This window comes from Actinoplanes sp. NPDC051851 (assembly GCF_040681165.1).
Lineage (GTDB): Bacteria > Actinomycetota > Actinomycetes > Mycobacteriales > Micromonosporaceae > Actinoplanes.
This window is the reverse complement of the sequence record NZ_JBFAYF010000004.1, coordinates 230,687-288,357: the sequence shown is the minus strand read 5'-3', so window position 1 is coordinate 288,357 and position 57,671 is coordinate 230,687. Positions and strand designations below refer to the sequence as shown.

46 protein-coding genes and 1 pseudogene (2 of these 47 running past the window's edge) are annotated in these 57,671 nt (G+C 72.2%); 22 read left to right on the top strand and 25 right to left on the bottom strand.

Features of this window, described 5'->3' with window-relative positions:
- Positions 1 to 1,949, bottom strand: partial view of an ATP-binding protein gene (locus AB0M08_RS06735; RefSeq protein WP_364489568.1) — the 5' portion only. The gene continues 232 nt to the left of window position 1, outside the view; only the first 1,949 of its 2,181 coding nucleotides appear in the window; its start codon is at positions 1,947 to 1,949; the stop codon falls past the left edge of the window.
- A gap of 45 nt (positions 1,950 to 1,994) precedes the next feature.
- Positions 1,995 to 2,426 (bottom strand): response regulator, encoded by a 432-nt coding sequence (locus AB0M08_RS06730; RefSeq protein ID WP_364489565.1) that lies wholly within the window; start codon positions 2,424 to 2,426, stop codon positions 1,995 to 1,997.
- Positions 2,427 to 2,659: 233 nt separating this feature from the next.
- Here AB0M08_RS06730 and AB0M08_RS06725 point away from each other — a divergent pair, with 233 nt between their 5' ends.
- The 3 genes from AB0M08_RS06725 to AB0M08_RS06715 all read left to right on the top strand — a co-directional run bounded on the left by AB0M08_RS06725 (position 2,660) and on the right by AB0M08_RS06715 (position 6,799).
- Entirely contained in the window at positions 2,660 to 4,708 is a 2,049-nt protein-coding gene (locus AB0M08_RS06725) for an ATP-binding protein (RefSeq protein ID WP_364489562.1), read from the top strand.
- A gap of 72 nt (positions 4,709 to 4,780) precedes the next feature.
- Positions 4,781 to 6,016, top strand: a complete 1,236-nt coding sequence (locus AB0M08_RS06720; RefSeq protein WP_364489559.1) for a GAF domain-containing sensor histidine kinase — start codon at positions 4,781 to 4,783, stop codon at positions 6,014 to 6,016.
- Between the two features lie 69 nt (positions 6,017 to 6,085).
- Positions 6,086 to 6,799 (top strand): phosphotransferase, encoded by a 714-nt coding sequence (locus tag AB0M08_RS06715; RefSeq protein ID WP_364489556.1) that lies wholly within the window; start codon positions 6,086 to 6,088, stop codon positions 6,797 to 6,799.
- Between the two features lie 183 nt (positions 6,800 to 6,982).
- Here AB0M08_RS06715 and AB0M08_RS06710 read toward each other — a convergent pair whose 3' ends face one another.
- The 9 genes from AB0M08_RS06710 to ispH all read right to left on the bottom strand — a co-directional run bounded on the left by AB0M08_RS06710 (position 6,983) and on the right by ispH (position 21,244).
- Positions 6,983 to 7,477 carry an FBP domain-containing protein gene (locus AB0M08_RS06710; protein WP_364489554.1) on the bottom strand — a complete coding sequence of 165 codons (495 nt, stop codon included), beginning with the start codon at positions 7,475 to 7,477 and terminating at the stop codon, positions 6,983 to 6,985.
- Between the two features lie 112 nt (positions 7,478 to 7,589).
- Positions 7,590 to 9,929, bottom strand: a complete 2,340-nt coding sequence (locus AB0M08_RS06705; protein ID WP_364489551.1) for a PAS domain S-box protein — start codon at positions 9,927 to 9,929, stop codon at positions 7,590 to 7,592.
- A gap of 42 nt (positions 9,930 to 9,971) precedes the next feature.
- Entirely contained in the window at positions 9,972 to 10,550 is a 579-nt protein-coding gene (locus AB0M08_RS06700) for a hypothetical protein (RefSeq protein WP_364489548.1), read from the bottom strand.
- 19 nt (positions 10,551 to 10,569) lie between these two features.
- Positions 10,570 to 11,769 (bottom strand): GAF domain-containing sensor histidine kinase, encoded by a 1,200-nt coding sequence (locus tag AB0M08_RS06695; protein ID WP_364489545.1) that lies wholly within the window; start codon positions 11,767 to 11,769, stop codon positions 10,570 to 10,572.
- On the bottom strand, positions 11,766 to 14,507 hold the full coding sequence (locus AB0M08_RS06690) for a response regulator (protein WP_364489542.1): 2,742 nt from the start codon (positions 14,505 to 14,507) through the stop codon (positions 11,766 to 11,768). Before AB0M08_RS06690 ends, AB0M08_RS06695 begins: the two co-directional genes overlap by 4 nt.
- A 59-nt stretch (positions 14,508 to 14,566) precedes the next feature.
- Positions 14,567 to 16,675, bottom strand: coding sequence for an ATP-binding protein (locus tag AB0M08_RS06685; RefSeq protein ID WP_364489539.1), 2,109 nt, complete (start codon positions 16,673 to 16,675; stop codon positions 14,567 to 14,569).
- A gap of 51 nt (positions 16,676 to 16,726) precedes the next feature.
- Positions 16,727 to 17,728, bottom strand: a complete 1,002-nt coding sequence (locus tag AB0M08_RS06680) for a hypothetical protein (protein ID WP_364489536.1) — start codon at positions 17,726 to 17,728, stop codon at positions 16,727 to 16,729.
- A gap of 68 nt (positions 17,729 to 17,796) precedes the next feature.
- Positions 17,797 to 20,256 (bottom strand): hypothetical protein, encoded by a 2,460-nt coding sequence (locus AB0M08_RS06675; RefSeq protein WP_364489533.1) that lies wholly within the window; start codon positions 20,254 to 20,256, stop codon positions 17,797 to 17,799.
- A 55-nt stretch (positions 20,257 to 20,311) separates the two neighbouring features.
- Complete coding sequence (ispH, locus tag AB0M08_RS06670) at positions 20,312 to 21,244, bottom strand: 4-hydroxy-3-methylbut-2-enyl diphosphate reductase (RefSeq protein WP_364489531.1); 933 nt, start codon at positions 21,242 to 21,244, stop codon at positions 20,312 to 20,314.
- Positions 21,245 to 21,374: 130 nt separating this feature from the next.
- Here ispH and AB0M08_RS06665 point away from each other — a divergent pair, with 130 nt between their 5' ends.
- The 4 genes from AB0M08_RS06665 to AB0M08_RS06650 all read left to right on the top strand — a co-directional run bounded on the left by AB0M08_RS06665 (position 21,375) and on the right by AB0M08_RS06650 (position 25,868).
- A complete protein-coding gene (locus AB0M08_RS06665) occupies positions 21,375 to 22,784 on the top strand; it encodes a family 2B encapsulin nanocompartment shell protein (RefSeq protein WP_364489528.1) in 1,410 nt (469 codons plus the stop codon).
- A 2-nt stretch (positions 22,785 to 22,786) separates the two neighbouring features.
- Entirely contained in the window at positions 22,787 to 24,007 is a 1,221-nt protein-coding gene (locus tag AB0M08_RS06660; RefSeq protein WP_364489525.1) for a family 2 encapsulin nanocompartment cargo protein terpene cyclase, read from the top strand.
- Positions 24,007 to 24,861, top strand: coding sequence for a geranyl diphosphate 2-C-methyltransferase (locus AB0M08_RS06655; RefSeq protein WP_364489522.1), 855 nt, complete (start codon positions 24,007 to 24,009; stop codon positions 24,859 to 24,861). The genes AB0M08_RS06660 and AB0M08_RS06655 overlap by 1 nt, the downstream gene beginning before the upstream one ends.
- Before the next feature lie 65 nt (positions 24,862 to 24,926).
- Positions 24,927 to 25,868, top strand: coding sequence for a TIGR03619 family F420-dependent LLM class oxidoreductase (locus AB0M08_RS06650; RefSeq protein ID WP_364489519.1), 942 nt, complete (start codon positions 24,927 to 24,929; stop codon positions 25,866 to 25,868).
- On the opposite strand, the gene AB0M08_RS06645 is transcribed toward AB0M08_RS06650, so the two are convergent.
- Positions 25,775 to 26,356, bottom strand: coding sequence for a tetratricopeptide repeat protein (locus AB0M08_RS06645; RefSeq protein ID WP_364489626.1), 582 nt, complete (start codon positions 26,354 to 26,356; stop codon positions 25,775 to 25,777). The genes AB0M08_RS06650 and AB0M08_RS06645 overlap by 94 nt on opposite strands.
- Positions 26,357 to 26,474: 118 nt before the next feature.
- Here AB0M08_RS06645 and AB0M08_RS06640 point away from each other — a divergent pair, with 118 nt between their 5' ends.
- Positions 26,475 to 27,305, top strand: coding sequence for an SAM-dependent methyltransferase (locus AB0M08_RS06640; protein WP_364489516.1), 831 nt, complete (start codon positions 26,475 to 26,477; stop codon positions 27,303 to 27,305).
- Here AB0M08_RS06640 and AB0M08_RS06635 read toward each other — a convergent pair.
- Both AB0M08_RS06635 and AB0M08_RS06630 read right to left on the bottom strand, forming a co-directional pair.
- Positions 27,302 to 28,087: a hypothetical protein gene (locus AB0M08_RS06635; RefSeq protein ID WP_364489513.1), complete on the bottom strand. Its 786-nt coding sequence runs from the start codon at positions 28,085 to 28,087 to the stop codon at positions 27,302 to 27,304. The genes AB0M08_RS06640 and AB0M08_RS06635 overlap by 4 nt on opposite strands.
- A 49-nt stretch (positions 28,088 to 28,136) precedes the next feature.
- Entirely contained in the window at positions 28,137 to 29,870 is a 1,734-nt protein-coding gene (locus AB0M08_RS06630; RefSeq protein WP_364489510.1) for a beta-galactosidase family protein, read from the bottom strand.
- 68 nt (positions 29,871 to 29,938) lie between these two features.
- Here AB0M08_RS06630 and AB0M08_RS06625 point away from each other — a divergent pair, with 68 nt between their 5' ends.
- Positions 29,939 to 30,661 carry a hypothetical protein gene (locus AB0M08_RS06625; protein ID WP_364489507.1) on the top strand — a complete coding sequence of 241 codons (723 nt, stop codon included), beginning with the start codon at positions 29,939 to 29,941 and terminating at the stop codon, positions 30,659 to 30,661.
- On the opposite strand, the gene AB0M08_RS06620 is transcribed toward AB0M08_RS06625, so the two are convergent.
- Positions 30,635 to 30,793 carry a hypothetical protein gene (locus tag AB0M08_RS06620; protein ID WP_364489504.1) on the bottom strand — a complete coding sequence of 53 codons (159 nt, stop codon included), beginning with the start codon at positions 30,791 to 30,793 and terminating at the stop codon, positions 30,635 to 30,637. The genes AB0M08_RS06625 and AB0M08_RS06620 overlap by 27 nt on opposite strands.
- A 64-nt stretch (positions 30,794 to 30,857) precedes the next feature.
- On the opposite strand from AB0M08_RS06620, the gene AB0M08_RS06615 reads away from it, so the two are divergent.
- Positions 30,858 to 35,825: a CHAT domain-containing protein gene (locus AB0M08_RS06615; RefSeq protein WP_364489501.1), complete on the top strand. Its 4,968-nt coding sequence runs from the start codon at positions 30,858 to 30,860 to the stop codon at positions 35,823 to 35,825.
- Positions 35,826 to 35,880: 55 nt separating this feature from the next.
- On the opposite strand, the gene AB0M08_RS06610 is transcribed toward AB0M08_RS06615, so the two are convergent.
- Positions 35,881 to 36,156: an excalibur calcium-binding domain-containing protein gene (locus AB0M08_RS06610; protein ID WP_364489498.1), complete on the bottom strand. Its 276-nt coding sequence runs from the start codon at positions 36,154 to 36,156 to the stop codon at positions 35,881 to 35,883.
- A 369-nt stretch (positions 36,157 to 36,525) separates the two neighbouring features.
- Between AB0M08_RS06610 and AB0M08_RS06605 the strand changes: the two genes are divergently transcribed.
- Positions 36,526 to 37,554: an ion transporter gene (locus tag AB0M08_RS06605; protein WP_364489495.1), complete on the top strand. Its 1,029-nt coding sequence runs from the start codon at positions 36,526 to 36,528 to the stop codon at positions 37,552 to 37,554.
- A gap of 3 nt (positions 37,555 to 37,557) precedes the next feature.
- On the opposite strand, the gene AB0M08_RS06600 is transcribed toward AB0M08_RS06605, so the two are convergent.
- The 3 genes from AB0M08_RS06600 to AB0M08_RS06590 all read right to left on the bottom strand — a co-directional run bounded on the left by AB0M08_RS06600 (position 37,558) and on the right by AB0M08_RS06590 (position 42,055).
- On the bottom strand, positions 37,558 to 37,905 hold the full coding sequence (locus AB0M08_RS06600; protein WP_364489623.1) for a hypothetical protein: 348 nt from the start codon (positions 37,903 to 37,905) through the stop codon (positions 37,558 to 37,560).
- A gap of 127 nt (positions 37,906 to 38,032) precedes the next feature.
- A complete protein-coding gene (locus tag AB0M08_RS06595) occupies positions 38,033 to 39,712 on the bottom strand; it encodes an acyltransferase family protein (RefSeq protein ID WP_364489492.1) in 1,680 nt (559 codons plus the stop codon).
- A 1,065-nt stretch (positions 39,713 to 40,777) separates the two neighbouring features.
- A complete protein-coding gene (locus tag AB0M08_RS06590; protein ID WP_364489489.1) occupies positions 40,778 to 42,055 on the bottom strand; it encodes a histidinol-phosphate transaminase in 1,278 nt (425 codons plus the stop codon).
- A gap of 292 nt (positions 42,056 to 42,347) precedes the next feature.
- Between AB0M08_RS06590 and AB0M08_RS06585 the strand changes: the two genes are divergently transcribed.
- From AB0M08_RS06585 to AB0M08_RS06570, 4 genes are all read left to right on the top strand, one after another.
- On the top strand, positions 42,348 to 43,814 hold the full coding sequence (locus AB0M08_RS06585; protein WP_364489486.1) for an alpha-amylase: 1,467 nt from the start codon (positions 42,348 to 42,350) through the stop codon (positions 43,812 to 43,814).
- A 340-nt stretch (positions 43,815 to 44,154) separates the two neighbouring features.
- Entirely contained in the window at positions 44,155 to 45,414 is a 1,260-nt protein-coding gene (locus AB0M08_RS06580; RefSeq protein ID WP_364489483.1) for a DUF3500 domain-containing protein, read from the top strand.
- Positions 45,414 to 46,937 carry a HupE/UreJ family protein gene (locus tag AB0M08_RS06575; protein ID WP_364489480.1) on the top strand — a complete coding sequence of 508 codons (1,524 nt, stop codon included), beginning with the start codon at positions 45,414 to 45,416 and terminating at the stop codon, positions 46,935 to 46,937. Before AB0M08_RS06580 ends, AB0M08_RS06575 begins: the two co-directional genes overlap by 1 nt.
- 752 nt (positions 46,938 to 47,689) lie before the next feature.
- Positions 47,690 to 48,277 carry a hypothetical protein gene (locus AB0M08_RS06570; protein WP_364489477.1) on the top strand — a complete coding sequence of 196 codons (588 nt, stop codon included), beginning with the start codon at positions 47,690 to 47,692 and terminating at the stop codon, positions 48,275 to 48,277.
- Positions 48,278 to 48,380: 103 nt separating this feature from the next.
- On the opposite strand, the gene AB0M08_RS06565 is transcribed toward AB0M08_RS06570, so the two are convergent.
- Entirely contained in the window at positions 48,381 to 48,776 is a 396-nt protein-coding gene (locus tag AB0M08_RS06565; protein WP_364489474.1) for a VOC family protein, read from the bottom strand.
- 44 nt (positions 48,777 to 48,820) lie between these two features.
- Here AB0M08_RS06565 and AB0M08_RS06560 point away from each other — a divergent pair, with 44 nt between their 5' ends.
- The 5 genes and pseudogenes from AB0M08_RS06560 to AB0M08_RS06540 all read left to right on the top strand — a co-directional run bounded on the left by AB0M08_RS06560 (position 48,821) and on the right by AB0M08_RS06540 (position 51,248).
- A complete protein-coding gene (locus AB0M08_RS06560) occupies positions 48,821 to 49,045 on the top strand; it encodes a hypothetical protein (RefSeq protein ID WP_364489472.1) in 225 nt (74 codons plus the stop codon).
- Between the two features lie 4 nt (positions 49,046 to 49,049).
- Positions 49,050 to 50,039, top strand: a complete 990-nt coding sequence (locus tag AB0M08_RS06555) for an alpha/beta fold hydrolase (RefSeq protein WP_364489469.1) — start codon at positions 49,050 to 49,052, stop codon at positions 50,037 to 50,039.
- On the top strand, positions 50,039 to 50,470 hold the full coding sequence (locus AB0M08_RS06550) for a MarR family winged helix-turn-helix transcriptional regulator (RefSeq protein ID WP_364489466.1): 432 nt from the start codon (positions 50,039 to 50,041) through the stop codon (positions 50,468 to 50,470). Before AB0M08_RS06555 ends, AB0M08_RS06550 begins: the two co-directional genes overlap by 1 nt.
- Positions 50,470 to 50,628 (top strand): annotated as a pseudogene (locus AB0M08_RS06545) (hypothetical protein); the annotation flags it as partial. The gene AB0M08_RS06550 and the pseudogene AB0M08_RS06545, both read left to right, overlap by 1 nt.
- A gap of 110 nt (positions 50,629 to 50,738) precedes the next feature.
- Positions 50,739 to 51,248 (top strand): pyruvoyl-dependent arginine decarboxylase, encoded by a 510-nt coding sequence (locus AB0M08_RS06540; protein ID WP_364489463.1) that lies wholly within the window; start codon positions 50,739 to 50,741, stop codon positions 51,246 to 51,248.
- Positions 51,249 to 51,309: 61 nt separating this feature from the next.
- Here the strand turns inward: AB0M08_RS06540 and AB0M08_RS06535 are convergent, their stop codons facing one another.
- On the bottom strand, positions 51,310 to 52,410 hold the full coding sequence (locus tag AB0M08_RS06535) for an ionic transporter y4hA (protein WP_364489460.1): 1,101 nt from the start codon (positions 52,408 to 52,410) through the stop codon (positions 51,310 to 51,312).
- Between the two features lie 39 nt (positions 52,411 to 52,449).
- Positions 52,450 to 53,100, bottom strand: coding sequence for a hypothetical protein (locus AB0M08_RS06530; RefSeq protein WP_364489458.1), 651 nt, complete (start codon positions 53,098 to 53,100; stop codon positions 52,450 to 52,452).
- 136 nt (positions 53,101 to 53,236) lie between these two features.
- Between AB0M08_RS06530 and AB0M08_RS06525 the strand changes: the two genes are divergently transcribed.
- Together AB0M08_RS06525 and AB0M08_RS06520 are read left to right on the top strand one after the other, a co-directional pair.
- A complete protein-coding gene (locus AB0M08_RS06525; RefSeq protein WP_364489455.1) occupies positions 53,237 to 53,488 on the top strand; it encodes a hypothetical protein in 252 nt (83 codons plus the stop codon).
- Positions 53,489 to 53,642: 154 nt separating this feature from the next.
- Positions 53,643 to 54,017: a SelT/SelW/SelH family protein gene (locus AB0M08_RS06520; protein ID WP_364489452.1), complete on the top strand. Its 375-nt coding sequence runs from the start codon at positions 53,643 to 53,645 to the stop codon at positions 54,015 to 54,017.
- A 550-nt stretch (positions 54,018 to 54,567) separates the two neighbouring features.
- Here AB0M08_RS06520 and AB0M08_RS06515 read toward each other — a convergent pair.
- The 3 genes from AB0M08_RS06515 to AB0M08_RS06505 form a co-directional block, all read right to left on the bottom strand.
- Positions 54,568 to 55,497, bottom strand: coding sequence for a YegS/Rv2252/BmrU family lipid kinase (locus AB0M08_RS06515; protein WP_364489449.1), 930 nt, complete (start codon positions 55,495 to 55,497; stop codon positions 54,568 to 54,570).
- A 158-nt stretch (positions 55,498 to 55,655) separates the two neighbouring features.
- Positions 55,656 to 56,840: a glycosyltransferase gene (locus AB0M08_RS06510; protein WP_364489446.1), complete on the bottom strand. Its 1,185-nt coding sequence runs from the start codon at positions 56,838 to 56,840 to the stop codon at positions 55,656 to 55,658.
- Positions 56,830 to 57,671 carry the 3' portion of a glycosyltransferase family 2 protein gene (locus tag AB0M08_RS06505; RefSeq protein WP_364489443.1) on the bottom strand. 148 nt of this gene lie beyond the right edge of the window, so 842 of the gene's 990 nt are visible here — the last part of the coding sequence; its start codon lies off the right edge, out of view; its stop codon occupies positions 56,830 to 56,832. The genes AB0M08_RS06510 and AB0M08_RS06505 overlap by 11 nt, the downstream gene beginning before the upstream one ends.

The window sequence follows — 57,671 nt, the reverse complement described above, 5'->3', positions numbered from 1 at the left end:
TCCGGGATGCCGATGCCGCGGTCCGCGACGCGGACCCGGACCACGCCGTCCCCGCCGGTCCGCGCGGTGATGTCGATCCGCGGCGCCCGCCCCGGCGGGGTGTACTTGATCGCGTTGCCGACCAGGTTGTCGATCACCTGCCGCAGCAGCACCGGGTCGGCGCGGACCGCGGGGAGCGGCCCGACGAAGACGTCCGGCCGGGTGCCGGGCTCCTCCTCCGGCGCGTCGGTACGCGTCGTCACCACCTCGTCCACCAGCGCCCGCAGGTCGACGTCGTCCTCCCGCAGCGTGGCGTCCCGGGCCGCCGCGTAGTCGAGTAGCTCGGTGATCAGCCGCTGCATCCGCTCGGCGCCGCTGATCACCTTGCCGGTGCCGCGGCGGGCCTGCTCCAGCGCCTGCGGACCGGCGCCCGCGGCGATCTCCTCGACCGCCTCGGCGACGATCTCGGCGTAACCGCGTACCGAGGTGAGCGGTGATTTGAGATCGTGCGCCACCACGCCGGCGAACCCGCGCAGCTCGGTCTCCACGTGTTTGCGCTCGGTGATGTCGTGGAAGACCGCCACCGCGCCGGGGCGGCCGCCGAGCTCGACCGGCCGGGCCGAGACGCTGATCACCCGCCCCTCCGGGAACGCCGGGTTGCGGACCACCATCTCCACCTGGTCGCTGCACTCCCCGGCCAGGGCCCGGATCAGCGGCATCTCACCGACCGGGAACGCGGTGACCCCGTCCGGGCGGAACAGCCCGAAGTGGTTCTGCCAGGTCTCGATCGGATCGTCGGTCTCGGTCTGTCCGAGAATGGTCCGTGCGGCCGGGTTCTGCATGAGGAACGCGCCATCCGCGTCGACCACGCCGACGCCGTCGCTGATGCTGTCCAGAACCGCCTGCAGCAGCATCGCCTGGCGCCGGGTCTCCGACTCGCTGGCCCGCAGCTCTCCGGTGGCCGCCCGCACCTGCGCGCGTGCCTTCTCGCCGCGCGTGGTGAGCACCCAGACCAGCACGGTGAGCAGCGCGCTCAGGCTCAGCCCGCCGCCGGCCACCGCGGGTGGCAGGCCGCTGTGCGCGCCGGGCAGATGGGCCCGGCAGGCAGCCAGCCGCAGCGTCCAAGTCGAGTCGGCCACCTGGACGGCGGCCTGGCGATGCAGGTCGGCCCGTTCCCCGGCGTCGGTGTGCAGGCTGGCCACGGTGACGTCCAGATCGCGGGAGTTGTCCGCGACCAAGCTCAGGTCGAGCAGGCCCTGACCGGTTTCGGCCAGGGTGTCACCCATGAAGTCCTGACCCCGGACGCCGAGCACCAGCCAGCCCAGGAAGGTCTGCTTGATCTCCCGGTAGACCGGCGCGACCAGCACGAACGAGTTCTGCCGCTGACTCGCGGGCAGCACCTGGTCGGTGATCAGCTGATAGGTGTCGGAGACCGCGATCTGCCGGCTGCGGCGGGCCTCGGCGAGGGCGGCCGCCGGCGCCGTCGCCTGCATCAGATCAAGACCGAGATTCCGGGTACGGCCGTCGAGCGCCGCGCTGAAGACCGAGAACGCGTGTTCCCCGGTCCCCTTCGGGTTCAGCGTGAGGTTCGGTACCCCGAGTCCCCGGTACGTCCGTTGCACCCGGGACACGTCGTCGTCGCCCGCCGGGACGACCAGCGCGATCGACGTGGCCCCGGCCAGGCCCATCGAGAACAGCGGTGTGGTGATCGTCCCGAACTCGGTGGCGGTCATCGTCTCCTGCGCGCCGGTGGCCGCCGCCGTGATCCGCAGGGTGTCCAGATAGCGGCGGGTCTCCGCACGGACCGCGGTCGCCGCGGCGGCGGTCCGCCGGTCCATCTGGGTCTCGCCGGCGGCCACCTCCTCCCGGCGGAGCAGCGCGCAGACGCCGAGCGTCACGACCGAGCCGACCACGGCGACCAGCGCGCTGATCGCGGTGGCCCGGCCGAGCGCCCCACGCCTCAGCTTCACAGACGTCTTATCGGAGGGCGGGGCGCCCGGCTGAACGGGCCGCGGTCAGGCGTGCGGCAGCAGCCACCCGACCCGGCGTACCAGATCGGCGGTGTTCAGCGGCTTGGCCAGGTACTCCTCGGCCCCGGAGACGAACGCGAGGTCGATGTCGGTGGCACTGGCCACGCCGCTGAGCATGATCACCGGAATGGTCGCGGTGGCCGGGTCGGCGTGCATCTTGTAGCAGACGCTCAGACCGTCCAGGCCGGGCATCATGATGTCGAGGACCACCAGGTCCGGGCGGCTCTCGCCGACCACGGTGAGCGCCGTGCAGCCGTCGGCCGCGGTGATCGTGCGGTAACCCGCCATCTCCAGCTTGAAGCTGACCAGGTCACGGACGCCCTCGTCGTCGTCGACGACAAGGATCGTGCGGCCCGGAGCGGCCGGCACGGCGAGGGTGTGCAGGAGGGCGGGAGCGGTGTCGAGGACGGCCGTCATGCTGGCTCCTTCTCGTTTCTCTCGGTGAAGGTTCGTGCGAGGTGCCCTGAGCAATCGCCCGTCCTGCGGTGCCGATGAGCAGAAGGACGGTTGCACGCCGGGTGCGACTCACCCCGCGCGGTGCGCGCGGGCGCCGAGCCGACCGGGAGCGTGCGGTGACCCCGATGTTCAGCAGATCGCCGTCCGTGCCGAACGGGTGAATGAAGCCCGCCGAGCCGACCCGAGGCGAACCCATGAGCCAGCGCTTTGCCCTGCCGAACACCGCGATCTTCGCGGTGCTCTATCTGCTGGCGGTGCTGGCCGGCAAGCTGGCGGTGATGGACGAGCTGGACTCGTCGGTGATCTGGCCGGCCACCGCGGTCGCCGCGGTCTGGATGGTGGTCCGTAACGACTCACGTGGGCGCTGGACGGACGCCGCGCTGCTCTTCGTCCTGACCGTCGGCGGCCTGGCGGTGACCGGCACCAGCCTGAGCGTCGCGGCGGTGCACGGCCTGGTCGCGCTCCTGGAGGCGGTGGTCTTCGCGGTCGCCGCCGCCCGCTGGCTGCCCGATGTCTGGGCCGGTGACGGCGAGGAGGGCAGCCGCCGCCCGCTGGCCCACCTCGACGACCTCTGGCGCCTGCTGCTGGTCGCGACGCCGAGCGCGTTCTGCGGCGCGCTGCTCGGCACGCTCGGCGAGGAACTGATCAACGGGGACCGTACGGTCGGAAACGCGGCGGTCTGGCTGGTCCGCGACGTGGTCAGCGTGCTGCTCTTCAGTACGGTCGCCCGGCGGATCGCCGCGCCGCCCCGCGACGAGCGGATGATGATCGAGGCGGCCGCCGTCCTCCTGGTCTCGGTCGGCGCGTACTTCTACGTCTTCGAGGTCAACGACACGCTGCCGATCGGCTTCGCGCTGATCCCGGTCACCGTCTGGGCGGGCCTGCGGCTGCCGACCCTGCTGGCGATCGCGCACACCATGCTCTTCGGCACCATCGCGGCGGTCCTCACGCTGCACGGCACCGGCCCGTACGCCGAGGTCGCCGGCGTCACCTCGCGTGCCCTGATCATCCAGATCTACGTCGGTATCCTCGCGCTGGTCAGCCTGACCCTGGCGTTCAGCCGGGACGAGCGGGAGGCGCTGATCGCCCGGATGAGCGTCTCCGAGCAGGAGGCGACCGAGAAGGCCGGCCTGATGACCGGGATCGTCAACTCGATGACCGAGGGCCTGGCCATCCTCGACCAGAGCGGCAAGCTGGTGCTCCGCAACCCGGCCGCCGGACGGCTGCTGGGCAGCACCAGCACGGTCGCCGCGGGCACCGCGCTCGCCAGCGACTACGGGTTCTTCCACCCGGACGGCACCCCGCTGACCGACGCCGAACTGCCGTACCAGCGTGCCCTGGCCGGCGAGGACGTGCAGCCGATGGACGTGCTGATCCGTAACGCCGCGGTGCCCGAGGGGCGGATCGTCCGGTTCAACGTCTCCCGGCTCGCCACCCACCCCGGCGGCCCGCAGCACGTGGTGGTGGTCTTCCACGACGTCACCGCGGACCGGCGGCACCGCGACGAGCTGATGTCCTTCGCCGGGGTGGTCGCGCACGACCTGCTCAACCCGCTGACCACCATCGAGGGCTGGGCCGAGGTGCTGGAGACCGAGCTGGCCGGGTACAAGCCGGCCGAGCGGGTCAGCCGGATCCAGCGCGCGGCGGCCCGGATGCGCACCTTCCTCAACGGGCTGCTCGCGTACACCGCGGCCCGCGACGGCAAGCTGATGCCCACCACGATCAACCTGCAACTGCTGCTGACCGACATCGCGAACAGCCGGTACGACCACGCGGAGAGCGCCGGCAAGCCCCCGCCCCAGTTCGCCTTCGGCCAGCTGGACGCGGTCGAGGGGGACCCGGTGCTGGTCCGGCAGCTGATCGAGTGCCTGATCGACTACGCCATCGACAACACCGTCCCGGGTAACCCGCCGCAGCTCAGCGTCGCCTCCCAGGCGGTGACGAGCGGGATGATCCGGATCGACATCCTGGACGCCGGCATCGGCATCCCGGAGGGGCAGCGGCCGTCCGTCTTCAGCGGCTTCCACCGCGCCGAGGACCCCGGGCGGTCCGGCCTGGAGCTGGCGATCTGCAAGCGGATCGTGGAACGGCACGGCGGGGCGATCGAGGCGGGGGCCAACCCGTACGGCAACGGCACGCGGATGTCGTTCACGCTGCCGGTGGGGCGGTCGGCGTACGCCCGGACGCTGGAGAACGAGTGGAACCGGCAGGCCGTGGGGATGACCTCCCCGCAACCGCGATAGCGCTGCGCTCATCCCGGGGTTCCGGCAGCCGACTGTAAGCGGTGTGGAGAACGGTGGCGAGGGAAGGTCCGCATGACGGCAACACGAATCGCCGGTGAGGCGGTCGAGGCCGAACGCCTCGCCGCGCTCCGCGGGTACGAGATCCTCGACACCCCGGCGGAGAGCGATTTCGACGACATCGCCGTCCTGGCCGCGCAGCTCTGCGACAAGCCGACCGCCATGGTCAGCCTGGTCGACGCGGAGCGGCAGTGGTTCAAGGCCAGGGTCGGCACCGACATCTGCGAGGGGCACCGGGCCGACTCGTTCTGCACCATCGCGATGCACGAACTCGACGTCATGCAGGTCCCGGACGCCCACCTCGATCCGCGCTTCGCCGCGAGTCCCATGGTGACCGGAGAACCGCACATCCGGTTCTACGCCGGAGCGCCGCTGGTCACCCCGGTCGGCCAGCGACTCGGCACGCTCTGCGTGGTCGATCGGGTGCCCGGGGTACTCACCCAGCCGCAGAAGGACGGCCTGCGCGCGCTCGCCCGGCACGTGGTCACCCAGCTGGAGCTGCGCAAGTACGCCCGCGACATGCACGCCCTGAACCAGCGGCTGCGTGACGCCGAGCGGATCAAGGACGAGTTCATCGCCCGGGTCAACCACGAGCTGCGCACCCCGCTCAGCTCGATCCACGGGTACCTGGAGATGCTCGGCGACCCGGACCTCGGCCCGGACGCCCGGGAGAACTTCCTGGCCCGGGTCCGGCGCAACTCCGACCGGCTGCTCTCGCTCGTCGACGACATGCTGCTCGCCGCCCAGGTCAGCACCGAGAACCAGTACTTCGACCGGACACCGGCGGACCTGGTCGAGCTGGTGCACGCCGCGGCCGGGGCGAACCGCCCGATCGCCGAGGCGAAGGGCCTCACCCTGACCACCGCGATCGACGGCCCGGTCCACGCCGACATCGACCGGCGCCGGATCGGCCAGGCGCTGGACCGGCTGATCCTGAACGCGGTCAAGTTCACCGAGAGCGGCCACGTCACGGTCTCCGCGGTCCGGCGTGGCGACCGCGCGATCCTGGAGGTGACCGACACCGGCATCGGGATCAGCCCGGCCGACCAGGAACGGGTGCTGGAGCCGTTCCGCCGCGCCGCCGACGCCGAGCGCGCCGAGGTGCAGGGCCTCGGACTGGGCCTGACCATCGTGAAGGCGATCGCCGAGGGCCACGACGGCCGGGTCAGCATCGTCAGCGTCTCCGGCCAGGGCAGCACGGTCGGCATCGAGCTGCCCCTCACCGGCCCGTACCCCGAGACCGATGCGTAGCGGCTCCGTCACGCATCCCGCCTCACATTCGCTTGACCCGCGTCCCCACCTCTCGGCTACCGTCGCGTGGTGATCGACCCGGTTCCCCTGGCCCCCGGCGTTCCCTCGGCCTCCGGTGTTCCTCTGGCTTCCGGCGTTCCTCTCGCTTCCGGTCGTGAGGCGGACGTCTTCCCGTACGCCGACGGCCGCGTGCTGCGCCGCTACCGCAACGGCGCCGGAACCGCCGGCGAGGCGATGATGATGCGGTACGCCGCCACCCACGGCTTCCCGGTCCCCGAGGTGTTCGAGGCCCGTGGCCCAGATCTGATCATGGAACGCCTGGAGGGCCCGACCCTCGCCGCCGCGTTCATCACCGGCGCCGTGCCCATCGCGGAGGCCGCCACCATGCTCGCCTCCCTGCACCACCGCCTGCACGCCGTACCGCCCCCGTTCCACCCGGAACCCGGCATGGCACTGCTCCACCTCGACCTGCACCCGGAGAACGTGATGCTCACCGCCCGCGGCCCCGTGGTGATCGACTGGCACAACGCCGCCGAGGGCCCACCCGACCTGGACCCGGCGGTGACCGCGATGATCCTGGCCGAGGTGGCCGCCGACCGCACCCACCCGCACACGTCCGCCGCGGCCGCCTTCCTCCCGCTCTTCCTCACCGCGATCGGCGGCACCCCCCTGGCCGAACTCCCGCGCGCCGTGGAGATCCGCCGCATCGACCCCACGCTGACCCCCACCGAACACGCCCACATCACCGCAGCCGCCACCTTCCTCCGCTCCACCCCCACCTGACCCGCCCGTCTGCTGCCCGGCCCGCCCGCCGCGCGCTCGCTCTGCCGCCCGTCCGGCTTCTGGCTGGTGCTCAAGGATGTTTCGGAGCCCTCGGCACACCCCGGAACGCCGGCCGGCTCCCGGCCCTTCGGGCGAGGGGCGGCCGGCGCACACAGCGGCTCACCAAGGGGCGCTTGCCGCACGTCAGGGAGCGAGGACCCGTGCTGTGAAGGCGGTCAGCTTTACCGTGGCCCGGGTGATCTTCTCGTCCACGGTCAGCGTCTCCTCGAAGCGGACCAGGCGGAGCTTCGGGGTGCGCTTGCCGCGCAGGTAGAGCGAGCATGCCAGGTCGGAGCAGAAGTAGTCGCCGACCGAGTTGCCGTTGCGGCCCGCCGCGCCCGCCCGCGGTGCCGTGAAGAGGCTGACCCCGCCCGCCGCGTGGTCGGTCAGGCAGATCTGGCACATGCTGGAGCGTCCCGCCCCGGCCCGCCCCCGCTCGGCCTTGCGGAGCACGAAGGCGTCCGGCCCGGGCAGCACGATCGCGGCCCGCTGCGGAGCGGACGGGTCGATCCAGCCGTAGAAGTCGAGATCGTCCCAGGGGGTGGCGGAGAAGTCGGCGGGCAGCTTGATCCGTCCGGCCTCGCCCTTGGAGCAGTTGCGGAACGAGGTTCGGATCGTCGCCTCGCTGATCGGTTCCATGGTCGGCCAGCCTGGCACAGCCCTCGAGAGGCGCGCACCTGAATAAAGCCCTGAACGAGGCCCTGAATGAAGCCCTGAATACGGCCCTGAGTGAAAGCCCTGAACAAAGACGCTAGGCCGCCGTCTCCAGGCGCAGGGCGAACACGCTGCCGGCCGGCTCGTTCGGCCGGTACGCGACCTCGCCCCCGTTCGCCGCGGCCAGGCTCGCCACGATGTGCAGGCCCAGCCCGTGCCCCTCGGCCGTGGCACCGGTGGCCCGCGTGTAGCGCTCGAAGAGGTGCTCGCGCAGCTCCTCCGGTACCCCGGCGCCCTCGTCGTGCACCCCTATCGAGGTGACCGCCCCGTCCGAGCGGACCGAGATCCGGGTGGCGCCGCCGCCGTACTTGGTCGCGTTGGTCAGGAAGTTCGTCACGATCTGCCGCAGGTGGGCCGGGTTGGCCAGGACCGCCAGGTGTTCCGGGCAGTCCACCGGCACGCTGACCTCGACCGCGTCGAGCGCCTCGCGCAGCGCCTCGGCGAGCGGGACCACCCGCCGCTCGGTCTTCAGTTCGCCGCCGTCGAGCGTGCACATGGCCAGTACGTTGTGCCGGAGCTCGTCGATACGGCGGGCCGCGCCGACGATCCGGTTGGCCGAGCCGGCCAGCGGGGCGGGCAGATCACTCTCGGTCAGCACCTCGCCGTACCCCATGATCGCGGTCAGCGGCGTGCCGATGTCGTGCGAGAGCATCCCCATCAGGTCGAGTTTGAGCTGGTTGGCGGCCTGCAGCTGGTCGTTCCGCTCGGCCAGGACGGTCTGCGCGGTGTCCCGTTCCCGCTCGGCGCGGACCTGCTCGGTGATGTCCTGGAAGACCGCGATCAGGTGTGTCGGGGCACCCTCGGCGTCCCGGACCAGGCGCTTGCCGACCTGGACGTCGACGGTGTGCCCGTCGGTGTGGATCAGCCGCTTGACCCGCTCGTACGAGTCGTGTTCCTCGGTGAAGAGCCCGGCGAGCAGGCGGGTGTCCTCGTCCCGATCGTCCGGGTGGGTGAGCCGGGACATCGAGGTGCCCGGCAGGGTGGCCACGTCCCGCCCGATCATGCCGGCGAACGCCGTGTTGACGTGCACGATCACGCCGTCCAGCCCGATGATCACCTGGCCGATGGTGGACTGGTGGAACTGCACCCGGAACTGCCGTTCGCTGGCGGCGAGGGCCTCCTCGGCGCGGCGGCGTTCGGTGATGTCGGTGTTGGTCTCGACCACCTCGACGGCGACGCCGTCGGCGGCGGGCCGTACGGCGTGCCGGCTCAGCGAGACCACCGGGTTCCCGTCCGAGCGCCGGTGCACCAGCTCGCCCTGCCAGACGCCGGTGCTCTCCAGGGCCTGCTCCACGTGCGGCAGGTCCTTCGGGAAGCTGGTCGCGAGCAGCCGGTGGATGTTGCGGCCCAGGACGGCGTCGGCGGGCCAGCCGTACATCTGCTCGGCGCCCCGGTTCCAGGAGCGGATGGTGCCGTCCGCGTCCCGCACGATGATCGCGGCCGGTGCGGCGTCGATCAGTTCGGCCTGGCGGCGCAGCTGCTCCTCGGCGGTCCGGCGGGTACTGATGTCGTGCAGGAACGCGTGGAACACCGGCCGGCCGGTGACATCCCAGGTGGCCTGGAGGGAGAACTCGATCGGGAAGGTCCGGCCGGTACGGTCCAGCGCGGGCAGTTCCAGGCGCTGGCCGGCGAGCTCGGAGCGGCCGCTGGCGCGTACCCGGGCCAGCCCGGCGCGGTGTGCGGCGCGGAACTCCTCGGGCACGATGAGCGCGCTCAGGTCGGCGCCGGCCGCCTCCGCAGGGGACCAGCCGAAGAGCCTCTCGGCGGCCGGGTTCCACTCCCGGATCACGCCGTCGGCGTCGATCGAGACGTACGCGTCCTGGGACACCTCGAGGATCCGCCGGACCACCGCCGAGGTCTCCTGGGCGTGCCGGGCGGCGCGGGCCAGCTCGACCTCGGAGGCGACCGCGGCGGCCAGGTCCTCCAGGATCGCCAGTTCCTCGCCGGTCCAGGCGTGCGGCGAGGAGTCGATGGCGCAGAACGCACCGAGGGTCATCCCGCCGACCCGGATCGGCATCCCGGCGTACGCGATCACTCCGAGGTCCTCGATCGCCAGGTTGTCCCGGACCAGCGGGTGCTCCCGGGCATCGGTGACCACGAGCGGGGCGTCGCCGGTCACCACGTGCTGGCAGAACGAGTGCGACATCGGCGTCTCGCCGAGTGCGGCCCAGTACTCCGGCAGTCCCAGGTGACTGGGGAAGACCTGCCGGTCGTCGAGGACCAGGGAGACCAGCGAGACCGGCACCCGGAGCAGGCGCGCCGCGAGCCGGGTCAGCCGGCGCAGGCCGGGGGACTCGGGCTCGTCGAGCAGGCCGGTCGCGCGGATCGCGGCGATCCGCTCCGGGTCCTCCACCCGGCTCCGCACCACAGTCGCCATGTCCTGCTCATCGGCACGGGGCGGCGTTAATTGAGCGTGCCGTCAGGGGACGGCGCCGAGCATGGCGAGCACACCGGCGACGATCGCGGTGGTGCCGGACATGTCGAGGTGCTCGGCGCGCCAGCCACGGTCGCGGAGTCCCTGCAGCACCTCGATCATGGTGGTCCGGGCGGTGCGCAGCGTGGCGGGGGAGACCAGCACCGCCGCGGTGCCGTCGGCGTGCGCGGCGCGGGAGGCGGCGCCGAGCGCCACCAGAGCGGCGGCCGCGCCGTTCAGGACCTGGGCGACGTGCAGGCGGTCCCGGTCCAGGTTGAAGGTGGCGAGGTGTACGGCCAGACCCAGCCCGGTCATCAGCTTCCCGGTCTCGTCGGCGTCGAGCACCGCCGGCATGGTCGACGCGTCGTCGCCGGTCCGGACCGTGTCGCCGGCGACCCCGGCGATCAGCTCGGCGGCCAGCTCCGGCGGCACCTGGACCGCGCCGGGCGGCGTACCCGGGAAGCGCTTGGCGAGTGCCGTGTCGACCGCGTCCCGGACGACGTACCCGGGAACGATTCTGTGCCGGCCGGCGAGCCGCCGCATGATCGCCTCGACCAGGCCCTCGGGGGTCATCGGCGGTTCCACCCGTCAACGGTAGCGGGAGTCAGTCCAGAACCGGGAGGGTCATCCGGGCGACCGCGCCGCCGGCGCCGCCCGTCAACTCCAGGGTCCCGTGGTGTGCCTCGGTGATGGCCCGGGCGATGGTCAGCCCCAGCCCGACCCCGGGTACGGCCTGGTCCCGCGCGAACCGTCCGCGGTAGAAGCGGTCGAAGACGTGCGTGACCTCGTCCTCCGGGATGCCCACCCCGGTGTCGGCGATCTCGACCACCGCCCGGTGTTCCTCGTCGGCCGTGGTGGTGATCGTGACCGGCCGGTCCAGCGGGGTGAAGAGCAGGGCGTTGCGCAGCAGCTGCTCGATCGCGTGGGCCAGCCGGGCCAGGTCGGCACGGACCGTGATCGGCAGCCCGGCGTGCACCGTGACCGGCTCGGCGCGCAGCACGGTGAGCGGGCGGCAGGCGGTCAGCGCCGCGGTGACCACGGTGTTCAGGTCGACCGGGCCGACCGGGGCGGGCAGCGGCGCGTCGTGCGGGCGGGTGCCGGCCAGGATGTGGTCGACCATGGCGACCAGCCGCTGCCCGTTGCGGTGGATCGGCTCGATCATCCGCCGGTACGGGGCCAGTTCCTCCTGCTCGCCGAGCATCTCCAGGTATCCCTGGATGCTGGCCACCGGCGTACGCAACTCGTGGGTGATCGTGGCGACCAGGTCCTCCTCCCGCTGCGCGGCCCGGGCCAGGTCGTCGCCGAGCCCGGCCAGCCGCATCCGGCCACGGATCGAGGAGAGGTGGGTGGCGGCCTGCCCGGCGAAGGTGGTCAGCGTGTCGATCTGCCGGTCGGAGATCTGCCGGGCCTCGGAGTCGATCACGCACATGGCGCCCAGCGCGTGCCCGTCCTCGTCGATGATCGGCGCGCCGGCGTAGAACCGGATGTTCGGCGCCTCGATCACGTTGCGGTACGTCGAGAAGAGCGGGTGCCGGCTGGCGTCCGGGACGATCAGCGGCCGGCGGGTCGGCAGCATCTGCGCGCAGAACGAGACGTCCAGGGGGGTCTCCGCGTCGGCCAGCCCGACCCGCCCCGCGAACCACTGCCGGTCCCGGTCGATCAGCGAGACCGCGGCCATCGGGGTGTCGAACATCGTCGCGGCGAGCCGGGTCAGGTCGTCCAGCACCGGCGGCCGGGGCCGGTCGAGCACCTCGTAACTGTGCAGCGCCGCCAGGCGGTCCTCGTCGTCGACGGTCTCGTTCATGACGAAACCTCCTCGGTCTCGCGGTCACCTGCCAGGGACGCCGAGACGGCCGCGCAGGCCGGCTCGACCAGCGCGTACTCGCCGCGCAACATGGGCAGCAGGACGTCCGGGTCCGGGATGATCCCCACCTTGGCCTGCTCCTCCAGCCGGGCGAACATCCGGCTCAGGACGTCGGCGCCGATGTTGGCCGCGGAGCCCTTGAGCGCGTGCGCGAGTTCCCGGACCGTGCTCGGTTCGCCCGCCTCGACCAGCACGGACAGCTGGTCGAGGCCCGCGGTCGTCTTCGTGGTGAAGGAGGTCAGCAGCCGGCCGAGCAGGGCGCGCTCGGCCTCGTTCGGGTCGGGCCCGACGACGTCGCCGAGGCGGGCCCGGATGGCGCCCGCGCGATCGTCCGGGTCGGGGGTCGGCACGGTGCTCTCCTCGGGTGGCGGTGGCGGCGCGGCGGCCTGCAGCAGCGGGGTGAGCGCGGCGGTCAGGTCGGGCATCCGCATCGGCTTGGCCAGGTAGTCGTTCATCCCGGCGTTCCGGCACGCGGTACGGTCCTCGATCAGCACGCTCGCGGTCATCGCGATGATGTGCGGCTGCCGGTCCTCCGGGAACTCGGAGCGGATCAGCCGGGTGGCGGCCAGCCCGTCCAGCACCGGCATCTGCACGTCCATCAGGACCACGTCGTACCAGGCCTGGCGGAGCGCCTGGACCGCCTCCAGACCGTTCGAGACGGTGTCCACCCGGTGGCCCAGCTTGCCGAGCATCAGCTGGGCGACCTTCTGGTTCACGTGGTTGTCCTCGGCCAGCAGGATGCGCAGCGAGCCGTGCCAGCGCGGCGCGCTCTCCGGCCCGTCCGGGTCGTCGTGCGGGGCGACCGGCTCGGCGTCGAGCAGCAGCCGGCGCAGCGTGGAGTGCAGGGTGGCGGCCCGGGTCGGCTTGGTCAGCATCGCGTCGAAGAGCTCCCGCTCGCCGGCCTCGGCGCGCCAGGTGACGCTGCTGGCCAGCACCAGCGGCAGGTGTTCGGCGCCGGGCAGCCGGCGCAGCGCCTCGGCCAGTTGCACGCCGTCCACGTCCGGCATGCCCATGTCGAGCAGCGCCAGGTCGAACCGGGTGCCGCCCTCGATCAGGCTCAGCGCCTCGGCCGCCGAGGCGGCGTCCACGCAGCGCAGGCCCCAGCCGCTGAGCTGCTGGGTGAGCACCGCGCGGTTGGTGGCGTGGTCGTCGACGAGCAGCACGGTGCGGCCGGCGAACTCGTCCGGCATCGGCCGGTCCGCGGCGCCCGCCGGTGCGGTCCGCACCAGCGCGGTGAGCGTGAAGGTCGAGCCCCGATCCGGCTCGCTGGCCACGGTGATGTCGCCGCCCATCGCCTCGGCGAGACGCCGGCTGATCGCCAGGCCCAGGCCGGTGCCGCCGTACGTCCGGGTGGTCGACGCGTCCACCTGGGAGAACGACCGGAACAGGCGGTCCATCCGGTCGGCCGGTATGCCGATGCCGGTGTCGCGTACCGCGATCGAGAGCAGCACCTCGCCGTCGTTCGCGGCCGGCGACGTACTGATCTCGGCGACCACCTCGCCCGAGCCGGTGAACTTGACCGCGTTGGAGAGCAGGTTGACCAGCACCTGGCGCAGCCGGGTGACGTCGCCGCGGAGCACCGGAGGGCAGGCCGGGTCGAGCCGGCCGATCAGTTCCAGGCCCTTCTGCCCGGCCGGGACCGCCATCAGCGCCAGCGAGCTGTCCAGGAACTCGCGGACGTCGAACGTGGCGTCCTCCAGCTCCAGCTGTCCGGCCTCGATCTTCGACCAGTCCAGGATGTCGTTGATGATGATCAGCAGGGTCTCGCCGCTGTCCCGGACGGTGGTGACGAACTCGCGCTGCTCCGGCGTCAGCTCGGTGTCCAGCAGCAGGCCGGTCATGCCGATCACGGCGTTCATCGGCGTACGGATCTCGTGGCTCATGGTCGCCAGGAAGGCGCCCTTGGCCCGGGTCGCCGCGACCGCCTCGTCGTGCGCCGCGACCAGCGCCTCGGTGGAGGTGTTCACCGCGGCCGCCATCGCCGCCACCTCGCTGAGCCCCTTGACCGGCGCGCGACCGCTCAGGTCGCCGGCGGCCACCCGGGCCGCCGCCTCGGTCACCGCCTTCACCGGCCGGGTCACGGTACGGGTGATCCACATCCCGGTCAGCCCGACCAGCGCGGTGGTCAGCAGCACCTCGCCGACGATCAGCCACTCGGTGTACCGGGTGTGCTCCACGCTGCGCGCCTGCAGCTCGGCGAGGAGCGCGGTCTGCTCGCTGCTCATCCGGCTGAGCAGCTCCTCGGCGCGGCTCCCGCCGTCGCCGGTCCGCTCCCGCAGCACGGCCATCGCCGCCTCGGACCCGCCGGTCCGCCGGGCGGCGACCGGCTCGTTCAGCTCGGCGACCTCGTCGCTCAGCGCCTGCTGCAGCTCGGTGGTGAGCTCGCCCTGGCCCTGTTCCAGGGCGGTGAGCGCCTCCAGCCGGTCCATCGTGCCGGGGATCCGGGCCACCGAGGCCTTGTAGGTCATCAGGTCGGCGGCGGTACCGCTGATCAGGTAATCACGCTGGTCGCGCTCGGCGTCCTTGATGTCGATGCGCAGCTGGGCCACGCCGGCGAGCACGTCGCCGATCCGGGCGACCGGCTGCTGCTCGTCGGTGAGCGTCTCGATCCGGTAGATCGCGCCCGCGCCGAGGACGATGAGCAGGGCGATCATCAGCCCGTAACAGGCCGTGAGCACCCGCCCGAGTGTCCAGCGTCCCACCCCGTCTACAGCCACGCCTGACCATCGGCGTGTGGTCAGCGCAACTGAGTCGAACGGCCGGTCGGCACCGCCTGCCGGGCGGCGCCCGCCGCGGGCAGGGTGAAGGTGAACAGGGAGCCGCCGCCGGGGTTGTCGGCGGCCGCGATGGTGCCGCCGTGCCGCTCCACGATCCGCTTGCAGATGCCGAGTCCGAGGCCGGTGCCGGCGTACCCGGAGGTGCGGTGGGCACGGTGGAAGTTGTCGAAGATGGCGTCGTGCTGCCCGGCCGGGATGCCGATGCCGTTGTCCGCGATCGCCACCCTGACCAGGTCTTTGTCGTGCTTCGCGGTGATCTCCAGTGCCGGTACGGTCCCCGGCGCGGTGTACTTGATCGCGTTCCCGATCAGGTTGTCCAGCAGTTGCCGGACCAGTACCGGATCGGCCAGCACCGGCGGCAGCTCGCCGACGGTGAACCGGGGCCGCGGGTTGCCGCCCGCCACCGCCGCGTCGAGCCGGGCCACGGTGATCTCGGCGACCATCGCGTCCAGGTCGATCGCGGCGGGTGCCACCTGCGCGTCGCGGGCCGTGGTGTAGTCCAGCAGCCCGTTGATCAACAGCCGCATCCGGACCGCCGCGCGGTTCACCCGGACCAGGCTGTCCCGGGCCATCTCGACGCCCTCGACGCCGTCCAGCGACTCCTCGGCGGTCTCGCTCCAGCCCTCGACCGTGGTCACCGGGTTGAGCAGGTCGTGCGCCACCACACCGGCGAAGTTGGCCAGCTCGTCCCGGTGCCGGCGCTCGGCCGTGACGTCGTGGAAGAGCACCACCGCGGTACGCCCGTCCCCGTCCGGGAACGAACTCGCGGTGACCCGGACGATCCGCCCCTCCGGCACCCCCGCGTTGCGGATCACGTAGTCCACGCCCTCGACCCGCTCCCCGGTCCGGACGCGGACGTGCGCCAGCTCGTCGTCGGTGACCGGCTGCCCGTCGAGGTGGAAGAACCCGTAGTGGTCACTGGCGGCGACGGTGCCGTCCTGGCTGGCCTGGCCGCCGAGCAACTGGACCGCCGCCGGGTTGCGCAGGATCACCCGCCCGGTGGAGTCGATCACCGCGACGCCGTCGGCCATCGAGTCGACGATCGTGGTCATCATCTCGGCCCGGCGGGAGGCCTCCTCGCGCTGCGCGGCCAGCTCCGCCTTCTCGGCCGCGAGCTCGGCGAGCAGCGCCCCGCGTTCGTCCCGGCCCAGTGCCAGGACCAGCCCGACCACCGCGACCAGCGCGACGAAGAGCTGCGCCACGAAGGCCCGCCCGGCGTTGTCCGGTATCGCCGCGAACGGCCCCATCCCGTTCAGCGTGAAGACCACCGTGATCACCCCGGCGGCCAGGTCGTGCAGCACCACGAACGGCGTGGCGACCCGGGTGCCCGCCCACACCGTCACCGCGATCAGCAGGAACGCCAGCGGCAGCCCGTCGCTGAAGGCGAACCCGGCCAGGTACGCCAGCGTCGAGCAGACCCCCAGAGCCACGTACTCGCCGATCCGCCAGCGGGGTGTCGCCGCCATCCGGTCCAGGAAGTACCGGCTGGCGCCGCGGAGCCCGCCGTGCCGGGCCCGCGCGGTCTTGACCGCGTGCCCCACGCTCAGCGCGACCGCCCCGAACAGCAGCACCGCCGCGGTGTTCCGCGCCAGCCACACCCAGGTCGCCGGCCAGGAGTAGCGCCCGATCGCCAGCCACACCCCGGTCGGCCCGATCAGCGCGCCGGCCAGGGTCGCCCCGAACGCCGCCCCGAGCAGCCCCCACAGGTCCCGGGGCGAGCGCAGCGGCTCGTCGCCCCCGGCGCCCCACAGCGCCGGCCGCCAGCGCTCGAAGAGCTTGAGGAAGACCGCCACCTGCACGAGGTTGGCGATCACGAAGATCATCGCCATCACCGGGGTCGCCCCGGTCGCGGTGTTGACCACCAGGGTGATCAGGCTGAGCGCCGCCACGTCGGCCCACGGGATCCCGGACCTGCGCTGCGCCGAGAACCAGACCACCGCGACCCCGGCCGCCGGCCAGACCAGGCTGAGGTTGGTCCGGTCCATCACGGTGAGACGCCCGGCCACGGTCGCGATCACGTAGAGGGCCGCGAACATCCCGGTCCGGACCAGCGACGTACGGTGTCTCACGATCGCCTAAATCGGCCGATCCGGCCCGGAACTGAGCCTCGTCCGTTTCGGTCAGGCCTTCTTGACCAGGACCTTCTTCCCGGAAGCCTTGATCGTGTACGCCACCGCCACCCCGTTGTACGGGTTCTTGGCATGGATCTTGACGCCGCCGCTGACGTTCGTGGCCGTGATGACCTTGTACATCACCGAGGTGTTGAAGCCGGCGACGTCGGCCCGGACGGTCTTGCGGAGCTCGGCGAGCTTGACGGCCTTGCCCTTGGCGCCGGAGCGGACGTCCGAGGCGGCCCACTGCGCCACGCTGCGTACGTTGGCGCTCATGTCCTGGTACGCCAGCGCCTTGATCAGCACATCCTGGCCGATCGTCGTGCCGGCACCGGGCAGCGTGACGGTCTGAGCGCCGTAGTGGAAGTCGAGATCCTGGCTGTTGTTCTCGCCGCTGGAGCCCTGGGCGCCGGTGAGCACCCCGGTCGCGTCGGTGTCGAACGTGAGGGTGAGCTTCTCGCCCTCCTCGTCGAGCGTGAACGTGTACGCCGCCGACCCGTCCTCGTGGGCTACCTTGGTGCCGGCGTGCCTGCTCTCCTCGACCACGATCGCCGAGGGGATCATCGCGTACTCCGCGGCCCATCCGTCCACGGTCAGCGTGGTCTGCGGGACGAGGACGAACGCGGCGTTCGGGTACCCGGCCGTCGTGGCGGCCGACGCGGCCTTGCCGGGGAAGTACTCGATCGGGATCCAGATCCCCCTCTTGGCGGCGCCGTACACGTCGTGCGGGTAGGCACCGGTGGAGACCAGGTGGCCGGTGCCGTGCGCCCGGTCGATCTCGAACGCCCCGGCCATCTTCTGCCCGTAGTCGGTCCCGGTGTAGGTGCCGGCGTAACCGTCGGTCTGGGCCTTCCCGGTGGCGACCGAGACCGCCGTCAGCGCGTCGTGCATCTCGGTCGCGCTGAGTTGGGTGGTGATGTCGTCGGCGTACGCGGCGGCCGGGGCGAACAGCACGCCGGCCGTGATCGAGGCGGTGGCCAGCGCCATTGCGGGCCGGGACAGACGGAGCACCGGAGGTTCCTTTCGGTGAGAGCTGGGTCACTCCTACCGTCGGCACCTCCCGGGATCCGATGAGCCGGTCAGCGCGACAGGAGCGTCTCGTAGCTCGAGCCGCCGCGGGCGACCGGCCAGGCGGTGTCGTCGGCGGGGGAGCGGCCGTCGTCGAACGCCGTGCGCAGCTCCGGGACCCGGTAGAGCCAGACCCCGCGGGAGCCGACCCGCCCGGTGAACCGGATCGGCCCGGCCACACCCTTGTCGGTGATCTCGTTCTCGGCGAGCGACTCGGCCATCCGGTAGCGCAGCCCGGCGAGGCCCTCCGGGTCCGCGGGGACGCCACCGGGGCTCCGGCGCCGGGCCGCCGACTCGAGCAGCCAGACCGCGTCGTATGCGCCTGCCGCCCAGCCCCCGGCCAGCGCGTCGGCCTCGCCGTCGGGCAGCGGCCGGGGGCTGGTGCAGCGGTTCAGGTAGCGGCCGATCGCCGCGGTGAAGTTGCGCCGCCAGGCCGCCCCGGCGATCTGCCGTCCCCGGTACCGCGTGCAGGAGAGCAGCGGCCCGTGGGTCACCACGGTCACGCGTACGCCGAAGGGGACGGTCGCGGCGAGCGCCGGGTCGGTCAGGAAGCGGGCGACCGAGGAGCCGGCCAGGATCTCCGGCATCCACCGGGCCGGGCAGTGTCCGCGCAGGTCGTCGAGGAAGGCCGCGAAGTCGGTGTACCGGCCGCCGAAGAAGACGGCGGTGGGGCGGCCCGGCGACGCGCAGGCCGGGGAGAGGTCGTCGTCGGGGGTGTTCCAGGAGACCTCGGCGAGCGTCGTCCCCACGGCGGTGAGCAGGCTCCGGCGGGCCAGCACGTCGTGGCGCAGCGAGGCGACGTAGAGGTCCCGGTTGCCCGGTCCGGCCCACTCGTGCGGCGCGACGGTGTAGAGGGTCGCTGGCCGGTTCGGCAGGCGGGTGGCGTACCGGAGGACCATGTCGGCCTGTGTCGCGTTCGGGGCGCCGATCGGGAAGAAGCCGTGCATCGCCGCGCCGAACCCGTCCGCGGTCATCGTCGGGCTGACCTGGACCAGTCCGTCGTAGTCGAGCCGCTTCAGCGCGGTCCGCGTGACGCCGGTGCTGTCCACGGTCACCATCGCGCCGACCACCCGGTTGCCGGATGCCCGGGCGAACGATTCCACAAGATCAAGAGCTTTTCCGGTACGCAGACCGCGGGCACCGGCGTTCACCACGGCAAGCCGCAGCAGCGGGAGCGCGGGGTCGTCGTTGATCTCACGCTGCGCGGCGTAGGCCCCGGCCAGTCCCTCGCTCTCCGGCACCGCCGAGCCGCCCGGCCCGGTCCCGGTCAGCGAGGTCACCAGCAGCACGGTCAGCACCTCCCGCCCGTCCCGCCCGCGTTGTCCGCCCTGCCCGTCGCGCCCGCCCTGTCCGCTCCGCTCGTCGTGCCCGGTCACCGCCCGGTTCTCCGCGTAGATCCGGCTCTCCCACGGGCTGTCCCCGAACGGATCTCCGCACAGTTGGAAGCCGACCCGCTCCCCGCCCACCGTCGACACCGCCGCGTCGCAGGAATCCGCCCGGCCGACGACGGCCGCCCCCGCACCCACCAGACTTACGGCGATAAATACGGACAGGATGAGGCGACGGGATCGCGGGCGAAGGAACGGTGCCCGGACGAGCGGCCGATCCGGCGGCACCACGACAGGACCGCCCCGGACCGTGGACCCCTGCGGCAGCACCAGCACCGCCGACCGGCGCCCGATTCCGGCGTACGCCAGGACCAGGGCATTCGAGGCGGGAGTGGCCGGACCCGGGCCGACGACGAGGACGGGATACTCCGCGCGCCACGCCCGGAACCAGGTCGCCGGCCGCCACCAGCACCGGTCCCACGCGTCCGCGAGGTCGGTGAAGTACGCCGCCGCCAGCAGCCGCGCGTACCGGGGATCGCAGACCCGCCCGTCCCTCGCGCTCTCCCGCGACCACTCCCGAGCCGCCCGGCGGAGACTGCCGGACGAGCCGGAGGCGGGGGCCGTGGGGCCGGCCGGGCCGGGCGAGGCGGAGGTCCAGAGCGCCCGTAGCCGCCGGTAGCGGATCAGGGCGGCCGGTAGCGGTAGCAGGCCGACGGTCACGGCGGCGACCGCGAAGGCGAGCCGGAGCGACGGGACCGCGACCGCGAGCGCCGCGAACGTGCCGGCCAGGGAGAGCCATGCGGGGCGGAAGCGGGGCACCCCGAGGCGGTGCGCCCGGGTGGACGGCAGCCGCCGCAGCCGGTCGAAGTGCGGGAACGGGATCCACGTCCCGAAGTGCCGTGCCTCGTCCAGGATCGCCACCAGGTCACGCCCGTCCGGGTCGACGGTCGCGATCGGGCAGGCCTCCGGTGTCAGTGCGCGGATGCGCTCGGGGCCGTACTTCCGCGGGACCAGGACCGGGGCGTCCGGCCCGCGCCGGTCCTGCCAGGGCCGGGTCCGCCAGGCCAGATCGCGGCGGATCGCGTCGTCCAGCGACTCCACGCTCTTGGCCGTCCGCCGGGACAATCCCGTCGTTTCCGTCACGCTGGGAGGAAACGCGGCGATCCAGCGCGAGTGACGGACAAAATCCTACGAAAGTCTAATTTCGCAGGGAGGGGGGCACCAGGAAGGTGATCGTCTCCGGTTCGGCCGTCTGCTCGCGTACGTCGATCGGGCCGGCCGCAGCCAGCGCCGCTACCACGCCGTCCACCAGGTGCGGAGGTGCGGAGGCGCCCGCGGTGACGCCCACGGTGCCCGCCCCGCGCAGCCACGCCGGATCGATCCCGGACGCGTCCTCGATCAGGTGGGCGGCGGTTCCGAGCCGCCGGGCCACCTCGACCAGCCGCTGCGAGTTGGACGAGTTCGCCGAGCCGACCACCAGGATCAGGTCGCACTCGGCGGCGATCGCGGCCACCGCGCTCTGCCGGTTGGTGCTGGCGTAGCAGATGTCCTCCGAGTCCGGGCCGCGCAGCCGCGGGAAACGGTCACGCAGCGTGTCGACGACGCCGGCCGTCTCGTCCACGGCGAGGGTGGTCTGGGTCAGGTAGGAGACCCGCGCGGGATCGTCGACGGTGACCGCGGCGGCCTCCGCGACGTCCCGCACCAGGCGGATCCCGGGCGCGTGGCCGAGCGTCCCCTCGACCTCCTCGTGGCCCCGATGTCCGATCAGGATCACCGTGTCGCCGCGCGCGCCGAACCGCCGGGCCTCGGCGTGCACCTTGGCCACCAGCGGGCAGGTCGCGTCCACCACGTCCAGGCCGCGCCGCTCCGCCTCGGCCTGCACCGCGGGCGCCACGCCGTGCGCTGAGAAGACCACCGTCGCGCCGTCCGGCACCCCGTCCAGCTCATCGACGAAGACCGCGCCCTCCGCCTCCAGGTCGGCGACCACGTGGGCGTTGTGCACGATCTGCTTGCGTACGTAGACCGGCGCGCCGCGCAGGCGCACCACGTGGCGAACCATGTCGATGGCGCGCTCCACGCCGGCGCAGAAGGACCGGGGCGCGGCGAGCACGACCGTGCGGGGGGTCTCCATGGCCTTTGACCCTATAAGTCCTGTTCAGGGCCGTGATGGGGATTTCCGAAATTCAGACGAACATGCCGCAGATGCGATAGAACGGCCGAAGTCAACCAGATGCGCAATCCGATGAACGGAAGGCACCTTCGTGGCGACACCAACGCAGTCCGAGATCCGTGAGGAAGAGCAGGAACAGCAGCGGCAGAGTCTGAGTACGGCGGCCGCGCGGAACCTGGCGAACACCACCAAGACCGTCCCGCAGATGCAGGAGATCACCTCCCGGTGGCTGCTCCGGAAGCTGCCGTGGGTGCAGGTAAACGGCGGTACCTATCGGGTGAACCGGCGGATGACCTACCGGATCGGCGACGGCCGGCTCAGCTTCACCAACGTCGGCGCGCAGGTCCGCGTCGTCCCCGGTGAGCTGCGGGAGCTCTCCGTCCTCGCCGAGTTCGAGGACGACGAGGTCCTGCGCTCGATGGCCGACAAGTTCGTCCAGCAGGAGTTCCAGCCGGGTCAGGTGATCGTGGAGTTCGGCTCGATCGCCGACCATGTCTACCTGGTCGCGCACGGCAAGGTGAACCAGGTCGGGGTGGGTGCGTACGGCGACCCGGTCAACCTCGGCGTGGTCGCTGACGGCGAGGCGTTCGGCGAGCAGTCGCTCACCGAGGACGAGCGCATCTGGGACTACACGGCCAAGGCGATGACCGCGGTGACCCTGCTCGCCATGCCGCGCTCCGCGTTCGCCCAGCTGATGACGCAGAGTGAGCAGCTGCGGTCGCACGTCGACCGGTTCCGGGCCAAGAACAACCGCCCGCAGAACAAGCACGGCGAGGCCGCGATCGCGGTCGCCGCCGGCCACAAGGGCGAGAAGACCCTGGACGGTACGTACGTCGACTACGAGGAGTCCCCCCGGGAGTACGACCTCAGCGTCGCCCAGACCATCCTGCGCGTGCACACCCGCGTCGCGGACCTCTACAACGAGCCGATGAACCAGCTGGAACAGCAGCTGCGGCTGACCGTGGAGGCGCTGCGAGAGCGCCAGGAGTACGAGATGATCAACAACCGCGAGTTCGGCCTGCTGCACAACGCCGACCTGCGGCAGCGCATCCACACCCGGAGCGGCCCGCCGACGCCGGACGACCTGGACGAGCTGCTCAGCATGCGGCGCGCGACGAAGTTCTTCGTGGCGCACCCGCAGGCGGTCGCGGCGTTCGGCAGGGAGTGCACCAAGCGCGGCATCTACCCGCCGATGATCGAGCACGACGGGAGCATGTTCCCGTCCTGGCGCGGCGTGCCGATCCTGCCCTGCGGCAAGATCCCGGTGACCGAGACGCACACCACCTCCATCCTGGCCATGCGGACCGGCGAGTCCGACCAGGGCGTCGTCGGCCTGCACCAGACCGGCATCCCGGACGAGTACCAGCCCAGCCTCTCGGTGCGGTTCATGGGCGTCAACGAGCAGGCCATCATGTCCTACCTGGTCAGCGCGTACTACTCGGCGGCGGTGCTGGTGCCGGACGCGCTCGGCATCCTGGACCACGTCGAGCTGTCCCACTGATCATGACCAGCACGCTGCTGCCGCCGACCGTACGGCCCTGGCCGTCGGTGAGTCGCCCGTCGTCGAGCACCTCGCCCGTCGCCGGGCCCGCCGCGAAACCCGCCGGGACGGGGCTCGGGCTGCACATCCTCCGGGACCGAGTGGGAGCACCCGCCGCCGATCTCGGCGCGCTGCTCTCGCCCGTACCGCAGATAAGCCTTGCTCCCCGGGGTCTGGGCACGTCGGCGGTGACCTTCTGGAAGCCGCCGGCGGAGCCGGAGGCGGAGGAACCGCGGCTTTTCTGTCCGGGACCGATCAGGGACGACCGGGCCCTCGGCGAGCACGTCAACGAGGCGGTCGTGGACTGGGCCGAGCGGATCGGGATCTATCCCGGCCGGCTCGACAAGCTTCGGTCGGCGAACTTCGGCCGGTTCATGATGCTCGCCCATCCGCAGACCAGGGACCCGGACCGGCTGCTCGCCGCGACGAAGTGCCTGGTCGCGGAGTGGGCGACGGACGACTACTACGTGGACGAGGTGTCGCTCGGCGCCGAGCCCATGGTGGTCGGCTCCCGGCTCGCCAAGCTCCACGCGGTGACCGATCGTGCCTCGCTGCCCCGCAGATACGCCGCGGAGATGGACGAGCACCACCGGCTCCAGCCGATCTCGGAGGCCTTCCGCACCGCGATGGAGCATCTGGGCCGGTACACCTCGGTCGCCCAGATGGGCCGGTTCCAGCACCAGATGACGATCCTCTTCCTGGCCTGGGGCCAGGAGGCGGACTGGCACGTCAACGGGCGTACCCCGCCGGTCTGGGAGTACCTCGTGCAGCGGCACCTCAACAGCTACCTGCCGCCGATGATCCTGATCGACGTGCTGGCCGGCTACGAACTGCCGCCGAACGAGTTCTTCCACCCGAAGGTGCGCGAGGCCTACACCACCGCCGGTAACGCCGCGGTGCTGGTGAACGACCTCTACTCGGGCAAGAACGAGTCCGATACCGATCACAATCTGCCCACCGTCCTCATGGCCGAGGAGAAGCTCACGCACCGCGAGGCGGTGCTGCGCACGGTGGAGATCCACAACGAGCTGATGCGGACCTTCGTGAGGCTCGCCGCCGAACTCAGCGTTACCGGCTCACCGCAGTTGCGCCAGTTCCTCGCCGACACCTGGGCGTGGACCGGGGGGAGCCGCGAATGGCACGCGACCACCGGCCGGTACCACTCTGACACCAAGGAGAACTGATGACGACGACCGCCATTTCCCCGCTGCGCACCGACTTCGAGCGTTCGGTGGCGCAGTACTGGAACACCAACCAGGTGGACCCGGTCAACCTGCGCCTCGGCGAGGTCGACGGCCTCTACCACCACCACTACGGCGTCGGTGAGCCCGACCTGAGCGTGCTCGAGGGCCCGGCCGACACCCGCGACCAGCGGATCATCAACGAACTGCACCGGCTGGAGAGCGCCCAGGCCGACGTGCTCCTCGACCACCTCGGCCCGATCCAGCCCGGCGACGCGCTGCTGGACGGCGGCTCCGGTCGCGGCGGCACCAGCATCATGGCGAACGCCCGCTTCGGCTGCCAGGTCGACGGCGTCTCGATCTCGGAGTACCAGGTCGGCTTCGCCAACGAGCAGGCCCGGCTGCGCGGCGTCGCCGACAAGGTCCGCTTCCACTTCCGCAACATGCTCGAGTCCGGCATCGGCACCGGGTCACGCCGGGCCATCTGGACCAACGAGACGACGATGTACGTCGACCTCTTCGACCTGTACCGCGAGTTCGCCCGGATGCTGCGCTTCGGCGGCCGCTACGTCTGCATCACCGGCTGCGCCAACGACGCCAAGGGCCGCCGGTCCAAGGCGGTCAGCCGGATCAACGAGCACTACACCTGCGACATCCACCCGCGCAGCGACTACTTCAAGGCACTCGCCGCCAACGACCTGGTCCCGATCAACGTGATCGACCTGACCGCGGCGACCATCCCGTACTGGGAGCTGCGCGCCGAGTCCTCGGTCGCCACCGGCATCGAGGAGGCTTTCCTGACCGCGTACCGGGAGGAGAGCTTCCACTACCTGCTGATCGCCGCTGACCGCGTCTGATCTGTTCGGATTTCTCCGTCGCCGGGGCGTCGACCCCGGCGACTCTTCTTTTCTGCTCCGTCCACATGCGATCTAGGCTGCTCGTCATGCGTCTCGGAGTAACGCTTCCTCAGACGAACCACTATGACCTTTCCCATGACGTGACCGCATTCGCCCGCAACGCTGAGGCGATCGGCTACGACAGCCTCTGGGCATATGAGCGAATCCTCGCCCCGATCGACACCAGCGGGCCGCACGGTCTCTACGGTGTCCCTGACCTTCCCTGGCCCGTCCACTACGCCCACACCACCGACGCCCTGGTCACCCTGACCCTGGCCGCCGCCGTGACCACCCGTGCCGAGCTCGGCACCGGCGTCCTCGTCCCCGGTCTGCACCTGCCGTTCCGGCTGGCCCGCAGCCTCGCCGCGCTGGACACCGCATCCGGCGGCCGGGTCATCGCGGGCCTCGGCTCCGGCTGGTCCCCCGACGAGTTCGCCGCCACCGCACCGCGACCCCTCGCGGAACGGGGCGCCGCCCTCGACGAGTTCCTCGACGTCGCGGCCGCCACCTGGGCCGCCGACCCGGTCTCCTTCTCGAACCCCCGGTACGAGCTGGCGCCCAGCCACGTGAACCCCAAACCCGCCCGCCCCATCCCGATCTTCCTGGCCGGGAGCAACCGCACCTCGCTGTCCCGGATCGCCCGCCGCGCCGACGGCTGGCTCCCGACCGGCGTCCCGCCCGCCCAGACCGGCGAGATCCTCACCGCCCTGCGCGCCGAGGCGGCCGAACGGGGCCGCTCGGTCTCCTGCGTGTTCCAGGTCGGGCTCCGCTCGCTGGCCCCGGTCCCCGCCGCGGACCGGCAGCCGTACACCGGCGACGTCTCCCAGGTGGCGGAGGACATCGCCGCCCTCGCCGCCGCCGGTGTCGACCACGTCTACGTCAACCTCGCCTCCGTCTGCGACGACCTGAAGGAGCTCACCACCGCCGCCGAGTCCCTGCACGACGCGGTCCGCGCCGTCGTCCTCTGACTCGTCACCGCCGGTCCTCGGGGGTGTCCCGCAACGCCGCGACACCCCCGAGGACCGATCCGCCCGTCAGCCGATCGTGAGTGTGGGACGACCCGGCGGTCATACTGAGGAAAATGAACACCGACCGGCAGCCTTTCAGCGTCGCGGACGTCAAGCCCTACGCGGTGCCTGCACGGCTCGACGACCTGCAAGGCCCTGACCACGGTGTGGTCACGCTCCCTCGGGACGTGGCATGGAGCGGTCGACGGGAGCGCCGCCGGAAAGCCGTCGCCGAGCTCGGTGGCCAGGGCCAGCGCCGCGGTGTGCCGGTCCCGCGCCTGGTCCGGACGGCCCAGCGCGGTCATCGCCTCGCCCAGGCTGTTGCCGGTGTGCGCCTCGCCCGCGCGCTCGCCGAGCCGGCTGAAGACGGTGAAGGCCTGGCCCAGCAGGTCGAGGGCCTCAGCGGCGGGGCCCTCATGGAGCAGGGTGAGGCCGAGCCCGTCGATCACCCTGGGCTTCGTGGCCCGCGGCACCGGCGCGCCGGTCACCGACTTCAGCGTCAACGGTCATGAATGTGGCTAGAGTGACCGGCGCCACTGTGGACTGAGCGCTCGAAGGAGAACCGGCGTGTCCGACCCCCGGCTCGACACCTCCCGGCCGCACCCGGCCCGCCGGTACGACTACTGGCTGGGCGGCAAGGACAACTTCGAGGCCGACCGGGAGTCCGCCCGCCAGATCGAGGAGCGGATGCCGAAGGTACGGCTCACCGTGCACGAGAACCGCTGGTTCCTGCACCGGGCCGTACGCTTCCTCGCCCACCGCGGCGTACGCCAGTTCCTGGACATCGGGACCGGCATCCCCACCTCGCCGAACACCCACGAGATCGCGCAGGGCGTCGACCCGGCGTCACGGGTGGTCTACGCCGACAACGACCCACTGGTGCTGGTGCACGCCCGCGCCCTGCTCACCGGCGCCCCGGAGGGCCGGACCGCGTACCTCGACGCCGACCTGCGCGAGCCGGCGGCGATCCTGGGCGACCCTCAGCTGCGCGGCACCCTGGACCTGACCGAGCCGGTCGGCCTGCTGCTGATCGCGATCCTGCACTTCATCCGGGACGCCGAAGATCCGCGAGCCATCCTGGACACGCTGATCGGCGCCCTGCCGGAGGGCAGCTACGTGGTCGCCACGCACGTCACGCTGGAGTACCTGACGCCGGAGGAGTTCACCGCCCTGCGCGCGGTCGCCGAGACCCAGTCCCAGGCCCGCTCCGGCGCCGAGCTCGCCGCGCTCTTCGACCACCCCGCCCTGGAACCGGTCGGCGTGGGCGTGCAGTCGGTCGCCCAGTGGTGGGCCGAGGACGCCCCCGGCCCACGCCCGAGCGCCGAGGACGTCGCCTGCAACGGCATCGTCCTGCGCGTACGCGAAAAGGTTCAGCCCGGGTTCCGGAACCCGGGCTAGACGCCGACGGTGAGCGTCGCGGTGTAGCCGGCGGTGACCGAGCCGCTCAGCGCGGGCATCTCGGCCGTGTAGCCGTCCTTGAAGACGTTGTCGGTGGAGAGGCTGACCTGGGCGAAGTTCGTCACGCTGGCGCTGTACCCGGTGGTCGCGAAGACCTTCTTGGCGACGTCGGCCGGCATCGCCAGCTGCGAGGTGTGCAGCTTCGTCTTGTACGAGGTCGCCTTGGCGAGACTCGGGTACACCTCGAAGTGGATGTGCGGCCACCGTCCCGAGTAGCACGCCGGGAAGATGCTCTTGAAGGTGACGTACCCGGTCTTGCTCGCGACCTGCACCCCGCGCAGGTAGTTCTTGCTGGTCAGTCCGGAGGAGTAGAGCGAGTACCCGCCGTCCCGGTTGCATTGCCAGAGGTAGACCGCGAGCCCCTTGGCGGGCTTCTTGGTCTTCACGTACAGCAGCTTGAGCTTGACGGTGAGCGGGATGCCGGCCGCCGTCCCGGTGGCGCTGCCGAAGCACTTGCGGATGTCGCTGCGCACGATGCCGCTGCGCTTGAGCACGTTCAGGCCGTTCGAGTTGGAGCCGTCCGCAGGGTACGGCCCCTGCGTCTCCTCCGGGATGGTCTTCAGGCTGGTGACGGCCTGTGCCGCCGTCTCCAGCCCGAAGGTCACCGCGGTGAGCGCGCCGCCGCCGACCAGCCCGAGCAGCCCTCGCCGGTGCAGGGTCGGCAGGTCGTGGCTCAGGCCCAGGTCGTGGCCGTACGGCGCGCTGTCATCGTCGTCGTGCATGAGAATCCCCCGTGAGTGTCCCGGTGGGGCACCGGGAGGTCACGGCCGATCATCCCAGGTCAGCGGCGTCCACGAGGCTGATCTCTCCGGTACGCCGGCCGTCCAGCTCCAGCACGACGATCTCGTTCGCGCCGGTTCGCAGCAGCGGCCCGGGCAGGTACAGGGTGCGCTGCGGACCGCGATCCCAGAACCGCCCGAGACCGAAACCGTTCACCCACACGTAGCCCTTGCCCCAGCCCGGCAGCGCCACGAAGGTGTCACCCGGCTCATCCACCGTGAGCGCGACGCGGAAGAAGGCCGGCTCGCTGCCCACCCGCGCGCCGTCGTTCGCCCACTCCGGTCGCGGGCTCTCCAGATCGATCGCGTACGCCGTCACGGCGTGGACGAACTGCCTCGCGTGCCGCACCCCGCCCACGACGCCCTTCGGCTCGCCCAGCGCGGGACCGTAGTTGACCCGTCCCATCGACTCGACCAGCAGCTCGACGGTGGCCGGCCCGGTCACCTCGACACCGGTCACGCCGTCGCGCTCGAGGATCCCGGCGGGTTCCCCGTCGACCGTGACGTAGGCCCGGTCGTGCAGCCCGCTGACGGTGAGCGGGTGGGCGGCGCGCGGCCCGGGGATCTCGAAGCGGTACCCGGCCAGCCCGTGCACCAGCCCGAGCTCCTCGAAGGTCGGCGGCACCGGGTGCGACGTCCTCGGCAGAGATTCCGCGTACGCGGAAAGCGGTGTGGCATCGACGACGGGAAGCGTGACCGGCGGCAGGAGAGCGGGCTGGGCGGGAAGCTCGGCCGGGTTCGCGCCGTGCTTGGCCAGAACCTCGCGGAACAGGTGGAACTTGGCGGTGGGCGCGCCGCGCTCGTCGATCGGGGCGTCGTAGTCGTAGGAGGTGACGGTCGGTTCGAGGGCGCCGTCGGCATACTCGCCGCCGAGGTTCGCGCCCGCCGTCGTGCCGAAGCTGGTGCCGCCGTGCGCCATGTAGAGGTTGACCGAGGCGCCCGCCGCGAGGATCCGGTCGAGCACGTCGGCGGCGTCGGCCGGGTCGCGGGTCACGTGGGCGGCGCCCCACCGGTCGAACCAGCCGTCCCAGAACTCCATGCACATCAGCGGCCGGTCCGGCGGCAGCATCGCGAACGCCTCCTCCGGCCCGGACCCGAAGTTGACCGTGGCGAGCACGTCGTCGAGCGTCCCGCCGGTGAGCATGTAGTCCGCGGGCCCGTCCGAGGTGAAGAGCGGCACGTCGATCCCGCGCCGCGTGAGCCCGTCCGCGAGGTGCCGCAGGTACGCCCGGTCGCTGCCGTACGAGCCGTACTCGTTCTCGACCTGGACCATCACCACGGTCCCGCCCCGGGTGACCTGACGGCTCTCGATCAGCGGGGTGAGGTGGTCGAACCACTCGTCGACGTGCGCGAGGTACTCGGGGTCGGCGCTGCGGATCCGCCGTCCCACGAGAGCGGTGAGCCAGGCGGGCAGCCCGCCGTTGTCCCATTCCGCACAGATGTACGGCCCCGGCCGGACGATCGCGTCGAGCCCCTGCGCCGCGGCGGCGTCGAGGAAACCGGCCAGCTCGCCGAGCTTGACGATCCGTCCCTTCGCCGGCTCGTGGTAGTTCCACGGCACGTACGTCTCGACGGTGTTGAGGCCCAGTGCGCGAAGCATGCCGAGCCGGTGTTCCCACTGCTCGGGGCGGACCCGGAAGTAGTGCAGACCGCCGGAGAGGATGCGATGGGGGCGCCCGTCACGGAGGAAGTCCCGTCCGCTGATGGCGAAGCTGCTCGTCGTCATAGTAAGCGGGACTGTAGCCGGATCGTCCCGGCGGGCCGGGGTCGCCGGGTGCTGCCACCATGGCGTCCATGACGATCGCTCCAGGCGGATCAGATTCGGGCGGATCAGGTTCGGGCGGATCAGGTTCGGACAGCGCGACGCCCCCGAATCCCTACGGCGCGTACCCGGCGGCCGAGGGGCTGGGCGGCGTCGCCGCCCCGCTGCTGGCGGCCGCTGCCGCCACCCTGCTCGGCCTGGTCCTGCAGATCGAGGCGAGCCTGCGCTGGCCCGGTCTCGCTCTGCTGCTGCTCGCCGTGGCCACCGTGCTGATGCTCCGGGTGGTCCAGTGCAACGCCCGGGCGCGCGGCTACGCGGTCACCCCGGGCGAGGCGCTCGCGTGGTACCCGGACGCGGACGACCCGGAACGGCGCCGGGTCGTCTTCGCGGAGCTGGAACGGCACCGCGCGGCCTGGCGGTTCTGGATCGGCAGCGCCCGGCGGCACTACAACCTCGGCGTGCTGTTCCTGCTGCTGGGCACGATGGTGACGATGGTGCCGGCCGACTCCGCGGCACTCACCCCGGCCCGCTGGCTGGCGATCGGCGTGATCGGGCTCGGGTGCGCCGCCGAGGTCCTGGCCGTGCTGCTGGACCGCCGCCGGCCGGCCTGGTGGTCACGCTGGTGGGCGGTGGAGCCGGGCCTGCGGTGGTACGCCCGGCTGCCCGCGCGAGCGGTGCGGTGGGCGGCGCCGCCCGACCCGCCGGTGCCGCCGGCCCGGCCGGCCGGCTCAGCGGGCGGACCGCTCGTGCCCTGAGTCCGGCCGCTCCCGCCAGACCCCGGTGAAGCGGCAGCTGCCGAGGTGCTCGGTCTCGGGCGGGACCTTGCAGACCGGGCAGCGCTCCTCCTGCTCCCGCGGCCATTCACGAGTGGGTTCTCTATCGGTCACCGTGCCATTGTGGACAGGGGCCGGTGATGGGGACAACCGGCGTCGCCGACGGGAGGCACCAGCCATGCCGATCCGAGACCTCGATCTGACCGCCGACTCCGTGACCGGCCCGTGGCGGTGGCGCTGGGTGCTCACCGACGCCGCCACCGGGGAACGCCTCGCCGAGCACACCGTGGCGCCCGACCCGGAGCGCTGGGAGGTGACGGCGCTCGCGGACCTGGAGGCGTACCTCGCCTGGCGGGCCGAACCGGACCGGCGGGTGGCGAGCGAGGCCGAGTTGCTCCGGCGGATCGGCGCCTTCCTCGGGCAGGAGGTGCTCGGCCCCGGCGTGCTCGCGGCGCTCCGCGGCGACGACCCGGTCCGGCTGCGGATCCACGTCGCGGCGGCACCGCACCTGACCGGGCTGCCGCTGGAGCTCGCCGGACCGGACGGCCGGCTCCCGGCGCGGATCTCCTTCCGGACGGGTGAGCCGGTGCCGAGGGCGTCGCACGACGGGCCGCTGCGGATGCTGGCCGTCTTCAGCCTGCCCACCGGCACCACCGCGCTGCGCCTGCGCTCCGAACGGCAGCGGCTGACCCGGCTGATCGAGGAGCTGGACCGCCCGGTCGAGCTGGAGGTCGTCCAGTGGGGCGTGACCCGTGACATCCTCGCCGCCCGCCTCGCCGAGGACGGCGGCCCCGACCTGCTGCACCTCTCCGGTCACGGTTCCCGGGGCCGGATCCTGCTGGAGGGCCCGGACGGCGAGCCCGACGAGATCGGCGCCGAGGAACTGGTCGCGCTGATCCGCCCGGCCCGCGACCGGCTCCGGCTGGCCTTCCTCTCGGCGTGCGAGTCCGGGATGACCGGCGACGCCGCCGGGCTCGGGGTCCGGCTGGCCGGCGAGATCGGCTGCACCGTGCTGGCGATGCGCTACCCGGTCACCGACGACGTCGCCGGTGATCTGGCCGAGGCCTTCTACCGGCAGCTGATCCACGAGGGACGGGACGCGGGTGACGCGGCCTTCCGGGCGGTACGCGCGGTGGCCGGCGCCGGGCCCACCGCCTCCCGTCCGGCCCTGTCGCTGGCCGCGCCGGTGCTGATCGGCCCGGACGAGACGACCCTCGACCGGCCCGCGGCCGGGGCGCCGTCGATCACCGGGTCGGGCCTCCCGCCGGAACCGGAACTCTTCGTCGGTCGCGACGCGCTGATGACCGCCGCGAACGCCGCCCTGCGCCCGGGGAGCGGCACCCCGGTTCTCCTGCTGACCGGCATGGCCGCGGTCGGCAAGACCACCTGCGCGGTGGAGCTCGCGCACCGGCACGCCGGCGACTTCGGCGCGCGGATCCTCTGGGCCGCCCCGGAGCGGGACGCCGCCCTCGCCGACGGCCCGGCGGCGTTCGCCTCGGCGATCGGCCCGGAGGGTTCCGCCGCTCGGCCGCCCGCCGTGGCGGGCGGCTGGGATGTGGATGCACTGCTCGCGGGCTGTGACGAGCGCCGGGCACTGCTGATCCTGGACAACGCCGAATCCCTGCTGACGGGGGACGGGCGGTGGGCGGATCCGCGCTGGGCGGAGCTGATCGCCGCGGTCGCCGCCGGGACCGGCCCCACCCGGCTGGTGATCACCAGCCGGGTCCCGCCCGCGGGTCTCGCCGGGGCGGGCGTCCGGCGGATCGAGGTCGGCCCGCTCTCCGGCGGCGAGGCGGACGCCCTGATGCGGCAGCTCCCGGGCCTGCGCACGCTGCTGCACATCGACGACACCGGCGCGGGGGCGGACCGGGACCGGGCACTCGTCGGCGCGGTCAAGGCCGCCGCCGGGGGCCACCCGCGACTGCTGGAGCTGGCCGATGCCGCGGCGAGCGACCCGGACGCCCTGTCCCGCCTGCTCCGTGCCGATCTCGGCGACACCCTGGCCGAGTGGACCCGGCAGGCGGTCGACCGGCTGGATTCCGGCCCGCGGCTGCTGCTCCGGATCCTGGCCGCGGCCGAGCCGGGGCACCGCTCCGCCGCGACCGCCGAACACGCCTGGTCCGAGATGGGCGCCGGGCGGCCGCCGTTCGCGGCCCTTGAGGAGGCATCGCTCACCCGGCTCCGTGCCGACGGGTACGAGGTGCACCCCGCGGTGGCCGAGATCGTCCGGAGCGGTACGCCCGCCGAGATCGGCACCCGGGTGGAGACCGTCCTCGCCGAGGCCTGGGAGCTGATCGCCCGGGAGCAGAGCGCGCGGGGCGACCGGGAGGACACCGGGATCGTGGTCGCCGCGCACCTCGCCGCGGTGCCGTACCTTCTGCGGCTGGACCGGCACGCGCGGGCCGCCGGGAACCTCAACGCGGCGCTGATCCGGGACGCGGGTCCGCGGGTGGCCCGGATGGCGCTGCCCCTGGCCCGGGCGCTCGCCGTGGGCACCCCGGCGCGGGACGTGCTGCTCGGTCTCGCGTACCAGCCGATCGACCCGGACGCCGCGGAACGGTACCTGCGGGCGGTCCTGGCGAACGGGGACGACGACGTGGTCGCGGTCGCCGCCGGTGCCCTCGCCAACCAGCTGTTCCAGCAGGGCCGGCTCGACGAGGCCACCGAGCTGGCCGGGCGGGCCCGTCGCCTGGGCGATCGCTGGGGGCCGTGGACCCGGGCCGGTTCCCGTCTCCGTGAGCTGGCCGTCCTGGCGGAGTCGGGCCGTTCCGAGGAGGTGCTGACCGAGGTCACCGCGCTACTCGCGAGCCTGCCGGAGGGTGCGTCCGGGGAGCCGGAGAGCGTCGTGCCGTGGGCGGTCCGGGAGAGCGCCCACAACCTCGCGGTGGTCGCGGCCCTGGGCCTGGAGCGGTGGGAGGCGGCGCTCGACCACAACGGACGGCTGCTCGACAGCGTCCAGCGGCGCGGTGCGCGGGAGGCGGAGGTGGCCCACCACTGGTTCAACGACGCCGCCCCGCTGATCCGGCTGGGCCGGTTCGGCGAGGCGCGCCGGGTGCTCGACTACTGCGGGCGGGTCTTCGACGAGCACCACGACGACACCCGCCTCTCCCGGGTCCTCGGCACCCGGGCGCTGCTCGCCGCCGAGCGGGGCGATCCCGGGGAGGCCGCCGAGCTGGAGCGTGCCGGGCTGCGCCTGGCGTACCGCAATCCCGAGCTCGCCGACGTCGCCACCGGCCATCTGATGCTCGGCAACCACCTGCGCGACCTCGGCACCGACCCGGCCGGGCAGCTTGCCCACCATCTCGCGGCCGCCCTGCTGCGCCGGCTCGGCGGTGCGGTCCTGGATCCGGGCCTTCTGGGTACGATCGCCGCCGACCTGCATACGTACGGCCAGAGCCGGCTGCCGGACGACGCGGCGGCGCTGACCGCCCGGGTGGAGCGGGTCCCCGGCGTCCGCTTCCACGACCTGGCCACCGCGCTGACCGGCCCGGATGTGGAGCCGGGCGCCGTCGACGACGTCTTCCGCGGGCTGCTCGACGAGGTGCGGCGGGAGGCCACGGCGGGCGGTTTCGACGTGACCGGAACCCTGCTGCGCTGGGACAGCCGGATACCGGTGATCGCCGCCGCCGCGGCCGGTGAACAGCGCGCGGCCCGTCCGATGGAGGCGCTGCTCCGCGGGGCGCCCGGCCCGATGGCCACCGCGATCCGGGCGATCGTCGCCGGGGAACGGGACCTCGCCACCCTCGCCGGCGGGGTGCACCCGGCCGACGTCGCGGTGCTCCGCCGGGCACTGGCCGCGATCGCCTGGGCGGAGCGGACCGGCGCCGCGCCGGACGACGAGCGGTTCACCCTGACCGAGGCGGACTACCATGCCGCGGTCGACGAGAACGACCAGCTGCGAGCCGGGACGCGCGCCGCCGAGCTCAGCGGCATGCTCCGCGGGCGGCACGAGTATCCCGCCGCCCTGCGCTACGCGGACCTGGCCCTGGACCACGACCGGCGGGCCGGCTTCGGGCCGTGGAAGCTCCGGTTCGACCTGGGCCGGCGCCTGCAGCTGCTCGGCGACCTGAACCGGCCGGACGACGTGCTCGCCGAGCTGGAACCGCACCGGCCGAACCTGCGGGGCGAGCCGGACCTGCCCAGCCCGGCCGACCCGGTCAACCCGTCGACGGTCCGGGAGGACCTGCTGACCTTGGGCCGGCTGGCCGCGTCGGCGCTGGGGGAGTGGGAGGTGGCGCTGAGCTACCAGGAGGACCGAGTGGCCGGCGCGGAGATGCGCGGGGTGGCGGAGCCCGAACTGGCCGAGCTGCGCCTGGACCGGGTCCGGTTCCTGATCGACCTCGGGCGCCGGGAGGAGGCGCGGACGCAGCTCGGCGCGATCCGGGCGGTTCTCGTGCGTACCGGAGATCCGGCTTTCCGGGTCGCGATCGCGTCCTACGACGAGGCCCTGGCGACGGCGGATCAGGGCGCCACGGACGCCGTGGGCGAGACCGGTGGAGCGCTGGCGGAGGCGTACCGGGCGGTCGCCGCGGGACGGCTCGACCCCCGGCTGGTGGCTCAGCAGCACGTCCTGGCCGGCGAACGGCTGGGCGAGGCGGACGAGCCGGCCCGGAAGGCGGCCCACCTGCTCGCCGCCGCGGTGATCTGCGGGCTGGCCGGGGATCCGGACCTCGCCGGTCATACCGTCCGGCACGCCGCGCCGCACCTGTACCAGCTCGACGGCACCCGGTTGTCGTTCACCCTGACGGCGCTGGTCACCGAGGTGGAACGGTGGCCCGGCGTCCGGTTCACCGAGCTGGTCACCCGTCTCGGCACCACGGCCTCGGCGGCCACCCTGTTGACCGGGCTGGTGCGGGCGGCGTACGCGATCCCCGCGCACGACCTGTTCGCGCTGGACCGGGTGGTGTCCGAGATGGCGGAGGAGATCGCCGCGGTCGTCGCCGCGGCCACCGGCGGCCCGCCGGAGCGGACCGCCGCCGAGGAGTCGCTCGCCCGGCTGGCGGAGATCCCGGACATGCGGCCGCTCATCGAACCGCTGCGCCGGGCGGCGGCCGGTCAGCCACCCGCCGACACCGTCCTGCGGGCCGTGCACCCGATCCACGCGGCGGTGCTGGCCGAGGTGCGTACCCGGATGCTCGCTCGCTGACCGGTCCCGGTCCGGCGCCCGCATCGCTCTCGCCGTGCGGGCGCCGGACCGTGGGTCAGCGCTTCTCGCAGGCGACGCCGTCCTTGTCGCGGTCCATCTTCTTGTTCGCGTTGTACAGCTTGGTGTTGACGTGGAAGTTCGTCACCGGCTTGGTCGAGCCGCGGACCTTGTCCTTGGCGCCCTTCTTGCCGACCCCGTGCTTGTACGTCTTGTTCAGCGCCGTGCAGTTCTTGAACGTCTTCACCGCGGCGTCCGCGGGCCCGGCCACCGCGACCAGCCCACCGACGACCAGCGCGACGGTCAGACCTCCGCGCACCACCCTGTCCAGCATCAGTCTTCTCCCCTCAGGGCCCCACACGCAGGACCCTGCACTCACGACCATGTGCCGCTGGACCCTAGGGCATCCCCGCTCGTCCCCGGCGCGGCTTTTCCGCCTTCCCCGCCCGATTCGCCGGGATGCCGGGGTGAATTTCCGCCCGGATCGGTGACCGCCCGCTCACTGCGGTGGTACCCGCCCTCACCCGTTCGGCGGATCTCGTTCGGTGAGCGCGCCGTCCCTGCCGACCGCAGGAGGCTTTGTGGCGGGGATCCGTTCTGGCGCCCGAAAGGTGGACGTCTGTGGTATTAGTGTCGGTTCTGAGTTCGCTGTCTGATTAGCATATGCTCCGGCCGACCGCATGCCGGAGGAGAGCACCGCTTCATGATTCGTCCCCGCGAGCTGGCCGCGCGCTGCGCCTCGGCCGTCGACGCACCCTGGTTCAATCTGGCCGGGTTCACCGTGATCCTGGTGAACGCGGCCGCGATGGGCCTGGAGACCTACGACGCGCTGGAGCACGCGCCCGCCCTCAAGGCCGTCGAGTACCTCTGCGTCACCGGCTTCGTGCTGGAGCTGCTCGTCCGGTTCGGGGCGCACCTGACCGCGCCGGGACGGTTCTTCCGGGACGGCTGGAACATCTTCGACCTGGCCATCGTGATCGCCCCGGCGCTGCCCGGCGTCCGGGAGAACGTCACGCTGCTGCGCCTGCTCCGGCTGGCCCGGCTGCTGCGGACGTTCCGGCTCTTCCCGAGCCTTCGGGTGATCATGGTGGGGATACGGCGGAGCCTGCCCGGACTCGGCAGCTTCCTGCTGGTCACGGTGCTGGTCCTGTACGCGTACGCGATGCTCGGCTGGATGATGTTCGGCCACGCCTACCCGGAGCGGTACGGCACGGTCGGGCAGGCGATGCTCACGCTCTTCCTGCTGCTCTCGCTGGACGGGATCACCGACACCCTGCAGGCCGGCCGCGAGGTGACCGAGTGGGCGGTCCTCTACTACGTGTCGTACATGGTGACCGCCTGCTACCTGCTGACCAACCTGCTGGTCGGCGTGGTGCTGACCGCGCTGCAGGAGGCGCAGGAGGCGGAGCGGGCCGCCCAGCTGGCGCAGCAGGTCCGCAAGGTCCCGGCCACCCCGGAGAAGCAGCTGCCGGGCGCCGCCGCGGTCGCCGGTCTCGCCGACGACGCGGAGAACGCCCCGCCGCCGGGCCCGGCCCCCGCACCGGCGCCGGTGAGCGTCCGCGAGCAGCTGGACCATCTGCGCGCCGCGGTCGACGCCCTGGAGGCGCAGCTCACCGCGAACCTCGCCGGCGCCCGGGACACCACGCACGCCCTCTCGGTGCACGGCCACGTCCCGCACGCCGGCCCGGCGGTGGTGCACGCCAGGACGCCCGCCGAGGAACCCGCTCAATAGCGGTCAGGCGGTCACGGTGGCCTTCACCGGTGGGCTGATCACCGACAGCTCCAGGACCGGCGGCATCGGGGCACGGCCGGGACCGCCCGCGCGGACCCACGCCTCGATGTCGCCGAGGACCGTGTCGTCGAGCACCAGCCCGAACCAGACCGGTCGCGCACCGGCCCGCCGCGCGGACGGCTCCGGATGCACCACGATCACGTTCGCCTGCGCGCAGACGTCCAGGCAGAGGCTGGTCCGGATCCGGTGCTCCGGTGCGAGGGCCGCACGGAGCCGCTCCAGCTGGGCGTCGTGGTCGACGGCCGGGTACTTGCTCGGACTGCCGCAGCAGCAGTCACGGCAGACGGTCAGGGTGCAGCCGGGCGTCGGGTCGTCACTCACGATCACAGACGTTAGCCCGTCTTCTGGAGCACGGACGAGACGTGGAAGGTCCGCGGCACCGATGGCGCCGCGGACCTTCTGATGTGATCCCTACCGGTCAGCGACCGGGCTGACCGTGGCGGGGACCGGGAGGGGTGACGCTCGCCCGCGCTGCGCCTCCCTGCGGCACGGACGCCCGTGCCGGGCTCTTCTGCGGCGTCTGCGGCTCCGTCGGCCACTCCTGGATCGGCGGCACGGCCGGTTGCGCTCCGTTCGCCGCCGCCGGCTTCCGCTGCGGTACGCCGTTCTGCGGCGCCGGGGCACCCGCCTTGGGCTGGGCGGGAACACCCGGCTTCGGCTGTGCGGGGGCACCCGGCCATCCCGCGGTCGCCTGGTTGCCGTTCGGGCCGCCGTTCATCCGCGGCCCCTGCGCTCCGGCCGGCTGGGGCACCGGGGCGCCGTTCGGCCGTCCGTTCGGGGTACCCGGCCGTCCGTTCGGGCCGTTCGGGCCGTTCGGGCCGTTCGGGCGGGGCGCCGCCGCGCCGTGGGGACGCGGGGCCCCCGGAGCGGCCGGCGAGCCGGGCATCGACGGACGGGTCACGCCGCCGCGGAAGATCTGCGTCTCGGCGTGCGCCGCCTGGGCCGTGACCGAACCGATCGACATGGTCAACGGGGCCTTCTCGGCCGCCGCGACGACCGCCGGCACCCGGGGCTCCGCGGCCGACTCCTTGATCGGCGCCTTCTCGGCGGCGACCCGGTCGTGCGGCCAGGGCAGGAACCGCAGCTTCTTCTTCGCCGCCAGGTCCTCGACCCAGCCGAACATCAGCACCGCGTTGCAGAGCAGTACGAGGGCGCACGCCACGTACCCGAGTTCGGAGAACCGGCCGAGGTACCAGACCTGCATGGCGTCACCGATCGGGAAGCAGAGCGCGATCGCGACGTTGTTCCACAGGTAGATGGTGACCGCCCGCGAGTTGATCAGCGAGACCCACTTGTCGGCGAACGGGCGCTTCTCCAGCCAGCCCATCGGCGGGCTGATCCGCAGCAGGGCGAGCACGAAACCGATGTTGTAGATCGCGTACGCCACGGAGATCTCCTTGACCCCGCCGGCATCCGGGTGCAGGTGGCTGTAGCCCAGGCTGCCGCCGACGCAGGCCACCGCGAAGATCATCACGAGCCAGGCGGGGATCTGCTTGAGCGTGCCGTCCCGGTGGGCGAAGCCGATGATCCAGCAGGCCGCGTAGGTCAGGATGTCGACGCCGACCTCCTCGATCGCGTCCTTCTGCCAGATCTGCGGGAAGTGGATCGCGACGGCGAGGGCGATGACCGGCAGCACCATGGTGAGCAGGCGGGCCTTCTGGTACATCCAGAGCATGATCGGCGAGAGGAACACCAGCCACATGTAGGTGACCAGGTACCAGAGCACCTCGGCGGCCTGCACGCCGAACGTGCTCGACGGCGGGTCGGCGAACGGGAAGATCCACGAGATCAGGTGCCACATCGCGGGCTTCTCGTCCCAGCCGACCACGAACATGGCCGGCACGACGATCGCGGCCATCAGCCAGAGCGGCGGAAGCAGCCGGCGGAGGCGCCCGCGGATCACCGTGACCGGGTTGCCCTTGCGGATCAGCGAGTTCGCCATCAGGGACCCGGCGAGCGCGAACATCACGCCCATCGACGGGAAGATGTTCTCCAGGAGCGCGTACGGGAAGAAGTGGAAGACCGATACCCGGATGATCGCGAGAACACGGAGTAGGTCGAAGTACCGGTCACGGGTGGGCACCCTCGGCTCGGCCATTGAAGCCCTCCAGGGCTGTGTAGAGAAGGTCTGGGCGGCCGGGGGAGGAGCCGCTAGATCAAGCTATGACCTGCGCTTTTGCGCGCCCTGTGCCGAAGCTGTCAGCGACTCACAGGATAAAAACGAAATATCCGGAAATCTTCCCCAGGTACGCCCATCCTTCCCCCGATCCCGAGACCCAGGACACACAGGAATCCCTTCGAAACCCCACAAATTTCCCCCGCCCCTCTTCTTCAGCATTTCTTCAGGTGTATCCGCGCGCGCCCGCGTCCCTACCCTCACCCGTCACCCCCGCCCACCTGCGCACGCCCTCCGGCAGCGGAGTCGCGCCAAGCGGGGATCGCGCGCAGGCGGCTGGGGGTCACGAACACATGGGCGGAGGTCCCAGCCGACGGGGTTCCCGGCCGCGGGGTTCCCGGCCGCGGGGTTCCCGGCCGACGGGAAAACCGGCTGGCGGGAGGAGTGGCTGGCGGGAGGAGTGGCTGGCGGGGAAACCGGCCGGCGGGAGGAGTGGCTGGTGCCGAGGGGGTGTGTCGGTGAGGCCGAGGCACCCCGGAGCGCCAGCCGAGAGTCGCGCGTGTGGTGGCTGGTGGTGAGTGGTGCGCGAGGTGCTCCTCGGCGCCGGCGGGGGCGGAACGAGCGTGAGCGCCAGCCGGGCAGGGAATCGGCTGGCGCTCACGTGGGGGATGACCGGGTAAGGGGTCAGCCGGGCCGGAACCGGTGGGGACGGCTCGTACCGGTCCGGGCTCGCTCAAGTGGGAGAGCGGGCCCGCCGGGCCGTCCGCACCGGAGTCGGCGCGGAGGCGGCCCGGGACGTCCTCGAAGAACATGGCGCCGGGAACGGGGGCAGACACCCCGCACCCGGCGGCGGACCGTGGGACCGGGCGGCCGGCGGACGGCCCGCCAGCCGCTGCCGGGAGGTGCGGCGAGCCGGCCCACTGCCCGCCGGGAGGTGCGAGAGCCGGCCAGCTCGGTCAGCCGGCAGGTCAGCCCGCGGCCTGCCCTGGAGTCAGCCCGCGGCCTGCCATCGAGTCAGCCCGCGGCCTGCCGCGGAGGTGCGGAGGGTCAGCTGACGGCGGCGCGGCGTGCGGTGTACTCGCGGTCGTTGCCGCGGTCGGCGCGCTGGGTCGGGTACGGGATCAGGTTGTCCGGCTTCTCCTCGTACGACTCGGTGTTCCAGCGGCGCCCGCCGTCCAGGGGCTCGGTGTCGTAGACGGAGCGGCCGTGGAAGCGCTGTGCGTAGTCGAGCATGCCGTCCACCAGGCGGTCGACGTCCGCGGCGGGGCGGACCACCAGGCGCATGAACTGGGAGGTCATGCCGAGCTTGTTGCCGCACTCGCGGGTCATGATGCCGTGGTTGGCGACCATGTAGTCGCGCAGCGCCACGCCGGACCACTCGGTGGGGAGCTTGACCAGGAAGAAGTTGCCCTGCGACGGGAAGACCTGGAGGCCCGGGATGCGCTGCAGCTCGCGGCCCATCGTGCGGCGGTCGCGGCTGAGCAGGCGCAGGCTCTCCTCGTACTCCATCTCGTGGTCGGAGATCATGTGGACCACCTTCTCCGCGAGGGAGTTGAGGTTCCACTTGGGGAGCATCTTGGCGATCTTGCCGGCGATCGCCGGGTTGGCGAGCAGGTAGCCGAAGCGGATGCCGTGCAGGCCGAAGTTCTTGCCGAGGGACTTGAGGACGACCGCGTTGGGGCGGATCACCGCGTCCGGGCCGACCGAGGGGTAGCGCTCGGCGTCGGAGAAGTCGATGAAGGACTCGTCGATGACGACCAGGTCCAGGTCGCTGAGCGCGTCCATGAAGCGGATGACGTCGCGGCGCGGCAGGTAGTTGCCGTCCGGGTTGTTCACGTTGCAGACCACCGCGACCTTGGAGCGGCGCTCGCGGATGAACTCGACGTACTCCTCCAGGTCGAGCCGGAAGCCGTCGCGCTCCTGCAGCGGGAACATGTCCACCCGCTTGCCGGTCTCGAGGGGCTGGTCGGTCCAGCGGCCGAAGGTCGGGATCGGGATGGCCAGGCTCTCCTTGACCAGCAGGTGGTCGATCCAGGTGATCAGCTCGGTGGAGCCGTTCGCCATCGCGACCGTCTGCGGGTGCAGGCCGAGCACGCTGGCCAGCTTCTTGGTGATGGTGGCCGAGTCGCTCGGGTAGTACTTCAGGATGCTCTTCAGGTCTCTGGTGAGCTCGTCGAACATCTCGGGTGTCGGGAAGTACGGGTTGCACGGAATGCAGAAGTCGACGATCTCGGCACCTTCGCCGGCAGCCCTCGCCAGGTCGAAGTAGGACGCGCTGTGCGCGCCCTTGTGCAGGATCGAAGTGTCGATTCCGGTCCGTGCCACGGTGCCCTCCCGATAAGCCCCTCGGTGATGTTGCCGCTCATCGGTACGGGGTTGCTCTCTCGATCGTTCACAACCTGGGTGGACGCTGAGAAGTCTTAAGGCCACCAAAAGGTAACGGTCCGCGAGGGGCGGGGCGCCCACCAGCATGGCACTGATTGGGCGCGCTCCCACAGTGTGACGCGCGCCACTTTCTGCCTGTGCGGTCGATGTGGTCCGCTCGCTACGAGCGGCCCGCGGAGGCGCTCCGGCTTGCTAACGTGACCTTGACCCTCACGAGGACAGGGAGCGTGCGATGACCGGCTGGCCCGGTGCGCCGGTGATCTACGAGATCGACACCTGGCCGTGGATGGCCGGGATCAGCCGCCGGCTGGGGCGGCCCGTCACCCTCGCCGACGTGCCGTCGGCGGTCTGGGACGAGGTCGCCGCCTCGGGACTCGACGCGGTCTGGATGATGGGCGTCTGGGAGCGCAGTCCGGCGGGCCTCGCCGTGGCCCGGGTCAACGACAGCCTGCAGCGTGCGTTTCACCACGCTCTGCCTGACCTGACCGCTTCCGACGTGGTCGGTTCCCCCTATTGCGTACGTCGATACCGCGTCGACGATCGTCTCGGCGGCCCCGCCGGCCTGGCCGCCGCCCGCGGCGCGCTGAACCGCCGCGGGATGAAGCTGATCCTCGACTACGTCCCGAACCACGTGGCCCCCGACAATCCCGCGGTGACCCGGCACCCGGAGTGGTTCATCCTCGGTTCCGAGGCGGACCGGGCGGCCGACCCGGCCGGCTGGTTCACCGCGGGTGGCCGGGTGATCGCGCACGGCCGTGACCCGCTCTTCCCGCCGTGGCCGGACGTCGCCCAGCTCAACGCGTTCGACCCGGGGCTGCGCGCCGCCACGATCGCCGGGCTCACCGACATCGGCGACCAGTGCGACGGCGTCCGCTGTGACATGGCCATGCTGGTCACCAACGAGATCTTCGCCCGCACCTGGGGCCGTTACGCGGGGCGCGCCCCCGAGGCCGAGTTCTGGCCCGAGGTGATCGGCCGGGTCCGCGCCAAACACCCCGGCCTGGTGCTGATCGCCGAGGCGTACTGGGACACCGAGTGGACGCTGCAGCAGCAGGGGTTCGACTTCTGCTACGACAAGCGCCTCTACGACCGGCTCGCGCACGAGGACGCCGCCGCCGTCCGCAAGCACCTGAGCGGCGGTCTGGAGTACCAGCGCCGCCTGGTCCGGTTCACCGAGAACCACGACGAGCCGCGAGCCGCCACCAGTATGTCCGCCGAGCGAGGCCGGGCCGCCGCGGTCGCGATCGCCACCCTGCCCGGCGCCACGCTCTGGCACGACGGGCAGTTCGAGGGGCGCCGGGTGCACGTGCCGGTCTTCCTGGCCCGATACCCGGACGAGCCGGTCGACGCCGAGTCCCGGATGTTCCACCACCGTCTGGTCGCCGCCGCCCGGGAGGTCCGGCAGGGCGACTGGTGGCTGCTCGACACGCACGGCTGGCCGGACAACCCGAGCCACCAGGACGTGCTCGCCTGGGTCTGGCACGACGTGGTCCCGCGGCACCTCGTGGTGGTCAACTTCTCGGATCGCCCGTCGCAGGCCCGGATCCCGCTGCCGTTCTCCGGGGTCGGCGGCCGTCGCTGGCGGCTCACCGACCTGCTGGACGGCCGGGTCTTCGAGCGCGGCGGCGACGAGCTCGCGGGCGCCGGACTCTACGCGGATCTCCCGCCGTGGGGTGTGCACGTACTCCGCATGGCGTGACGCGTACCGGAAAAGCGGTCTTCGCTCTTTCTTTTCTTTCTTTCCGCGCTCGATGAATAGTCGGCGTTCTTATGAAAGGGATGAGAGGAAGCTGTCGATCAGCTAAGAGGTACCTTGATGCCGGTCACCCGGAAAGGTTCCCTCAAAACCACTGTATCAGGGCGTTTCCCCAGGTCGTCGTCATTGACAGGGTCCTGATAGGAGAATCATAGCCTTAGTTTTCTATTAGCGGGTTGCGCGTTGCTGATGAGTTTGTTGACAATCTTGTGGCGGATCGAACGGGTGATTCAGGGGGAGTCTCCCGGGCGATTTTCCATCCTCATCTCTAAGGAGCAAACTCGTGAAGGACGAAACGGTGCGCCCGGCCAAGCCGGCGCCCCGGCGCTGGCGGGGCGTGGCGATCGCCACCGCGGCTGTCGCCCTCCTCGGCGCGGGCATCGCGACCGCCAACGCCGCCACCGTCGGTGACAAGACCGGCGGGAAGAACACGACGAAGGCCGCCGCGGCCCCGCAGGACCCGACCAAGGGTGCCAAGGGCGTCGCCGGCCTGGTGAACGCCGCCAACGCGTTCCTCGCCACCCTGGACGACGACCAGAAGGCCGAGGTGCTGATCGATTTCAGCCAGGAGAACGCCGTAGCCTGGTCCAACCTGCCCTGCGCCGGCACCTGCCGCCCGGGCATCTCGCTCGGTGACCTGGACGACGACCAGCTCGCCGCGGCCAAGGCCGTGCTGGTCGCCGCCACCGGCACCGGCAAGGGCACCGGCATCGACCAGCTGAACGACATCGTCGCCGCCGACGACCTGCTCGCGGCCGACTCCTCGGGCTCGACCGGTGGCGGCACGGCGCCGTCGGCGGACCCGTCGGCCAGCACCGACGCCTCCGCGGCTCCCGCGCCCTCCGGGGCGGCGCCGTCCGGCGACACCGGTGGCGGCGGCATGGCCCTCACCTACGGCAGCGGTTACTACTACCTGGCCTTCATGGGTACGCCGTCGCTGACCGGCACCTGGGAGCTGGGCTTCGGCGGTCACCACATGGCCGTGCACATCACCTACAAGAACGGCAAGGGCGTCAGCGCCAGCCCGTTCTTCCTCGGTGTCGAGCCGACCAGCTACACCGACGCCGACGGGAACACCGTGGAGTCGATGAAGGCGCAGGCCACCGCGGTCTCCGCGCTGGCGACCAGCCTCACCACGGCGCAGAAGACCACCGCGACGCTCTCCGAGACCTTCGGTGACGTGCTGGTCGGCCCGCAGAACGACGGGAACTTCCCGACCACCAAGGAGGGCATCCAGGTCAGCAAGCTCTCCAAGAAGCAGAAGCAGCTGGTCCTCAACGTGATCAAGCCGTGGGTGGCGAACGCCGACGAGGCGACCGCGGCCGAGCTGATGAAGGTCTACGAGAAGGAGCTGGACCAGACCTTCGTCGGCCTCTCCGGCGGCACCGGGTACGACACCCAGGGTGACTACCTCCGGATCGACGGACCCAGCGTCTGGATCGAGTTCGTCTGCCAGAACGGGGTGGTATACACGGACCAGATCCACTACCACACGGTCTACCGTGACCACACCCGCGACTACGGTGGAGAGTTCACCTTCTGATGTATAAGACGCGCATCCTTCGCCTGCTGGCGGGGATCGCGGTAGCGGTACCGGCGGCGCTCCTGCTCGGGGCGTCGCCGGCCTCTGCCCATCCCATGCCCCACTCGGTGGTCCTGCTCGACGTGCACGAGACGTCGGTGACCGCGGAACTCGAGATCCCGCTCGGCGACCTGACCGCCGCCAGCAAGATCGATGATGTGACCGGTCAGGAGGATGCGCTCCGTGCCTATCTGACCGCGCACATCAAGCCGGTCACCACCGACGGCCGCCCCTGGTCGGTATCGGTCGGCGACATATCGGTCACCGAGGCCGAGCAGACGTCGACCGGGCCCTATCAGGAGCTCGACGCGACCGCCGTCCTCACCCCGCCCGCCGGGGCCGACATCCGGCACTTCACCTTCGACTACGACGTGGTGGTGCACCAGGTCGTCACGCACACCGTGCTCGTCTCGGTCCGCCAGGACTGGGCCACCGGCAAGCTCGCCGAGGACGACGACAGCGCCACCCAGGTCGGCACCATCAAGATCGACGTACGGTCGATGACCGTGCCCGCCCTCGAGGTGAACCTGGAGTCCGGCAGCACCTGGTCCGGCTTCGTGGCCATGGTCAAGCTCGGCGGCAACCACATCCTCGAGGGCACCGACCATCTGCTCTTCCTGCTGATCCTGCTGCTCCCGGCCCCGCTGCTGGCCGCCGGCGGGCGCTGGCGGGAGATCGCCGGAGCGCGGACGGCGGTGGCCAGGATCGGCAAGACCACCCTGGCGTTCACCATCGGGCACTCGGTCGCGCTCGCCGTCAGCGCGTTCACGCATCTCGACATCCCGGCGTGGCCGGTCGAGTCGTTCATCGCCGCCAGCATCCTGGTCGGCGCCATCCACGCGATCCGCCCGATCTTCCCCGGCCGGGAGGCCGCCGTCGCCGGGTTCTTCGGCCTCGGTCACGGCATGGCGTTCTCGTTCGTCCTCGCCGAGATGCAGCTCTCCACCGGACGCCTCGCGCTCAGCCTGTTCGGCTTCAACCTCGGCATCGAGCTGGTCCAGCTCTTCCTCGTCGCGCTCGCGCTGCCCGCGATCGTGGTGGTGGCCCGCAGCCGGTACGGCCGCGTCTTCCGGATCACCGGCGCCTCGGTGACCGGCGTCGCCGCGACCGGCTGGCTGATCGCCCGGCTCGGCGTCGACAACCCGGTCGCGCGTGCCGCGGACAGCGTCGGCACCCACACCACGGGCATGCTGATCGCGCTGACGGTGGCCGCGATCGCGTCGCTGGCCTGGACCTACGCCGACCGCCGCAACCGTGTCGTCCCCCCACCCGCGCCGGCGAAGTCCTCGGCGCCGTCCGGGAAGTCCTCGGCGCCGTCCGGGAAGTCCTCGGTGGCGGCGCGCAAGCCGAAGTCACCGGCCCTCGCCGGCGCCGCCACGGAGCCCGCGGCCTCGGTTGTCACGGAGCCCGCGGCCTCGGTTGTCACGAAGCCTGCGGCCTCGGCCACCGCTGAGCCGGAGGACGAGGAGCCCACGGGGGAGTAACGGCCCCGCACCGGAAAACGACGAAGGGCGTCCCGAACCCGTGGATCATCGCGGTTCGGGACGCCCTTCTCCTCATCTCAGGTCCGGAGATCACGGCCAGCGACACCCGTTCCTGCGCTCATCCTGCCGCAGTTGCCAAAAGTTGGCAATAAGGCGCGGCCCTCTGTCGGTCGGCTGGCGTTCAGGGGTCTCTCGGGCGCCTGAGGCACCCGGATCGCCAGCCGACCGGCCTGAGCACCCCGGATCGCCAGCCGACCGGCCGGGCCACCCTGGACCGGCCGGGCCACCCTGGACCGGCCGGGCCACCCTGGACCGGCCGGGCCACCCTGGACCGGCCGAGCCACCCTGGACCGCCGGCTCACCGCCCGCGGGGTACCGCCCGGCCGGTCCACGAGCGAACCCCTGGCCGGCGGGGCCGGCGATCCGCGGGCGGCGAGTGTTCGGGTGAGCACCCTGTCACGGGATCCGGCGTCCCGCCCAGGTGGTCCAGATGCGACCAGCAGGGACATACCCCTCAGCACCAGCCGAGACCTGGAGCGCGCTACGGCGTCGAGTGGCACGGGCCGTGCTGCTAGCGGAAACCCGAAAATGGTCTTGCCCGTTGACAGGTGCGGCGGCGCCGGACGGGCGGGTACGGGTGGGCGTACCGGAGATCGGGTCGGCGTGGTGCGGCGATGTGCGTCGGAGGGGGCGGTCCGGGAGGCATGCTCGATCTCGTCGCGGGTGTACCGCGAGGTGGGAGAGCAGGGCAGATGAGAGGGCGACCGGTCGCGCGGCGGCTCGGGTGGGAACGCAACGAGCTGCGCCGGACATCCGACCGCCTCCAGGGGTGGATGGTGTTCACGCTGGTGATGACGTTCCTGGCGGGGGCGCCGCTGCTCGCCTGGTGGGGTGGCGAGGCGGCGTACCGGGCCGATCTGCGGGCGCAGGAGTGGGAGCGGGAGCACTCGTTCCCCGTGCAGGCGGTGCTGGTCGAGGACGCCGGGCCGGTCGGGGCGTTCGGTACGCGTACCGAGGCACCCGGTGCGGCCCGGGCCACCTGGACCGCGCCGGACGGCTCGCCGCACTCGGGCCTGATCCAGGCGGCCTCGACCGCGCGGGTGGGCAGCCGGGTCGCCATCTGGGTGGATGACACCGGCTCGCCCCGGCTGCCCCCGGGACGGCACAGCCCGGTCACCCAGGCGGTGGTCGTCGGGTTCGCCGTGGTGCTCTGCGTGGCCTCGGCGGTGGCCGGGGCGCACCGGGTCGGGACGGCCCTGCTGGATCGCCAGCGGGACCGGGCCTGGCAGCGCGAATGGCTCCAGGTCGGCCCGCTGTGGAGCCGCCGCGACCGGCGTTAGCGTCCGGAAGCGACAACGGCCGCCGCGACCGCCGGCAGCGTCCGGGAGCGACAACAGTCGCCGCGACCGGCGCCGGCCACCGGGACCGACGGCGGCCGTCGGGTCAGGAGCGGTTGGACCAGGTGCGGGTGGAGAGGACCAGGCGGTAGCCGTCCGGGTCCTGGACCGTCACGCCCCAGCTGTCCCAGTACGCGCTCTGCCGCACCACCGTGCCCCCGGACTCCTCCAGCCGGGTGATCAACTCGTCGTCGACCGGGCCCCCGAGATACAGGACCAGCAGGTCCTCCGGTGTCGGCGCGGGTTTCGCCGCCGCGTGGACGAACTCCAGGTGCCAGGCCGCGCGGCGTGCGCCGACCATCAGCAGGTCGTGCTCGCCGGGGCCGTCGGCGGTGACCCGGCAGAGCACGTCGAAGCCGAGACCGTGGACGTAGAAGCGCTCGGCGGCGGTGAGGTCGGTGCAGGGACGGGCTATCCGGATGGCGGCGGCATCGATGTTCATGCGCCCCATCCTGCCAGTGGAGCCGCTTACAGAAAGTTTCTGACATGCTGCTGGCCGACCGGTTCCTCTGGCCGGACGCGATCGGCGAGCTGGTGGTCGGGACGGCACTGATCGGCTGGCCGTCGGGCCGGCTGGACCTCGCGGTGAGCACGCCGGTCGCCCTGGTCGCCGGGGCGTTGCTGGTGGTCTGCGGCGCGCTGATCTACTTCGCGATCAAGCTGGCGCCGGCGTCGGTCGCGTCTGGACCACGCAGAGCTACCCCGCGATGAGGCGGTGACCGAGCTGGCCCTCTTCTTCGGGTATCCGCTCGACCTGATCTGGCGGGCCGGGCTGCGCCGGTACGAGGGGACGGGCAGCTGGGGTACATTACTTCGCATGCGAAATTACTCGTCGGTAACCTATGCCGACGTCACGGTCCCGGTCCCCGCGGGCGGCACCGTCACCGCGGCGCTCTTCCAGCCGCTCGGTGCGCCCGTCGCGGTCCTGGTGATCCACTCGGCGACCGCGACGCCGCAGGGCTTCTACCGGGCGCTCGCCGAGCATCTCGCCGAACACGGCATCGCCACCGTCACCTACGACTACCGGGGCACCGGCCGCTCCGGCGACCCGCGCGCGTTCGCCGGCCTCGGCGTCCGCGACTGGATCGCCCAGGACGCGCCGGCCGTCGCGGCGTGGGCGCACCGGCGCTTCCCGGACCTGCCGCACTTCGCCCTCGGGCACAGCCTCGGCGGCCACGTGATCGCGCTCGGCGAGGCCGGTGACCACCTGACCGGCGCGGTGATCGTCGCCTCGCACCTCGCCGCGATCCGGCGGATCCCCAGTGTGATGGAGCGCGTCCGGGTCCAGTTGCTCTTCAGCGTGCTCGGCCCGGCGGCGGTCCGGCTCTTCGGGTACGTCCCCGCCCGGCGCCTCGGCCTCGGCGAGGACATCCCGTCCGGCGCGTTCGCCGAGTGGGCCGGCTGGGCCCGGCGCGACCAGTACTTCGCCGACGACCCCAGCATGCGGACCGCGGAGCGCTTCATCCGGGTCACCCAGCCGGTGCTCGCGATCGGCTTCACCGACGACCCGTGGTCCACCCCGGAGCAGATCGACGCCCTCACCGCCCGGCTCACCGGGGCCACCGTCGAGAGGCGCACCTACACCCCGGCCGACGCGGGCGTCGCCCGCATCGGGCACCACGGCTTCCTGCGGCGTGAGGTCGGCGAGTCACTCTGGCCCGATCTCGTCGCCTGGCTTTCGGCGTACGCGAACAAGGAGGCCTGATGAGTGACCGGACCGCTCAGACCCTCCCGCGCCTGGTCTTCCTGCTGCTGAGCGCGGAGCGATCGGTGCGGCGGTGGATCGACGCGCGCGCCGGCGACACCGGGATCGGCGCGGCCGGGGCGGGCGTGCTCTTCCACCTCGCCGCCCACGACGGTGCCCTGATCGGTGACGTGACGACCGCGCTCGGCGCCTCCGCCTCCGGGATGAGCGGCCTGGTCGCGCGCCTGGAGAAGAGCGGCTGCGTGACCAGGACCCCGGACCCGGCCGACGCGCGCGCCGCCCGCCTGCACCTGACCCCGAAGGGCCGTGCGGCGGTCGCGGCGTCCCGCGCGGTGGTCGACGACCTCAACAGCCGGCTGACCGAGGGCTTCACCCCGGCCGAGATGGAGGTGGTGGCACGCTGGCTCGCACACGGCGCCCGAATCCTGTGATGGCTCCCGACGACTTCCGCGGGCTGCGGCGGCCGGCTGACCGGATCGGCGACGACTTCGTGGCCGGCGTGGTCCTCTACACCGGAACCGCGACCCTGTCGTTCGGCCCCCGACTCCGGGCCATGCCCGTGGGCTCACTCGGGGAGACCCGGACTTGAGGTAACGGTCGGCCATATCTGGTGCACTCTCGGTGGATCCGGCCCGGGGTTTCGTGGCCCGAGACTGGAGGGGTCCCCGCACCGAACGTCACGAGAGGGTCCGATCAGACTTGCGTACCTCCGCCGTTTACGACCAGATCCCGGTTCTCCGGAAGACCGGCAGTGGCACCACCTCGCTGGCCGCGTTCCACGACGCGCTGGTGCAGATGGACTGCGGGTTCTACAACCTGGTGCGGCTCTCCAGCGTGATCCCGCCGGGCACCACGGTGGACCCGAGCGGCAAGGCCGGCGTGCCCGAGGGCGCCTGGGGTGACCGGCTGTTCTGCGTCTACGCCGAGCAGCACGCCACCCTGCCGGGCGAGGAGGCCTGGGCCGGGATCGGCTGGGTGCAGCGCCGGGACGGTCAGGGCGGCCTCTTCGTCGAGCACGAGGGGACCAGCGAGGCGTTCGTCACCAACGCCATCCGGGCGAGCCTGCGTGATCTGGTCAAGGGTCACGAGGACGCCTTCGAACCGGCGGACTACGTGGTCCACGGTGCGGTCTGCCAGGACGAGCCGGTCTGCGCGCTCGTGCTGGCGCCGTACGAGACGGTCGCCTGGAACGGCGTAGCGCGCGACTGACGCGTGCTCATTCCGGTGGCCTCGCCCCTTCCCCCGGGGGCGAGGCCACCGACGTATGCGCCTACGGGCTGGCGGCCAGGAACAGGAACGCGGTCAGTAGGCCCAGGTGGACGCCGCCCTGCAGGACGTTCGCGCGTCCCGGGACGACGGTGAGCGTGCCGACCACGGCGGTGAGGGCGAGCAGGACCATCTGGGTGCCGCCCAGGCCGAGCAGCAGCGGGCCGTCCAACCAGATCATCGCGATGCTGATCGCCGGGATGGTCAGTCCGATGCTGGCCATAGCGGAGCCGAGCGCCAGATTCAGGCTGGTCTGCATCCTGTCCCGCGCGGCTGCGCGTACGGAGGCAATCGTCTCCGGAAGCAGGACCAGGAGGGCGATCACCACGCCGACCACCGCCTGGGGGAGCCCGGCGTTCTGCACCGCGGACTCGACCGCCGGGGAGACGCCCTTGGCCAGGCCCACCACCGCGATCAGCGCGATCATCAGGAGACCGAGACTGGTCAGGGTGGCGCGGCCGCTCGGCGGGTCGAGGTGCTCCTCGGTGTCGATCACCTCGCCGGCCGTGGTGATCGGCAGGAAGTAGTCCCGGTGCCGCCGGGTCTGCACGGTCACGAAGAGCAGGTAGAGCCCGAGCGACACGATCGCGGCGAAGCCGAGCTGGGTGGGCGAGAACTGTGGTCCGGGTCGGCTGGTGGTGAAGCTCGGCAGCACCATGCTCATCGCGGCGATCGTGGCGACCGTGGCGAAGGCGCCGCCGGTCCCTTCGGGATTGAAGACCGCGATCTTCCGGCGTACGGCTCCGACCAGCAACGACAGGCCGAGGATGCCGTTGCAGGTGATCATCACGGCGGCGAAGACGGTGTCCCGGGCCAGCGACTGTGTCTTCTCGCCGCCGCTGATCATCAGGGTGACGATCAGCGCGACCTCGATGATGGTGACCGCGACGGCGAGCACCAGCGACCCGAACGGCTCACCGACACGATGGGCGACCACCTCGGCGTGGTGCACGGCGGCCAGCACCGCACCGGCCAGGAACGCGGCGACCAGCACGACCAGGGGTGGCGGCAGGTCCCGGCCCCAGGTGAGGATCAGGGTGGCGACGGCGAGCACCGGGACGTAGACCGTCCAGTGCGACAGGTACGAGCGGATCCGGGGTGTCATCCGCCAACCCTGCCAGAGCGGGCGCTCTCCGGCCCGGGTTCAGCGCCTGATCAGCGAGGATGACACGGGGTCGTCATATTCCGTACGCAGCGCAGTGATGCCGATCGCGCCGATCAGGACCAACTCCCCGAGATTGCCGAGCCACGGTACGGCGAACCCGGCACCCGCCGCGGCGAACATGGTGATCGCGCCGGCCAGCAGCCAGTACCGGCGGGCCCGGACCGCGAGGGCGGCACCGATCGCGATCAGCACCAGGATGGTGGCGACCGCGGGGATCGGCGGCCCGGACGCGGCGGCGTTGGTGTACCGCAGCGTGCCGGCGTACCGGGTGGGCTCCAGATCGAGGCCGATGACGTCCCGGACCAGGCCGATTCCGATGAGTAGCGCGGTGAGCAGGGCGAAGGCCGGGGTCGGGGGCAGCCGTACGCCGGAGCGGCGGCCGAGCAGCGCGCCCACCATGATCAGGAGCGGCACGAACAGGGCATGGGTGACGAACCGGGGCACCGAGAGCGCGTGCAGCAGGCCGCCCTCGCCGAGCGCCGCACCCACGGCGATCACCGCGTTGTCCCAGATCAGCGCGAGGACGACCGGGATCAGGAGGACGATCGCCCGGTCCCGCCGGTGGCGTAGTACCAGTGCGAACAGGGCGATCTCGGCGGCGGTGATCAGGGCGAAGAGCGTGCTGACCATGCGGGCGTCCGCTCCGTTTCGGCGTTGGAAACGCTGTTTCGTTAACCTAAAGGCTGCCGGAGCGAGGGGCAAGCTTTCGATTCCCGGTAACGCACGGTTGGTGTTCGATCTACCTACGGCGACCAGGATGCTGGGGGTGATCGGTGCATTGGTGATCATCCTCGTCGTGTGGGCGGCCGCTGCCGTCGCGTACTTCTGGCTGGGCGACCCGGTCCGGAAGAACCGCAAGCGTGACTGGCGTTTCGGCCCGGTCCTGGCCACGGGGTTCGCCGCCCCGATCGGTTCCGCGTACGGCTACGCCGACTGGGCCGGTTTCATCGCCCTGCTGATCGGCGGCGCCGCCACGTTCGCCCTGCTCCTCTGGATGCTCGCCACCGCCCGCCCCTGACCCCGCCCCACCCGCGGCGCCGCCGGTGCCGGGTGCGTTCCTCCGCCCGGGTGTGGCTGTCGTGTGTGACGTCGCGATTCGTAGGGAGCGCCCGAAGTTCACACGCGGAGTGGCACCGGTGAGCTGCGGAAAGCGGGCGGGGCATACTCGAGCGGTGACGGAACGGACACCCCGCCTGGAGATCGAGTACTGCACGCAGTGCCGGTGGTTGCTGCGCGCCGCGTGGATCGCTCAGGAACTGCTGACCACCTTCCCGCGCGATCTCGGTGAGGTGGCCCTGGTCCCCGGCATCGGCGGCGTCTTCGAGATCCGCCTCGACGGCGAGACCCTCTGGAACCGCAAGCCCGACGGCTTCCCCGACCTCGCCCAGCTCAAGCGCTTGGTCCGCGACCGCGTCGCCCCCGGCCGCGACCTCGGCCACTCCGACCGCGCCACCGCCACCGCCGCGCCCGCCGCCACCGCCGCCACCGCCGCGCCCGCCGCCACCGCCGCCACCGCCGCGCCCGCCGCGGCACCCGAGGAACCCTGACGATCCAGCCCAACCTGCCTGTTGCGCTCCGGCGAGGGCGGGCGGGTGTCCGCGGTGGAGCGAGACACCCCTAATGCCGGTCACATCTGGACCACCTGGGCGGGGCGCCGGATCCCGTGACCGGGTGCCCGCCCGAACACTCGCCGCCCGCGGATCGCCGGCTCCGCCTGCCGGGATTCGTTCGCGGGCCCGCCGGGCGGCGTGCCCGCAGGCGGTGAGCCGGCGGTCCGGGGTGCCTCGGCCGGTCGGCTGGCGATCCGGGGTGCCTCAGGGTGGTCGGCTGGTGTTCCGGGGTGTCTCGGGCGCTCCGAATGACCCGTGAACGCCAGCCGCGCCGGGAAAGCTGGCGCTCACGGGTCACTCCAGCCCGCCGACACACCCCAGAACGCCAGCCACCAAGATCACCCTCCGCAGTTGATCATGAAAAGTCGATCAAGTCCGGCCGGCCGGGGCCCACCCCGCGACCCCGCCGGTGACGATCTCGCCGGAATCGACCAGCGGGGTCACCCGTGATCACCGGCCATAACCCGTCGCTGGCTATCAAGAACGGTCAGAGGTCGGGGCTGTCGGCGGGGGCCATGATGCGCAGGGCGTTCGGGTCCACCGCGATCCGGAGCGGGGTCGTCCCGCTCGGCTCGCCGTCGATCTCGGTCGGGGCGGGCGGCACCGACTCCAGGAAGAGCTCGTCGACGGCGAGGAAAGGCCGGTCGTGCAGCGTGCGCCGGTGCCCGGTCGCGGCGTTGCGCGCGGTCTCCCGGAGCAGTTCGCGCCGGGACGCCCCGCCGACCGGGTAGGCCACCAGCAGCCGGTCGTCGGCGTGCGCGTCCGCGGTGATCGGCCGTCCGGCGTGGAAGCCGCCGTTCGCCACGTAGACCTGGTGCGTGGTGAAGCGCAGTTCCCGCCCGTCCGCGCGGATCGTGATCTGAAGCGGACGGTGCCGGGCGAGCAACCCGAGAGCGGTGATCGGGTACGCCAGCCGCCCCACCACCCGCTTCAGCCGGCTCGGCGCGTTGATCATCACCGCGGCGGAGAGGCCGATGCCGACGTGGTTGGTGAACGGCCTGTCGCCCGCGACGCCCAGATCGACGTCGATGACCTTTCCGCTGGTCAGCGTCGTGACGGCGGCGGTCAGGTCGGGCGGGATGCGTACCGTACGGGCGAAGTTGTTGGTGGTGCCGAGCGGCAGCAGCCCCAACGCGACGTCCCGGTGCGCGAGCAGGCGCCCCGCGGTGCTGATCGTGCCGTCCCCACCGCCCGCGATCAGCAGGTCCGCGCCGGTCTCCAGGGCGGCCTCGATCAGGGGTTCCAGCCCGCCGGGCCGCTCCATCGCGTACGTCCCGAGCAGATCGAAACCGGCCTCACGCAGCCGCTCGCGCGCGTCGTCGTACAGCCTGCGCCCCCGCCGCGAGCGCGTGTTGACCACCAGCGCGGCACGCCGATGACGCCGGATGTCCTCGGTCAGCTCCCGCTTCGTGCGCACCGCTCGACCCTACGTCAAGATCAAAGTCAGGGGCCGGATGTCGCATCCGAGTGGGGGGGTACAGACCGCTGCTCCCGCCGAGGGCGCGGCGGGCTTCGCTGGCCGCTGGCGCGTCCAGAACGCTCAGCCCACCGCGCGACCTGCGTGAGCGGTGGCGCTCAACCCGCGGTGCGACCTGCGTGGGCGGTGGCGCCCGACACCACCTCGTCGTACAGCGATTCCAGCCGGAGACTCTGTTCACGCAGATCGAAATCGGCCAGCACGCGGCGGCGGCCCTGGGTCCCGAGGCGGTGTCGCAGATCGGCGTCGCCGAGTAGCCGAGTCAGCGAGCCGGCGAGCGCCACCGGGTCGGCCTCCGGGGTGAGCAGCCCCGTCTCCCCGTGGACGACCGCCTCCGGAATGCCGCTGTGCCGGGTGGCCGCCACCGGGACACCCAGGGCGGCCGCCTCCAGGATCGTGGTGGGCAGGCCCTCCGTGTCGCCGTCCGGCGCGGTCTTCGAGGGCGCGGCCAGGATGCGCGACTCGGCGAGGTGCCGGTGCACCGCCGCGGGCGACTCGCTGCCCACGAACGTCGCGTCGACCCGCAGTTCGGCGGCCCTGTCCCGCATCCGCCCGAGGAGCTCGCCGTCGCCGATGAAGAGCGCGCGCGGCCGTGGCGAGGTCATCGTCGACAGCGCGGTGAGCAGGTCGTCCACGCCCTTCTTGGCGACGAAGCGGCCGACGAAGGCCACGTCCCAGCGCTTGGTGACCAGCGGCGGCGCGGCGGGTACCGGGACTCCGGTGTAGTGGACTCGTACCCGGAAAGGGTCTGCACCATGCCGGATCGCCTGCTCGCGGATCACCTCGGAGACCGCGACGACCAGGGCGGCCCGCGCGAACATCACCCGCAGGTTCCGGCGGTACCGGAGACCCTTGGCGCCCCGGCTCCGCGGCTGGCGGGTGACGTCGTGGCCGTGCACCGTCACGACCAGCGGGACGCCGAGCCGCCGCGCGCTGTCGCTGATCAGCCAGCCGTCGCCGCCGAAGTGCGCGTGTACCAGGTCGGGGCGCAGTCCGGCGAGCGCCCCGGTCAGCCGCGGGGACGAGCCGGTGAGGCGCAGGCGCAGGAAGCCGGCACCGTCCGGGTAGGCGATCACATCGTCCGGCCGGGAGAGCGGCGACTCGCTCCGGAACGCGCCGAGGTACGCGGGCCGCCAGCGGGTGAGCGCGTCCCCGTGGTTCCGCACGAACGTCTCGGACCCGGGAAGCATCGCGCTCCGCCAGATGACGACCCGCCTCCCCGGCTCGGTCTCCCGCTCGCCCTCCCACTCGGCGTCCTGCTCGGTCTCCGGCTCAGTCGACATCGACGGGGATCTGCCGCTCGGCGGTCGCGGAGTGCTCGGGGGCCCTGTCGCGGCGGCCGACCACCACGTCGCGCAGCCGGGCCCGCACGGACGGCGGGAGCGCCCAGATCTGCGCGTGGGTGACGTAGTCGACCGCGCCCGGACGTCCGTACCGGCGCGCCTCGGCGAGCAGCTCCCGGAAGAGCCGGCGGTCCCGGGTGGGCGCGGCCATCGAGCTGATCACGCTGAGCAGGAAAGCGGCGTACGCCCGGGGCGTGAAGAGGTCACGGTTCTCCCGGGCCCAGGTGAACTGCGCCTTCCACGGGTTGTGCAGGCTGATCCGGTCCCGGTTCTCGTCCTGGTGCCAGAGGACCAGCGCGTCCGGGGCGTACACCAGGGCCGTACCCTCCTCGCGCATCGCCCGCAGCGTCCAGTCCAGCTCCTGCTGGCGGCGCAGCCCGACGGTGAACGGTACCCGGCGGAACAGCTCGGTCGGCGCCAGGATGCAGCTCGTCTGGATGAAGCCGTCGCCGTAGAACAGTCCCCGGCGGACCACCAGGTACTCGCTGACCGGCTCGCCGGGCCCGGGCAGCCGGCGCGGCATGATCGAGTCGGCCCGGGGCGTCTTGTTGATCATCCGGCAGGCGATCACCGGCAGCGCGGAGGGGGAGGACTCGGCGAGCGCGAGCTGCTTCTCGATCTTCTCGGGCAGCCACTCGTCGTCGTCGTCCAGCATCGCGGTCCATCGGCCCCGGGCGGCGCGGGCGCCGGCGTTACGGGCGTTCGGGGCCTTGCCGCGCTCCGGTAGCACCTGCACACGCAGCCGCGGGTCGCCGATCGCGGCGAGGGCGT

Bases quoted from the DNA above. Each gene is read 5' to 3' on its own strand.
- AB0M08_RS06730 (WP_364489565.1), bottom strand. From the start codon at position 2,426: ATGACGGCCGTCCTCGACACCGCTCCCGCCCTCCTGCACACCCTCGCC.
- AB0M08_RS06725 (WP_364489562.1), top strand. From the start codon at position 2,660: ATGAGCCAGCGCTTTGCCCTGCCGAACACCGCGATCTTCGCGGTGCTC.
- AB0M08_RS06720 (WP_364489559.1), top strand. From the start codon at position 4,781: ATGACGGCAACACGAATCGCCGGTGAGGCGGTCGAGGCCGAACGCCTC.
- AB0M08_RS06710 (WP_364489554.1), bottom strand. From the start codon at position 7,477: ATGGAACCGATCAGCGAGGCGACGATCCGAACCTCGTTCCGCAACTGC.
- AB0M08_RS06705 (WP_364489551.1), bottom strand. From the start codon at position 9,929: ATGGCGACTGTGGTGCGGAGCCGGGTGGAGGACCCGGAGCGGATCGCC.
- AB0M08_RS06695 (WP_364489545.1), bottom strand. From the start codon at position 11,769: ATGAACGAGACCGTCGACGACGAGGACCGCCTGGCGGCGCTGCACAGT.
- ispH (WP_364489531.1), bottom strand. From the start codon at position 21,244: ATGGAGACCCCCCGCACGGTCGTGCTCGCCGCGCCCCGGTCCTTCTGC.
- AB0M08_RS06660 (WP_364489525.1), top strand. From the start codon at position 22,787: ATGACCAGCACGCTGCTGCCGCCGACCGTACGGCCCTGGCCGTCGGTG.
- AB0M08_RS06655 (WP_364489522.1), top strand. From the start codon at position 24,007: ATGACGACGACCGCCATTTCCCCGCTGCGCACCGACTTCGAGCGTTCG.
- AB0M08_RS06650 (WP_364489519.1), top strand. From the start codon at position 24,927: ATGCGATCTAGGCTGCTCGTCATGCGTCTCGGAGTAACGCTTCCTCAG.
- AB0M08_RS06635 (WP_364489513.1), bottom strand. From the start codon at position 28,087: ATGCACGACGACGATGACAGCGCGCCGTACGGCCACGACCTGGGCCTG.
- AB0M08_RS06630 (WP_364489510.1), bottom strand. From the start codon at position 29,870: ATGACGACGAGCAGCTTCGCCATCAGCGGACGGGACTTCCTCCGTGAC.
- AB0M08_RS06625 (WP_364489507.1), top strand. From the start codon at position 29,939: ATGACGATCGCTCCAGGCGGATCAGATTCGGGCGGATCAGGTTCGGGC.
- AB0M08_RS06615 (WP_364489501.1), top strand. From the start codon at position 30,858: ATGCCGATCCGAGACCTCGATCTGACCGCCGACTCCGTGACCGGCCCG.
- AB0M08_RS06610 (WP_364489498.1), bottom strand. From the start codon at position 36,156: ATGCTGGACAGGGTGGTGCGCGGAGGTCTGACCGTCGCGCTGGTCGTC.
- AB0M08_RS06605 (WP_364489495.1), top strand. From the start codon at position 36,526: ATGATTCGTCCCCGCGAGCTGGCCGCGCGCTGCGCCTCGGCCGTCGAC.
- AB0M08_RS06595 (WP_364489492.1), bottom strand. From the start codon at position 39,712: ATGGCCGAGCCGAGGGTGCCCACCCGTGACCGGTACTTCGACCTACTC.
- AB0M08_RS06585 (WP_364489486.1), top strand. From the start codon at position 42,348: ATGACCGGCTGGCCCGGTGCGCCGGTGATCTACGAGATCGACACCTGG.
- AB0M08_RS06575 (WP_364489480.1), top strand. From the start codon at position 45,414: ATGTATAAGACGCGCATCCTTCGCCTGCTGGCGGGGATCGCGGTAGCG.
- AB0M08_RS06570 (WP_364489477.1), top strand. From the start codon at position 47,690: ATGAGAGGGCGACCGGTCGCGCGGCGGCTCGGGTGGGAACGCAACGAG.
- AB0M08_RS06565 (WP_364489474.1), bottom strand. From the start codon at position 48,776: ATGAACATCGATGCCGCCGCCATCCGGATAGCCCGTCCCTGCACCGAC.
- AB0M08_RS06560 (WP_364489472.1), top strand. From the start codon at position 48,821: ATGCTGCTGGCCGACCGGTTCCTCTGGCCGGACGCGATCGGCGAGCTG.
- AB0M08_RS06550 (WP_364489466.1), top strand. From the start codon at position 50,039: ATGAGTGACCGGACCGCTCAGACCCTCCCGCGCCTGGTCTTCCTGCTG.
- AB0M08_RS06535 (WP_364489460.1), bottom strand. From the start codon at position 52,410: ATGACACCCCGGATCCGCTCGTACCTGTCGCACTGGACGGTCTACGTC.
- AB0M08_RS06530 (WP_364489458.1), bottom strand. From the start codon at position 53,100: ATGGTCAGCACGCTCTTCGCCCTGATCACCGCCGCCGAGATCGCCCTG.
- AB0M08_RS06510 (WP_364489446.1), bottom strand. From the start codon at position 56,840: ATGTCGACTGAGCCGGAGACCGAGCAGGACGCCGAGTGGGAGGGCGAG.